Source organism: Streptomyces sp. NPDC053755, from assembly GCF_040677675.1.
Lineage (GTDB): Bacteria > Actinomycetota > Actinomycetes > Streptomycetales > Streptomycetaceae > Streptomyces.
Map to the genome: position 1 here is coordinate 1 of NZ_JBFASK010000003.1, position 56,090 is coordinate 56,090.

Genomic DNA, 56,090 nt, shown 5'->3' on the forward strand with positions numbered 1-56,090 from the left:
AGACGGCGGGCGACACGGACGCGATGCGCGGGACCGAGCTGCGGGCGGTGCTGTGGCAGGCCCTGGCCCGGCTGCCCGAGCTCCAGCGCACGATGCTGGTGCTGCGCTACTACGAGGGCCGTACGGATCCGGAGATCGCGGAGATCCTGGACATCAGTGTCGGCACGGTGAAGTCGAGCATCTGGCGCTCCCTGCGCCGGCTGCGCGAGGACGAGGTCCTCAGCTTCGGCCGTGACGAGGAAGAGTCCTTCGGCGAGCTGGTGGCCTGAAGGTACGGGGGGACCACGGGGGAAACACGGGGGGACACGGGGGTACGGGGGAAAGGCGCGGGTCGGACAAGCCGGGGGGGCTTGTGCGGCCCGCGTCGCGTTGTCCCGCGGGGCTGTCCGTTACCGGGCGGCCGGGGCGCGGTGCCGGCCGGCCGCCGCGGCGGCGAGTCGGCCCAGGGCCTCCTGCTTGGCGCAGGGGTGAGCGCCCAGGGCGGTCTGGCGGGCCACGATGGAGCGTTCGGCGCGCATCAGGCGCCAGCCGCGGCGCAGCAGGAACGGGACCGACTTGCGGCCCTCCCGCAGATCCCGCACCAGTCGGCGGCGGAACGTCGTCGAGGGGCGGCCCCGCAGGCACAGCGCGTCGGCGAGCACGCCCAGTTCCTCGCAGCGCGTCACGATCTCCGCGGCGAAGATGCCCTCGGCCACGAACAGCGGCGTCCGCTCGATGTCCAGCCGCTCCCGGTCCACGCGGGAGCTGGTCGCGAGGTCGTAGACGGGGACGTCCGTCCGGCCCGTACGGCACAGGTCCACGATCGCCGCGACGGCGGAGTCCGCGTCCCAGGACAGCGGTGAGTCCCAGTCGATGTCGGCGCTCCCCGCGACAAGCGGCAGCGTGGGGTCGTCGCCTTCCTTGTAGAAGTCGTCGAGGCGCAGGACGGGAAGGCCGGCGACGGCGGCGAGGGACGACTTGCCGGAGCCGGAGGGGCCCGCGAGCAGGACGACACGGGTCGGGATCGGTTGGGAACTCACGGGACACCAGTGTGAAGCATTCCCCCGTGAAGGGGACCCCCGAGGGAAGCCGTTGGTGCGAGGATCACACCTCGACTACTTTCGGTGGCCGCCCGGTCACCCCTCGGAAGGATCACGATGGCGCGTCACGCAGAACCCCGGACCCCCCGCCGCAGCGCCCTGCTCAAGGCCGGTCTCGCGGTCACGGCGGCGGGTGCGGCCCTGAGCGGCGCGGGCTCGGCGGCCCAGGCCGCCGCCCCGGTGCCGCTGCCCGTCGACTCGCTGTCCAGGACGGACACCGCCGCCGCCGGGGCGGCCGCGCTGGGCGGCGTCACCCACGGTCTGGGGCCGCTCACCCGCCTCCAGCTCGACCCGCTGGCCAACACCGGCGTCGACCCGCTCGACAACGGCCTCGGCACCCAGGTCGCCGACTTCAAGCCGGTCGGCACCCACCTCGTCACCGACCACCTGACGAAGGGCGGCGCGGTCGAGGACCTGCCGGTGGCGGGTCCGCTGACGCAGGAACTGCTCCCGTAACGCGAAGGGGCGGGCTCAGCCGCGGGAGCGGCGCAGCCAGCCCAGTGCCCTGCGGGGCTCGGGCAGCTTCGCCGGGGCGCCGGGGTTCCCGCCCCTGTGCGGCTGGACGTCCTTCAGGCGCGCGCTCCAGGGGCCCTCGCCCATGGCCACGTGGACGAGGAGCGGGCCCTCGGGCAGCGGTACGGTGTCCCGGCGTGCGCCGATCTCGTTGATGACGGAGCCTCCGGACTTCGGAAGCGTGGTGGGGTCCGCGTGCCCCGCCAGTCTGTAGAGGTAGACGACGAAATTGCTGTCGCCGCGGTAGTGGAAGGCGGCGTCGGCCGTCCCTCCCGTGTGGAGCAGGACGTCGGGGCCCCAGGACTCCACGCTGCCCTTCGTCAGACGCCGGGCCTGCGCCAGCGGCAGGATCCGCATCTCCCAGGAGCCGCTCGCCTTCAGGCGCAGGCGAAGGCACCCGTGCGCGGGGACGGAGGCGAGCACCCGGCCCCGGAAGCCCTTCTCCGTGGTGTTGACGAGGTAGGTCCCGGTGGCGTTGGACTCGTCGAGGGGCCACAGGGCCTGGTGTCCTTCGCCCTTCAGCGCCAGTTCCACCATGACGGGGCCGGGCGGCAGGTCCTTCTCGGTGATCACGTCGCTGTCCCGGCCGGTGACGGTGCGCGGCTTGAAGACCGGCCCGCACGTCCAGACCGGCGGGTCGGGCCGTGGCCCGGGCGGGGGAGGCGTCGTCGTCACGGGCGCCGGGGCGTCCGGGGCCTCCGGGGCCGACGCCCGGGCCTGTGCCCGCTCCGCGGCCAGCGCCCGGATCTGGTCCGGGGTCATGTCGAGGATCTGGTCCCGGGTCAGGCGCGAACCCTGCGCTGGTGCCTGGGACTGATCCTGGGGCGGCGCCTGGACCCCCTGAGCCGGTTCCTGAGCCGGTGACGGTGACGGTGACGGCGCCTGGGCCTGGGCTCGGGCCTGCTCCTGGGCCTGAGCGGCGGGCGGGGCCGGGTGGGAGGCCTCCTGTGGTTCCTCGCTCACGTCCACCCCGTGGTCCGCCGCCAGGCCGGTCAGCCCGTCGACGTACCCCTGGCCCACCGCGCGGAACTTCCAGCCGCCCGAGCGGCGGTACAGCTCCGCGAGGACCATCGCCGTCTCGTCGCCCGCGTCGGTCACCTCGTACGACACGACGGCCGTCCCGTCGGATCCGGACACCTCCACGGACAGCCCGCGCGCGTCCCGCAGCGCGCCCTCCTCCGTCGACACGACGAGGAGCACGCGGTCCACGGCCTCCTCGACGCCCGCCAGGTCGGCGTCGAGCGACACCGTGCCGTCCTGGCCCTCGGCGAGCCGTACCGCGCCCGACGCGTGGACGGGCGCGCCGGGGAAGACGATGTCGGCGTCCCCCCGGACCCTGCCCGTCTCCGTCACGAGCAGCGCCGCGACGTCCACCCCGCTCCGGACCGCGACGCGCAGCGCGGCCGTCGGGACGAAGGCGTTGTCTCCCTTGATCAATCCCCTCAGCATGAAGGGATCATGGGTTCGGTCGCGGGGCATGCGCAAGGCCCCCGGGCGCAGACACCCGGGGGCCTCGGCCGGCGGAGCAAGGGCGAGTGGGGAGAGTCCCGCCTGCCCCGCCCCGCCGCACGCCCTAGTAGGCGGAGCCGCTCGCGCCCAGCGAACCCGTGGGGTGCCAGACCGTCTTGGTCTCCAGGAAGGCGGTCATGCGGTCCGTGCCGGGGGACGCGGAGAAGTCCTCGGCACGGCGGCGCAGCACGCGCTTCAGGTTGTCCGCCGCGGCGATCTCCAGGTCCCGGGCCAGATCGGCGCCGGCGCCCGTCAGGTCGATCGCGTTGACGTCCTGGTGTGCCGCCAGGTGCGGGCCCATCTCCGCGGCCTTGCCGGAGAGGATGTTGACGACACCGCCCGGCAGGTCGGACGTGGCGAGCACCTCGCCCAGGGACAGGGCCGGCAGCGGAGCCTTCTCGCTCGCGATCACGACGGCCGTGTTGCCGGTCGCGATGACCGGGGCGACCACCGACACCAGGCCCAGGAACGACGACTCCTGGGGCGCCACGACGGTGACGACACCGGTGGGCTCCGGGGTGGAGAGGTTGAAGTACGGCCCCGCGACGGGGTTCGCCCCGCCCACGATCTGGCCGATCTTGTCGGTCCAGCCCGCGTACCAGACCCAGCGGTCCACGGCCGCCTCGACGACCTCCGCGGCCTTGGACTTCGACAGGCCCTCGGCGTGCGCCACCTCGTGCACGAACTGGCTCTTGCGGCCCTCCAGCATCTCGGCGACGCGGTAGAGGACCTGGCCGCGGTTGTACGCCGTCGCGCCCGACCAGCCGCCGAACGCCTTGCGCGCCGCGACGACCGCGTCACGGGCGTCTTTGCGGGAGGAGAGCGGCGCGTTGGCCAGCCACTTGCCCTTGTGGTCCTGCACTTCGTACACCCGGCCGCTCTCGCTGCGGGGGAACTTGCCCCCGACGTACAGCTTGTAGGTCTTGAAGACGCTCAGACGGTTCTGCTCAGACATCGAGGTACGCCTCCAGGCCGTGGCGGCCGCCCTCGCGGCCGAAGCCCGACTCCTTGTAGCCGCCGAAGGGCGAGGTCGGGTCGAACTTGTTGAACGTGTTGGCCCAGACGACACCCGCCCGGAGCTTGCCGGCCACGGCCAGGATCCGCGAGCCCTTCTCCGTCCAGATGCCGGCCGACAGGCCGTACTGGCTGTTGTTGGCCTTGGCGACCGCCTCGTCCGGCGTACGGAACGTCAGCACGGAGAGGACCGGGCCGAAGATCTCGTCGCGGGCGATGGTGTGCGCCTGCGTGACGTTCGTGAACAGCGTCGGGGCGAACCAGTAGCCGGACGTGGGAAGTTCGCAGGCCGGCGACCAGCGCTCGGCGCCCTCCGCCTCGCCCTTCTCCACCAGCGTGGTGATCCGGGACAGCTGCTCGGCGGAGTTGATCGCGCCGATGTCGGTGTTCTTGTCCAGCGGGTCGCCCAGCCGCAGCGTCGACAGGCGCCGCTTGAGCGCGTCGAGCAGTTCGTCCTGGATCGACTCCTGGACCAGCAGGCGCGAGCCCGCGCAGCAGACCTGGCCCTGGTTGAAGAAGATGCCGGTGACGATGCCCTCGACGGCCTGGTCGATCGGCGCGTCGTCGAAGACGATGTTCGCGCCCTTGCCGCCCAGCTCCAGCGTCAGCTTCTTGCGCGTGCCGGCGACCGAGCGGGCGATGGACTTGCCGACCGCGGTGGAGCCGGTGAAGGCCACCTTGTTCACGTCCGGGTGCTCGACGAGCGCGGCGCCGGTGTCCCCGTAGCCGGGGAGGATGTTGACGACACCCTTGGGCAGCCCGGCCTGACGGCAGATGTCCGCGAAGAACAGGGCGGACAGCGGGGTGGTCTCGGCGGGCTTCAGCACGACGGTGTTGCCGGTCGCCAGCCCCGGGGCGATCTTCCACGCCAGCATCAGCAGCGGGAAGTTCCACGGGATGACCTGGCCCGCCACGCCCAGCGGCCTCGGGTTCGCGCCGTATCCGGCGTGGTCGAGCTTGTCGGCCCAGCCGGCGTAGTAGAAGAAGTGCGCGGCGACGAGCGGGAGGTCCGCGTCGCGCGTCTCCTTGATGGGCTTGCCGTTGTCCAGGGTCTCCAGGACGGCCAGCTCGCGGCTGCGCTCCTGGATGATCCGGGCGATGCGGAAGAGGTACTTGGCGCGCTCGGAGCCGGGCAGCGCCGACCACTTCTCGAACGCCTTGCGTGCCGCCTTCACCGCGCGGTCGACGTCCTCGGCACCCGCCCGGGCGACCTCGGCGAGGACCTCCTCGGAGGAGGGCGAGACGGTCTTGAAGACCTTGCCGTCGGCCGCGTCGACGAACTCGCCGTCGATGAACAGGCCGTACGACGGGGCGATGTCGACGACCGAGCGCGACTCGGGCGCCGGTGCGTACTCGAATACAGATGCCATGATCGATCAGTCCACCGTGACGTAGTCGGGGCCGGAGTAGCGGCCGGTCGCCAGCTTCTGACGCTGCATGAGCAGGTCGTTGAGCAGGCTGGAGGCGCCGAAGCGGAACCAGTGGTTGTCCAGCCAGTCCTCGCCCACGGTCTCGTTGACGAGCACCAGGAACTTGATCGCTTCCTTGGTGTTGCGGATGCCGCCGGCCGGCTTCACGCCGATCTGCACGCCGGTCTGCGCGCGGAAGTCCCGCACCGCCTCCAGCATGAGCAGGGTGTTGGCCGGGGTGGCGTTGACCGCGACCTTGCCGGTCGAGGTCTTGATGAAGTCGGCGCCGGCCATCATCCCGAGCCAGGACGCACGGCGGATGTTGTCGTACGTGGACAGCTCGCCGGTCTCGAAGATCACCTTGAGGCGGGCGCGGTCGCCGCACGCGGCCTTGATGGCGGAGATCTGCTCGAAGACCTGCAGATAGCGGCCGGCGAGGAAGGCGCCACGGTCGATGACCATGTCGATCTCGTCGGCGCCGGCGGCGATCGCGTCGGCGGTGTCCGCGAGCTTCACGGGGAGCGCGGCGCGCCCGGCCGGGAAGGCCGTGGCCACGGAGGCGACCTTGACGTCGGAGCCCGCGACGGCGGCCTTGGCGGTGGCCACCATGTCGGGGTAGACGCAGACCGCGGCGGTCGTCGGGGTCGTACGGTCGGACGGGTCGGGATTGACGGCCTTGGCGGCGAGCGCCCGGACCTTGCCCGGGGTGTCCGCGCCTTCGAGCGTCGTCAGGTCGATCATCGAGATGGCCAGGTCGATGGCGTAGGCCTTGGCCGTGGTCTTGATCGAGCGGGTGCCGAGGGACGCGGCGCGCGCCTCCAGGCCGACGGCGTCGACGCCGGGCAGCCCGTGGAGGAAGCGGCGCAGCGCACTGTCGGACGCGGTCACGTCGGCGAAAGCGTGTGCTGCAGATGCAGTGGTGGGCATGGTCACCAGTCGAGCATATCTACGCGCGTAGCGACCTGTACAGGCCCGCCTTTGCTCCGGCCGCGAACGCCCAGGTCGCTACCGGGCGCCGTGACGGCTGTCACAAGGCGGTGCCGACCCGCGGCCTCGAGCCGACGGCCCGGCCGCCGCGGCCACCGGCGAGTCCGGTGCGACCGCCTGGGGCGAGTCCGGTACGGGTGGCGGGGGTGAGCTCGGTACGGCCGCCGGGGGGTGAGGCCGGTACGGCAGCCTCCGCAACGTCCGCCGAGTCCGCCGAGTCCGCGGCGAAGCAGGCGCGGGCGGCGCCGCCGCCGGACCCCAGCCCGTCGGCCGGCGCCGCGACGGGCGCGTGCACGGTCGGGAAGGCCGTCGGCATCGGCGCGGGCACCGCCGCCGCGCCGACGACGAGCCCCCCCCCGGGCGAAGGCAGGGTTCGGGGACGCGGAGCCGACGGCCACCGCCCCGACGGCATCGTGCTCGGGGCCGACCCGGTCGACCGAGCCGCCTGAGCCGAGCGAGGGGCGCTGAGGCAGAATCGGCGGTATGACGAGCCCCCAGCCGCCCGCCGAGCCGGCCTACGCCGACCGCGTCTTCCGTTCGCCCTTCGGGATCGCGGGCGGTGTCCTGCTGCTCGGACTCGCCGCCTGGTTCTGCGGCGACGCGATCGTCCGGGGCGAGGGCCGCACGCCGTGGGTGGCGCTGGCGGCGCTGGTCCTCCTCGTCCCGCTCGTCGTGGCCTTCACCCTGCGGCCCGCCGTCTACGCGAACGAGGACCGGCTCCGCATCCGCAACCCGTTCCGCTCCATCACGCTGCCCTGGGCCGCCGTCGCCGACGTCCGCGCCGGATACTCCAGCGAGGCCCTCACCCGGGACGGGACGAAGTACCAGCTCTGGGCCATCCCGGTCTCGCTGCGCCAGCGCAAGCGCGCCGCGCGCCGCCAGACCCGCGCCGCCCAGGACGACCCGCACGGCCGCACCTCCGTCCACGCCGACGTGAACGACGCCTCCCGGCTCGCCCCCGCCGACCAGACGGTCGCCGACCTGCGCGACCTCGCGGAGCGCTACGCCTCCCGCCCGGGCGCCCAGGGCGAGCCGCGGATCCGGTGGGCGTACGAGATCATCGCCCCGGCGGCGGCCGGTCTGCTGCTGCTCGTGATCCTGCTCGCCACGGGCTGAGGCGCCCGGCACAGCCGAGGGCCGGGTGCGCACCCGCAGGTGCGCAACCCGGCCCTCGGCGTTCGTGCCCGTCGGCTCAGGGGGCGTGGAAGCCCTGGACGTCGGCGATGAGGTCGACGCTGCCGTTGCGGTTGTAGAAGGTGACCTTGCCGTCCTTGACGGGGACGACGACGAGGTTGGGGACGGTCTGTCCCGCGGTGATGTTGAGGTTGGACGCGCTGGTGCGGGTGGTGCCGTAGGGGTAGGCGGAGACGAACGTTCCGGCCGTCGGGTTGGTGGCGGTGACGTTGAGGACGACCGCGGTGGCTCCGGTGGCGGGCACGCCGCCCTTGCCCGCGACGGTCAGGGTGACCGTTCCGCCCGGGCCGATCTTCGCCTTGGCGACGCCCGTGCCGTCCCGGGTGTCCATCACCCGCGCCGGCGTCACCGGCTCGAACCGGGAGCCGGAGCCCGTGAGGGAGTGGTACCCGGCGACGTCGGCGATGAGGTCGACGCTGCCGTTGCGGTTGTAGAAGGTGACCTTGCCGTCCTTGACGGGGACGACGACGAGGTTGGGGACGGTCTGTCCCGCGGTGATGTTGAGGTTGGACGCGCTGGTGCGGGTGGTGCCGTAGGGGTAGACGGAGACGAACGTTCCGGCCGTCGGGTTGGTGGCGGTGACGTTGAGGACGACCGCGGAGACGCCCCTCGCCGGGACACCGCCCTTGCCCGCGACGGTCAGGGTGACCGTTCCACCCGGGCCGATCTTCGCCTTGGCGACGCCCGTGCCGTCCCGGGTGTCCATCACCCGCGCCGGCGTCACCGGCTGGTACGCCCTGGAGGCCAGGGAGGCGGCGCGGGTCAGCGCGACGTCACCGGTCCGCGTGAGCGCCGGGCCCTCGCCGTCCGCCGGGACGGCCGTCAGCGTCCAGTCGTACAGTCCGTCCGGCAGCGCGGCCCCCGACGCGTCCTTGCCGTCCCACCGGGCCTGGACCACACCGCGGGCCTCGCCTCCCCCCAGGGTGTGGACGACGGTGCCGGCCGCGTCCCGGACGTCGATCCGCCAGGACGAGGCGGGCTTGGACAGCCACCAGCTGCCCGACCAGGCCGGGTCGGCGGCCTTGCGGTCCAGGACCTCGGCGGGAGGCCGGGAGTCGAGCAGCCGCAGCGGCGGCGCCGCCACCCCGACGGGTACGACGTGGACGTCCTCCGCGGCGTCCACGTAGCCGACGTGGCCGCCGAACCGGTCCACGGTCCAGCCGCGGCCCGGCACGGGGTCCGCCACGGTCCCGATGACGCGGGTCGCGCCGCCCCCGCGCAGGGGAGTCGCGGAGACCGTGTGGCCCTGGGCGTGGGCGAGGTAGCCGTCGCCGAGCAGGGCGGAGGTGTGGGCGGGCAGCGGCACGTTCGCCCCCGTGTCGACGTCCTTCACCCCGGAGGCCGTCGCGCACCTCCAGTACACGGCCGAGCCGACGGCCTGCAGCCTCGTCAGGTCGCAGCCCGCGACCTTCACCGAGCGCGTGGTCGCGCCGGTGCGGACGTCGACCGCGTCGACGACGCCGGCGGTCCTGCTCTCCACCCACAGCGTGCCGCCGTCGAGGGAGGCCAGCCGGTCCTCGATCGCACGGGAGAGGACGTTCTCGTCGGTGTCGATGTCATGGACCTTGTACGTCTTCTGCGTGCCGTCGTCCTGGGTGTACGCGACGTACCGGCCGGACGACTGGAAGTCGGACGGACGGGGGTCGGTGTCCGTCCACCGGGAGCGCTCCAGGTTCTCTCCCTCCTGGACGAACCGGATGTTGCCCGGATATCCGATCCAGAGGAGCCGGCCGTCACCGGAGGGCACGATCTTCTGGCACACCTGGCGGCAGTACCCCGGAACGTTGTTGTAGCCGTCCTGTCCGCGGTCGATCCTCGGACCCGCCGCGAGGTCACCGCCGACGGTGAGGTTCCGGGAGACGACCGCCGCCGCGTTGTACACGTCGTAGTCGTAGTTCTCCGTGCCGTGCAGGACGCCCTGCGCGACGACCAGCTGCTCCGTGCGGGTGATCCCCAGCGGGACCTCGTACAGCGGGGTGAGGACGGGGCCGGATCCGCTGTCGGGGATCCGGACCCGGTGGACCCGGTACGTTCCGTCCGCGGCCTCGACCGTCGCCAGGGCGCCGCCGTCCTGAGTGCCGAGGACCGCGTCGGCGCCGAACGCCGGGCGCGCCTCGCCGCCGTCCAGCGGGTACAGCGTGAACGGGTCGTCGCCGTCCTGGTACTTCTCGCGGACCACCGCGTGGTCGCCGAGCAGCGCCGAGGGCGACTCGGGCACGGAGATCTCCGCGACCGGCCGGGAGAGGTCGCCCTCGGTGTCCCACACCTTGAGGCGTTCGGTCCTGAAGTCGAAGTCCATGACGCGCGAGCCGACGAGCGGCGCGGAGCGGCCGGTGATGTCGTGGGCGATTCCCGTGGGGCGGACGACCAGTTCGTCGAGGTCGACCCAGCCGACCCGTCGGGCGCCGCCGACGGTGTACGAGACGAGGAACCCCTTGCCGTTGCCCTGGGTCACGTGGGCGGTGACGCTCTCGGCACCGGCCGGCGCGGTCACCGTGCGGTCCCTCAGCACGCCGTTCTCGTACGCGAGGACGTGGACGGTCTTCGCGGTCGGGTACTCGTTGGTGACGACCGTGCCGCCCTCCACATGGGCGAACGACTGGTTCGCGGGGACCGTCACGGTCCGCTCGGGAGCCGTCGGGCCGTCCTGGAAGACCACCCGCTTGGGCTCGCCCGGCGGGTCGTACACGCGGGCGATCCCGGTGCCGGTGCCGTACACCTCCGGGGCGCCCTTCGCGTCGTACCGGACGGAGGCACCGTCGCCGTACGCCACCCAGGCGTACCCCTGCCAGTCCTTGTGCAGGAAGCCGGTCGCCCCGGCGTGGACGAGCTGCCCCGGGACCCGGGACTTCTGGGCCGGGATGGTGAGCGGTGCCGTCGGCGTCGTCTCCTCCGCCGCGACCGCCGGCCCCCCGCTGAACGGTGCGAGCGTGGCGGCCGCCGCGGCGACGGCGACGGCGGTCGCCGCCAGCCTTCGGCGCGGCCGGCCCCCTGCTCCTCTCGCGCGATAGCGCACAGGGCCCCCCACTTTGGTTAAAGGATCAAAGATTCGAGGCTAGCAACGGAGGCCGACGGCCTCTCCGCTCCGCGCGTCACGAATCCGTCCCGACTGTCACAGGTCTGTGACGGTCACGGCGGCCCGTGCCAGACCAGGAGCATGTAGCCGCCCAGCCACGCCGAGGACACGGCCGCCCCCGCGAGGGCCAGGGCGGCGGTGTGGAGGCGGGCGCGGGTGAGGGCGTGGGCGAGGGGGAGCAGCAGGGGGAAGCCCGGCAGCAGGAAGCGGGCGCGCGGGAAGTACACCCCTCCGCTGCCGAGGACCACCAGCAGCAGGACCCCCGTGAAGACCAGCAGCGGCAGCGGCTGACGGTCGCCCAGGCAGAGCAGGAACAGCGCCGCCGAGCCGATCAGCACCACGGAGACCACCACCAGGAAGAGCTGGGGCTTCCGGTCGTACACCAGCAGCTCGCGCAGGGTCCGCGCGGTCACGGCTCCGCCGTCCCACTCGTTGGTCCACAGCCGCTGGACGGCGAAGTAGCCGTCCCAGCGCCCCAGGCGCAGTCCCACCCAGCCGACGTAGCCGAGCCAGCCGAGCGGCGCCGCGAGCGCCGCCGCCAGCGCCGGGCGGTTGCCGCGCCGGGCGGCGAGCAGGCCCGCCGCCGTCACCGCCGCCGCCACGGCGATGCCGGTCGGCCGGGTGAGCCCGGCGGCGACCGCGAGACCCGCGGCCCAGGCCCACCTGCCGGTGAGGACCGCGTACAGCGACCAGGCGGCCAGCGCGGTGAACAGCGACTCGGTGTACCCCATCCACTGGACGACGGCGACCGGCGCCGCTCCCCACAGCACGGCGAGGACGGTGCCCGTCCGGCGGCCGTGCAGCCGGTCGCCGACGGCGAAGACCCCCCAGGCGGCGACCAGCGAGCAGACCCCGGCGATCACCAGCGCCACGGAGGCGGGTGAGCCCGGCGCGACGGCGGCGAGCGTCCTGATCAGGGCGGGGTAGAGCGGGAAGAACGCGAGGTTGTTGCCGTACGTCCGGGTGCCGAGTTCCCGCGCGTAGCCGTCCTCGGCGATGGCGAGGTACCAGGACGAGTCCCAGGACGTGGCCAGCGTCGGCCAGACGCCGTGGCCGCGCAGGTGCGCCCAGCGGGCGAGGACGAGGAGGCCCAGGAGCCGTACGACCAGATAGCCCAGGAGCGCGGGGGCGGCGTGCCGCAGGGTGCCGCGCACCCGCTCCGGAAGGGCGTCGTGCGGCGGGTCCGGCGGCCGCCGTGAGGCGGGCACGGTGGGGCGGACGGACAGCACCGGGGGCACTGCGGCGGCTCCAGGGGTGGGCGTCGGGATACCGGGTCACCCTGGCGCGGACCACCTGATCGCGGGACGCGGGTTACGTCGGTTGCCGTACCGAATTCACCCGTACGGGAGGGAAAGGGGCGGGGTCGCACGGAGACGACGACGAGGGCCCGTACGGAGACGATTCCGTACGGGCCCTCGTGGGCGCCGCGGTGCGGAAGTCCGGAGCGGGCGCCCGGGAACCCGGGCCGCGAGTCCCCCGGTGCCGAGTCAGAGCCCGGCGGCGGCCGACAGGTCGAGCTTGATCGCGGTGAGGATCCCGGTGGCCTTCGCGCGGGCCGTGGGCAGGTCGCTCGCGGCGGTCACCGGGACCACGACCTCCAGGTAGCACTTGAGCTTGGGCTCGGTGCCGCTCGGGCGGACGATCACCCGGGCCTTGTGGTCGCCGTCCAGGTAGTAGCGCAGTCCGTCCGTCGGGGGCAGCGACTCCGTGCCCTTCGTCAGGTCCTCCGCCCGCGTCACCGTCAGACCGGCCAGCGAGACCGGCGGCCGCTCGCGCAGCGCGCTCATCGCGTTCGCGATGACGCTCAGGTCCTCCACGCGGACCGACAGCTGGTCCGTGGCGTGCAGTCCGTGCGCCACCGCCAGGTCGTCCAGGAGGTCCGTCAGCGTGCGGCCCTTCTCCTTCAGCTCCGAGGCCAGCTCGGCGACCATCAGCGCGGCGGTGATGCCGTCCTTGTCGCGGACGCCCTCGGGGTCGACGCAGTAGCCCAGCGCCTCCTCGTAGCCGTACCGCAGGCCGTCGACGCGGGCGATCCACTTGAATCCGGTCAGCGTCTCCTCGTGGCCGACCCCGGCGGCCTCGGCGATGCGGCCGAGCAGCGAGGACGACACGATCGACTCGGCGAAGACGCCCCGCGCGCCCTTGTCGGCGAGGTGCGCGGCGAGCAGCGAGCCCACCTCGTCGCCCCGCAGCATCCGCCAGCCGCCCTCGACGGCGGCGTCCGGCACCGCCACCGCGCAGCGGTCGGCGTCCGGGTCGTTGGCGATCACGATGTCGGGTCCCACGGCGCGGGCCGCCTCGAAGGCGAGGTCCATGGCCCCCGGCTCCTCCGGGTTGGGGAAGGCGACCGTCGGGAACGCCGGGTCCGGTTCGGCCTGCTCGGCGACGAGCGCCGGCGGCGGGAAGCCGGCCCGCGCGAAGGCGGCCGTCAGGACGTCCTTGCCGACGCCGTGCATGGCGGTGTAGACGGTCCGCACGGTCCGGGCCGTCCCAGGGGTCAGGACGGCCTCCGTACGGTCCAGGTAGGCCTCCAGGACCTCGTCGCCGAGGGTCTCCCAGCCGGACTCCGGGCGCGGTACGTCGGCGAGCGAGCGCACCGCGGCGATCCGGGCCGCGATCTCGGCGTCCGCGGGCGGCACGATCTGCGAGCCGTCACCGAGGTAGACCTTGTAGCCGTTGTCCCGCGGCGGGTTGTGGCTCGCGGTCACCTCGACACCCGCGACGGCGCCCAGGTGCCTTATGGCGAACGCGAGGACCGGCGTCGGCAGGGGGCGCGGGAGCAGGGCCGCGCGCAGGCCGGCGCCGGTCATGACGGCGGCGGTGTCGCGGGCGAAGTCGGCCGACTTGTAGCGGGCGTCGTAGCCGATGACGACGAGTCCGCCCGTGCGGCCCTCAGCCTTGAGGTAGGCCGCGAGTCCGGCGGCGGCCCGGATGACGACCGAGCGGTTCATCCGCATCGGGCCGGCGCCCAGTTCGCCGCGGAGCCCGGCGGTGCCGAACTGCAGCGTGCCGGCGAACCGGGCGGCGAGCTCGTCGGTCTCACCGGCCGCGACGAGCCGGGAAAGCTCCTCGCGGGTCTCGTTGTCGGGGTCCTCGGCGAGCCAGGCCTTGGCCCGGGCGAGGAGGTCGTCCTGCGTCACGGTGGGTGCCTTTCGGAGGGTGCGGGCGGGAGGGCGCGGGCGGGTTCTCTTCCCCGGCCCGGCCCCTCCCGGACGAGCCGCGCGACGGGCGGTGGGCTCCCCGGGGGCGTCCCGCCGATCCTGCCGGACGCGCGGCCGCTTGGGCCCGATCGGCGGAAGACCCCCCGGGCGGACCCCCGTACGGCCCGCGCCCGCGCGTCCCGCCGGGCCTCCGCGCCGGCGAGGGCGCGGGAGACGTCGGGCGGAGGGCGGGGCGGGTCCCGTCGCGGGGAGTGCGGGGTGCGGCCGTCAGATGCGGTCGAGCACCCGGGTGAGCAGCTCGCCCATGCGGGCGGCGGAGTCGCGGCCGGCCTGGAGGACCTCCTCGTGGTTCAGGGGCTCGCCCGAGAGGCCCGCCGCCAGGTTGGTGACCAGGGAGATGCCCAGGACCTCGGCGCCGGCCTCGCGGGCCGCGATGGCCTCCAGGACCGTGGACATGCCGACCAGGTCGCCGCCCATGACGCGGACCATGTTGATCTCGGCCGGGGTCTCGTAGTGCGGCCCGGGGAACTGGACGTAGACGCCCTCTTCCAGGGTCTCGTCGATCTCCTGGCAGAGCGCGCGCAGCCGCGGCGAGTACAGGTCGGTGAGGTCCACGAAGTTCGCGCCGACGATCGGGGAGGCGGCCGTCAGGTTGATGTGGTCGCTGATCAGGACCGGCTGGCCGGGGCGCATGCCCTCGCGCAGGCCGCCGCAGCCGTTGGTCAGGACGACGGTCCGGCAGCCGGCGGCGACGGCGGTGCGCACACCGTGGGCGACGGAGGCGACGCCCCGGCCCTCGTAGAAGTGGGTGCGGCCGAGGAAGACCAGCACGCGCTTCTCGCCGATCTTGTACGAGCGGACCGTGCCGCCGTGGCCCTCGACGGCCGGCGGCGGGAAGCCGGGCAGCTCGGTGACCGGGAACTCGGCCTGCGGTGCGCCGAGCGCGTCGACGGCGGGCGCCCAGCCGGAACCCATCACCAGGGCGACGTCGTGGTTCTCGGTGCCGGTCAGCTCGCGAAGGCGCGCGGCAGCGGCCTCGGCGGCCTCGTACGGGGTGGCAGTTGCGTTCACTGACTCTCTCGCCTCGGGGAGGGGGTGTCCGAGGAGCGCCCCGGACGGATTTCATACGCGCAGAAGCGTAGCCCGAGAATTCCTACGCGCGTAGATGACGATGCGGACGGACATGCGATCGTTGTCTTGTCGTTTCCGACGAACGCTGTGGCCTCCGGCACCCGGCGGTCTGCCGGAAGGGCTCGGGACCGCGCCTGTGACCAGGCCCTTCGTGGCGGCGGCGCGCCTCGGCGGCCGTCAGCAGGGCCGCTTGCGCAGCTCCATCACGTAGTCGTGCGGCGCGCCCGCCGACTCCGCCGCGTCGGCGATCTCGCCGAGGTACCGCGCGGACGGCAGACCGCCCTCGTACGCGTTGAGGACGTACACCCACGCGGCCTCCTCGCCGTCCAGGGTGTGCACCCGCACCCGCATGCGGCGGTAGATGTCGAGACCCACGCCCTCCCACCGGTCCATCGAGTCCTCGTCCATCGGCGCGATGTCGTACAGCGCGATGAAGACCTGGGAACGCGGTGCCTCCACGATCGTGGCCAGCGCGCCCTCCCAGCCCATCTGCTCGCCGCCGAAGGTGAGCCGCCAGCCGTTGAGCCAGCCGGTGCCGCGCAGCGGGGAGTGCGGGGCGCGGCGGGTCATGAGCCGCGCGTCGAGGTTGCCGGCGTACGCGGCGTAGAGCGACATGGGGTCGAGGGTACGGGAGGGGGAGGGGTGATCGCGGAAGCCCGTGGTGGGGGCCGTGACGGGGGCTGTTCGGAGGCCCCGGCGAGTGCACCCTTGAAGCGTGCGGGACAATGGGGTACGCACTGCACGCAGCCCCACGGGGTCACCCCCCGGCAGAACGAGAGCGCGAGGCGTAACCCACGTGACCCGGATCGTGATCATCGGTGGCGGACCCGGCGGATACGAGGCGGCCCTGGTGGGCGCCCAACTCGGCGCGGAGGTGACCGTCGTCGACTGCGACGGCCTCGGCGGCGCGTCCGTCCTGACCGACTGTGTCCCCTCGAAGACCCTCATCGCCACGGCCGAGGTGATGACCACCTTCGACTCCTCGTACGAGGAGCTGGGCATCATCGTGGCCGACGACACCCCGCACGTGGAGCAGGCCGCCCGCGTCGTCGGCGTCGACCTCGGGAAGGTCAACCGCCGGGTGAAGCGCCTGGCGCTCGCCCAGTCCCACGACATCACCGCCTCCGTCACCCGGGCCGGCGCCCGGGTGCTGCGCGGCCGTGGCCGGCTGTCGGGCCGGCAGGCCGTGGACGGTTCCCGCCAGGTGATCGTCACCGCCGCCGACGGCAAGGAGGAGGCGCTCACCGCCGACGCCGTGCTGATCGCGACCGGCGGTCACCCGCGCGAGCTGCCCGACGCGCAGCCCGACGGCGAGCGGATCCTGAACTGGACCCAGGTCTACGACCTCAAGGAGCTGCCCGAGGAGCTGATCGTGGTCGGCTCCGGTGTCACCGGCGCCGAGTTCGCCGGTGCCTACCAGGCCCTCGGCTCCCGGGTCACGCTCGTCTCCTCGCGCGACCGCGTGCTGCCCGGTGAGGACCCGGACGCCGCGGCCGTCCTGGAGGACGTCTTCCGCCGTCGCGGCATGAACGTCATGGCCCGCTCCCGCGCCGAGTCCGCCAAGCGGGTCGGCGACCGGGTGGAGGTCACGCTGGCCGACGGCCGGGTCATCTCCGGCACCCACTGCCTCATGGCGGTCGGCGCCATCCCGAACTCGGCCGGAATGGGACTGGAGGAGGCCGGGGTCCGGCTGAAGGACTCGGGCCACATCTGGACCGACAAGGTCTCCCGCACCTCCGCCCCGGGCGTCTACGCCGCGGGCGACGTGACCGGCGTCTTCGCGCTCGCCTCGGTGGCGGCCATGCAGGGACGGATCGCGATGTACCACTTCCTCGGCGACGCGGTGGCCCCGCTGAACCTGAAGACGGTCTCCTCGAACGTCTTCACCGACCCGGAGATCGCCACCGTCGGCTACACCCAGGCGGACGTGGACGCGGGCAAGATCGACGCCCGGGTCGTCAAGCTGCCGCTGCTGCGCAACCCCCGCGCGAAGATGCAGGGCATCCGGGACGGCTTCGTCAAGATCTTCTGCCGTCCGGGCACGGGGATCGTGGTCGGCGGCTGTGTCGTCGCCCCGAAGGCGAGCGAACTGATCCATCCGATCTCGATCGCGGTCGACAACAATCTGACCGTCGAGCAGATCGCGAACGCCTTCACCGTGTACCCGTCCCTGTCGGGCTCGATCGCCGAAGTGGCACGGCAGTTGCAGACCCGAAAGGCGACGGGCGAGGCCTAGCCGGCGCTCCCCGCCGGGGCGGCAACCCGCCCCGGCCGGGGAGAGGGGGACAATCCCCGGCAACCCCCGGCTAACCGGGGGCCACTCCTCGCGCTCCGTGATCAACGACGGGACTTCCCATATCACTTGGGGGTCCCGTCTGTGCGCATCTTCTGCAATTCGGCGCATAGTGCTGAAAAGTATCGGCCGCTCAGGTTACTGTCAGTTTCGTGTTCGCTGCAGAACGTCGTCAGTTGATCCTCGAAATGGTGCGCGCCAACGGGGCCGTGTCGCTCCGTGAGCTCGCCCGCGTCGTCCAGACCTCAGAAGTGACCGTACGGCGAGACGTGCGGGCACTGGAGGCAGAAGGACTCCTCGACCGCCGGCACGGCGGTGCGGTACTACCGGGCGGTTTCACGCGAGAGTCCGGCTTCCCGCAAAAGTCCCATCTCGCGACCGCGGAGAAAACGGCCATCGCCGACGTCGCCGCGAGCCTGGTCGAAGAGGGCGAGGCCATCGTCGTCGGCGCCGGGACGACCACGCAGGAGCTGGCCCGCCGGCTCGCCCGCGTGCCCGGTCTGACCGTGGTCACCAACTCGCTGCTCGTCGCCCAGGCCCTCGCCCACGCCAACCGGGTCGAGGTCGTCATGACCGGCGGCACGCTGCGCGGCTCGAACTACGCGCTGGTGGGCAGCGGGGCCGAGCAGTCGCTCCAGGGCCTCCGGGTCTCCCGGGCCTTCCTCTCCGGAAGCGGACTGACCGCCGAGCGCGGCCTGTCCACGTCCAACATGCTCTCCGCGAGCGTGGACCGGGCCCTCGTGCAGGCGGCGGCGGAGGTGGTGGTCCTCGCCGACCACACCAAGCTCGGCACCGACACGATGTTCCAGACGGTGCCGACCGACGTGATCACCCGGCTGGTGACCGACGAGCCGCCGGCGCATGACGACCGGGCCGCGACGGAACTCCAGGCGCTCGCCGACCAGGGTGTCCAGATCGCGGTGGCGGGCACGGGCGCGGCTCCGGGCGCGGGGAGCGACCCCGTCCCCCCGGGCAGCGGCCGCCCTCGTCGTGACGTGCCCCTTCCCGGGCAGCGCGGCCGCTACCCCGCCGGGCAGTTCCGTGGCGCGGCCGCGATGGCCGCCGAGCCGCTCGGCCCCGAGAGGACGGCCCGCGTCGCGGACATGCGGCGCCGCTGAGCACCCGGCCGGGCGGAGGGAGACCCGCCCGCACCCGGGTCACCGTTCGAGGCCCCGCAGGGTCAGCGTGAGCAGCCGGTCCGCCAGGTCCTCGTCGTCGGGGGACTGCTCGGCGGCCAGGGCGATCGCCTTGGTGAGCTGCATCAGATCGCCGATCGACACGTCGTCGCGGACCGAACCCGCGTGCCGAGCCCGGTCGAGCAGGCGCTCTCCCGCCGTCCGCAAGGGGGCGCTGCACTGCGCGAGCGCCGAACTCTCGTCGTACGAAGCCGACATGAGCGCCCGCGCGAGGCCGCGGTACTCACCCGCATGGGTGATGAGGGCGCGCAGCCACTCCACGAGCGCCCGGCACGGGTCCTCCGCCTGGGCGAGGTCGCGCGAGCGCTGGACGAGCGTGGCCAGCGCCTCCTGGAAGACCGCGTTCACCAGGGCGTCACGGTTCGGGAAGTGCCGGTAGAGGGTGCCGATGCCGACTCCGGCGCGGCGGGCCACCTCCTCCAGGGAGGCGTCCGTGCCGTGCTCGGCGAAGGCGGCGCGGGCCTCGCCCAGCAGCCGCTCGTGATTGCGGCGCGCGTCGGCCCGCATGTGTCCTCCCCCGGTTCCGTCCAGCCGCGCCCCGTCGGGCCGTATCCCGTCGAGGCGTACCCCGGGACCGTATCCTCCGGGCGGATCGCTTCGGGCCGTGCACGGACGTCCCGTTCACGGCGGTCCGCGTACGACCGTACGTGCGCGGCCGCCGGTCGACGACCCTACGCGCGCGTCCGCCCGCACACGTCGGCGAAGGGCCCGCGGGCGGCGTGCGCCCGCGGGCCCTTCGTTACGTCACCTGTGCGCCCGGTCAGTCCTTGATCTCGCAGATGGGGGCGCCGGAGGTGACGGAGGCGCCGACCTCGGCGGAGAGTCCCTTGACGGTGCCCGAGCGGTGGGCGTTGAGGGGCTGCTCCATCTTCATGGCCTCCAGGACGACGATGAGGTCGCCCTCCTTGACCTCCTGGCCCTCCTCGACGGCCACCTTGACGATGGTGCCCTGCATCGGGGAGGCGAGGGTGTCACCGGAAGCGGTCGGGCCGGACTTCTTCGCGGCGCGGCGCTTCGGCTTGGCGCCCGCGGCCAGACCCGTGCGGGCCAGCGTCATGCCCAGGGAGGACGGCAGGGAGACCTCGAGGCGCTTGCCGCCGACCTCGACGACGATCGTCTCGCGGCCGGACTCGTCCTCTTCCGCGTCGGCGCCGGCGGGAGCGAACGGCTTGATCTCGTTGACGAACTCCGTCTCGATCCACCGGGTGTGGACGCGGAACGGGTCGCTGGTGAACGCGGGGTCGACCACCACGGCCTGGTGGAACGGGATGGCGGTGGCCATGCCCTCGACCGTGAACTCGGCCAGCGCGCGGGCCGCGCGCTGCAGGGCCTGCTCACGGGTGGCGCCCGTGACGATCAGCTTGGCGAGCAGCGAGTCCCACGCCGGGCCGATCACCGAGCCCGACTCGACACCGGCGTCCAGACGGACACCGGGGCCGGTGGGCGGGTTGAAGACGGTGACGGTGCCGGGGGCGGGCAGGAAGTTGCGGCCCGGGTCCTCGCCGTTGATCCGGAACTCGAACGAGTGACCGCGCATCGGCGGGTCGTCGTAGCCCAGGGCCTCGCCGTCGGCGATGCGGAACATCTCCCGCACGAGGTCGATCCCGGTGACCTCCTCGGTGACGGGGTGCTCGACCTGGAGACGGGTGTTGACCTCCAGGAAGGAGATCGTGCCGTCGGTGCCGACGAGGAACTCCACCGTTCCGGCGCCGACGTAGCCGGCCTCCTTGAGGATCGCCTTCGACGCCGCGTACAGCTCGGCGTTCTGCTCCTCGGTCAGGAACGGGGCGGGGGCCTCCTCCACGAGCTTCTGGTGGCGTCGCTGGAGGGAGCAGTCGCGGGTCGAGACGACGACGACGTTGCCGTGGGAGTCGGCCAGGCACTGGGTCTCGACGTGCCGGGGCTTGTCGAGGTAGCGCTCGACGAAGCACTCGCCGCGGCCGAAGGCGGCCACCGCCTCACGGACGGCGGAGTCGTACAGCTCGGGGACTTCCTCGAGGGTGCGGGCGACCTTCAGGCCGCGGCCGCCACCGCCGAAGGCGGCCTTGATGGCGATCGGCAGACCGTGCTCGCGGGCGAAGGCGACGACCTCGTCCGCGTCGGCGACCGGGTCGGGGGTGCCCGCCACCAGCGGGGCGCCGGCACGCTGCGCGATGTGCCGGGCGGCGACCTTGTCGCCGAGGTCGCGGATGGCCTGCGGCGGCGGGCCGATCCAGGTCAGGCCCGCGTCGAGCACGGCCTGGGCGAATTCGGCGTTCTCGGAGAGGAAGCCGTAACCGGGGTGGATCGCGTCCGCCCCGGAGTCCTTGGCCGCCTGCAGCACCTTGGCCATGTCGAGATAACTGGCGGCCGGGGTGTCACCGCCCAGAGCGAACGCCTCGTCGGCCGCGCGGACGTGCAGAGCGTCCCGGTCCGGATCGGCGTAGACGGCTACGCTCGCGATCCCGGCGTCCCGGCACGCCCTGGCGACGCGGACAGCGATTTCGCCACGGTTGGCGATGAGCACCTTGCGCACGATGGCTCCCTCCTTGAAACAAGCTGAGTTTAGGGACTGCCGACACGGCCTTTCGACCCGTCCCCAGTGGTGAGCTTGCCCACACGGAGCGTGATACGAGGCCCGCTCGGGTCGTGAAATCCCTTGTCGCACCACGGTACGCAGGGTTCCTTTACGGCACAGTAGCTCCGAGGTGTGGCGCAGGTCTCTGTTCCGGCGGCCAGTCGCCGGGCGGGTTTCTTTGTGGAGTCCCTACGAACGGCTCGGTGATTCTTTGCGATCGGGTCCGGCTGCGCGGACCCTTGTCCGAAGGTTTACCAGTCAGTAGCCTTCGCGCTGTCGTCCGTACTCCAGGTAACAGCCGTACTCAGGGGGTGGCCCGCGTGGCCCGCAGACCGATAGCGCTCGTGACGGCGGCGGTGCTCCTCCTGGAGGCACCGGGCATCGTCGCCCTCAACGCCGTGATGGCGAGGTTCGTGGAGATCCAGTCGATGTCGCTCGACGGCCTCGACCCGGGTGCGATGGTCACGGGCACCTGGGTGCTCGGCATCGTGTCCGGCATCCTCCTGGGGCTGTGCGCCCTGGTGGCCGCGCTGGCGGGCATCCGCGACCGCCGTCCCGGGCGGGCGGGCCGCGCCCTCCTCATCGGCTGCGCGGTGGTGCACGGCCTCCTCGCGGCGGTGACGGTGGGTCTGATCGGGTGGGGCGCCTTCGCGTTCATGTCCGTGGTGCTCGGACTCGTCGTCCTCACACTGGTGGCGTACGGCAAGACCGCCGATGAGACCCCCGAAGGGGCTCCGGCGGTCGCGTGACGCCGTTCGGGTGACGGCCGTCCGTAAGGACCGGGGGACCGGGACCATGACGGAACCAGGACCGGGACCCGCGACCGAGCCGGCCGGAACCAGGACCGGGACCAAGGCCGAGGCGGAGGCCGGGGCTACTGCCGCGGGCCTCAGGTCCACAGGTCGGTGATCGAGACCCCCAGCTTGCCGAGCAGCGTGCGCAGCAGCGGCAGGGAAAGGCCGATGACGTTCCCGGGGTCGCCGTCGATGCCGTCGATGAACGGAGCCGAACGGCCGTCGAGGGTGAACGCGCCCGCCACGTGGAGGGGCTCGCCGCTCGCCACGTACGCGGCGATCTCGTCGTCCGTCGGCTCGCCGAAGCGGACCACGGTGGAGGCGGTCGCCGACTCGTAGCGCTTGGCCGCCGTGTCGTAGACGCAGTGGCCCGTCTGGAGGATGCCCACCCGGCCCCGCATGGCCCTCCAGCGCTCCGTGGCCTCCTCGGCGTCGGCCGGCTTGCCCAGCGCCTGCTTGTCGAGTTCCAGGACGGAGTCGCAGCCGATGACAAGGGCGCCGCTCGCCTCGGGACGGGCGGCCACGTGCGCGGCCTTCGCCTCGGCGAGGGCGAGCGCGAGTTCGGCCGGGGTCGGGGCGTGCATCTTGTCCTCGTCGACGCCGCTCACGATGACCTCGGGGGCGAGTCCGGCCTGCCGGAGCAGTCCGAGCCGGGCGGGGGAGGCGGAGGCGAGCACGACACGGCGGCGATCAGCAGTCATGGGCCAACCCTAAGGGCTGTCCCGTCAACCCCGGTGGACCGGACAGCCCTTGGCCAGTCCGCCGGCTCGCCCGGGCGCGCGCGGCCCGTCGGGCGCCTTCCGGCGCCCGGGCCCCGGCCTCCGTCGCGGCCTCCCCGGGGGGCGTGCGTCAGTGCAGGCCTGCCGCGAGCATCGCCACCAGCATCGCCAGAGCCAGCAGGATGGACGCGCGACGCAGCATCGCCTGCATGTCGCGCATCTCCTTGGGGGGCTCGTCCTTCGGGTCCGACCAGAGCATGCCCTCGATCCTGCGGCCGGGACGGCCGGGGCGCCTGAGTACCCGTACTCAGGAACCCCGGTGCCGACGGACTACTCACCGCCGGGTGAACACCCCGGCGCCGGCCGCGGCCAGGGCCGCCGCCACCGCGCGCTCGGCGTCCTCCGCCGCCAGCGGCTCGCGCGTGACCATGAAGCGGTAGTAGAGCGGGGCCGAGACCGCCCGGAGCAGTTCGAGGCCGTCCGTGGCCGCCGGGACCTCGCCGCGGGCCGCGGCCCGCTCCACGACCGGGGCCCATTCCTCCAGCCGGGCCTCGTAGAAGCCGTGCAGGGCGGCGGCGCACTCCTCGTCGCAGGCCGCGGCGGCGATGACGGCGCGGAAGACGGCGCCCATCCGCGGATCGGTGAGGGTGTGGCGTACGAGGGCCGCGTTGGCCCGCAGGTCGCCGGCGAGGCTGCCGGTGTCGGAGGCGGGCAGGGACCGGTCGGCCATGTCCCGCAGGAGGTCGGCCACCAGACCGACGGGGGAGCCCCAGCGGCGGTAGACGGTCGTCTTGCCCACCCCCGCGCTCACGGCGATGTGGTCCATGTTCAGCGCGTGGAAGCCGGCGTCGGCCAGTGCGTCCTCGGTCGCGGCCAGGACGGCCGCGCGCACCTTGGCCGTACGGCCGCCGGGGCGGACCGTGCCCGGCGTGCCGTCTCCCGCACCGCCATCGCCCAAATGGGTCTGGTGTTCCATTAGTGCCTCCGAGTCTGCTACGGTCCTCCCATCTTAACGGAACCGAGTTCCCGTTAGCGTCTGGGAAGGGTCGTGTCATGAAGAAACTCCTCACCCCCGTGTTCGCCGCCGCCCTCGGCCTCACCCTCCTCTCCGGCCCCCCGGCCGACGCCCGCCCCGCCCACCCCGTGTGGCGGGCCGCCTGGGGCGCCGCTCCGCAGGCACCCGCCACCGGCTTCACCCCGAACTGGTCGCAGGAGGGCTTCTCGCGCCAGACCGTCCGACAGGTCGTCCGCGTCACCGAGGACGGTGACCACGCTCGCATCCGGCTCTCCAACGCGTACGGCACCTCGCCGCTCGTCGTCACCGGCGCCACCCTCGCCCGTACGGACACGGGCGCGTCGGTCGAGCCCGGCTCGGTCCGCCACCTCACCTTCGGCGGCAGGCGGTCGGCGACCGTCCCCGCCCGCGGCGAACTGCGCAGCGACGCGGCCGCCCTCGGTCTGCGCCGGCTGGAGTCCGTCACCGTCACGCTCCACCTCGCGGGGACGACCGGGCCCGCCACCTTCCACTCCCAGGCGTGGACCGACACCTACCGAGCCGAGGGCGACCACCGCGCCGACGTGAGCGGCCGGGCGTTCACCGCCCGCACCGCGTCCTGGTACTACCTCAGCGGGGTCGAGGTGAGCGGCGGAAACCCGCCGCGGAAGGGCGCGGTGGTCCTCTTCGGCGACTCGATCACGGACGGCTTCGGATCCACCCCGAACGCCGACCGCCGCTACTCCGACGCCCTCGCCGACCGCCTCGACCGCCCCGTGGTGAACTCCGGCATCGGCGGCAACCTCGTCCTCAACGACTCGGCCTGGTACGGCGAACGCGCCACCGCCCGCTTCCGCCGCGACGCGCTCGACCAGCCGGGCGTCGGGACCGTCGTCCTCCTCCAGGGGCTCAACGACATCGGCTACAGCGAGGCCGCGCGGAAGGTCGGCGCCCACCCCACCTACAAGCCCTCACCCGTCGTCACCTCCGCCGAACTCATCGCCGCCTACCGGGCGTTGATCGACGCGGCCCACGACCGGGGCGTGCGGATCGTCGGCTCGACGCTGCTCCCTTTCAAGGGCACCACCCACTGGGGCCCGACCGCCGAGCGGACCGCCGCCGAGGTCGACCACTGGATCCGCACCTCGGGCGAGTTCGACGCGGTCGCCGACTTCGCCCGGCTCCTCGCCGCCCCGGCGGACGCGCGGGCGCTGAACCCCGCCTACGCCCATCCGGACCGCCTGCACCCGAACGACGCCGGTTACCGCCTGATGGCCCAGGCCGTCGCCCCCCTCGTCTGACCGTCGCTGCCCTCCGTCCCGTGCCGCCCGCCGCCGGGCACGCCGAAGGCCGGACCTCCCGCACAAGAGGTCCGGCCTTCGTGCGCGTACGCGTCAGACGGGCCAGTAGGAGCGCGCCCACGAGCGCGGCCCCGGCCGGTGCCGTACCCCGCGGGCGATCCGCGACGGATCGGCCCAGCCCTCGGGGACCCCCGGGCCGCCCTCGGCGGCGGACGCCGCCGCCGACGCCGCGGCCCGGGCCTGGACCACCGCCAGTGCGGCGGCCAGCTCCTCCGGGGTCGGATTGCCTCGAACGACCTTGATCACAGCGGCTCCTTACAGGGGGATGTTGCCGTGCTTCTTCGGAGGCAGGGATTCCCGCTTCGTCCGCAGCTGACGCAGGCCCTTCACGATCTGGGGACGGGTGTCCGACGGCAGGATCACGCCGTCGATGTACCCGCGCTCGGCCGCGGTGTAGGGGTTGAGGAGCGTGTCCTCGTACTCCTGGATCAGCCGCGCCCGCTCCGCCTCCTGGTCCTCGGCCGCCGCGATCGTCCGGCGGTGCAGGATGTTCACCGCGCCCTGCGCGCCCATCACCGCGATCTGCGCGGTGGGCCAGGCGAGGTTGAGGTCGGCGCCCAGGTGCTTGGAGCCCATGACGTCGTACGCGCCGCCGAACGCCTTGCGGGTGATCACGGTGATCAGCGGGACCGTCGCCTCGGCGTACGCGTAGATCAGCTTGGCGCCCCGGCGGATGATGCCGCCGTACTCCTGGTCCACGCCCGGCAGGAAGCCCGGCACGTCCACGAAGGTGATCACGGGGATGTTGAAGGCGTCACAGGTGCGGACGAACCGCGCGGCCTTCTCGGACGCGTTGATGTCCAGGCAGCCGGCGAACTGCATCGGCTGGTTGGCGACGATGCCGACCGGGAACCCCTCCACGCGGCCGAAGCCGGTGAGGATGTTCGGCGCGAACAGCGCCTGCGTCTCCAGGAACTCGCCGTCGTCCACCACGTGCTCGATGACCTGGTGCATGTCGTACGGCTGGTTCGCGGAGTCCGGGATCAGGACGTCCAGCTCGCGGTCCTCGTCGTTCACCTCGGTTTCGGCGGCCTCGGGGAAGGCCGGCGGCTCCGAGAGGTTGTTCGACGGGAGGTAGGACAGGAGCGACTTGACGTACTCGATCGCGTCCTTCTCGTCACCCGCCATGTGGTGCGCGACACCCGAGGTGGTGTTGTGGGTCCGGGCGCCGCCCAGCTCCTCGAAGCCGACGTCCTCGCCCGTCACCGTCTTGATGACGTCGGGGCCGGTGATGAACATGTGCGAGGTCTGGTCCACCATCACCGTGAAGTCGGTGATCGCGGGGGAGTAGACCGCGCCGCCCGCGCACGGGCCGACGACCAGCGAGATCTGCGGGATGACCCCGGACGCGTGCGTGTTGCGGCGGAAGATCTCGCCGTACATGCCGAGCGCGTTGACACCCTCCTGGATGCGGGCGCCGCCGGAGTCGTTGATGCCGATGACCGGGCAGCCGGTCTTCAGGGCGAAGTCCATCACCTTGATGATCTTCTGCCCGAAGGTCTCGCCCAGCGCGCCGCCGAAGACCGTGAAGTCCTGCGAGAAGACCGCGACCGGGCGGCCGTCCACCGTGCCGTACCCGGTGACGACACCGTCACCGTAGGGGCGGTTCTTCTCCAGGCCGAAGTTGGTCGACCGGTGCCGGGCGAACTCGTCCAGCTCCACGAACGAGTCCTCGTCGAGCAGCAGCTCGATCCGCTCGCGCGCGGTCAGCTTCCCCTTCGCGTGCTGCTTCTCGACGGCACGTTCGGAGCCGGCATGCGTCGCCTCGTCAATACGGCGCTTCAGATCCGCGATCTTGCCCGCGGTCGTGTGAATGTCGATCTCTTGTGGCTCTACCGACTCGGACATCGGGATGCGGCTCCCTGCCTGGTCACGGGGGTTCGTTGACTACCAATGGGCTATTACTGGCCTACTGATCCGTAGGGTATCGACGCCGATACGGTTCGGCACTGCGGTGTTTGCCACACCTAGGCTGCCTTGCATGACGTCCTCTCATGGCTCAGGAGGGCCCTGGTCCGACCTGGACCGGCCCCCGCTCAACGCCGCCGCGCTGCGCCGCGCGCTCCTGCTCCCCGACGGACTGTGGACCTCGCTCGACGTGGTCCCCACGACCGGATCCACCAACTCGGACCTCGCCTCCCGCGCCGGTGACCTGCCCGAGGGGGCGGTGCTGGTCGCCGAGGAGCAGACCGCCGGACGCGGCCGTCTCGACCGCAGCTGGGTCGCACCGGCGCGGTCCGGACTCTTCGTGTCCGTGCTGCTCAAGCCTGACGTGCCGGTGCACCGCTGGGGCTGGCTGCCGCTGCTGACGGGTGTCGCCGCGGCGACCGGCCTCGCGAAGGCCGCCGGCGTGGACCTGTCCCTCAAGTGGCCCAACGACCTCCTGGTCTCGATCGGCGGCGAGGAACGCAAGACCGGCGGCATCCTCGCCGAGCGGGCCGGCGAGGACGGGGTCGTCCTCGGGCTCGGCGTCAACGTCACCCTGCGCGAGGACGAGCTGCCGGTCCCGGCGGCCGGTTCGCTGCTCCTGGCCCACGCCGTCTCGACCGATCGCGACACGCTGCTGCGGGCCGTACTGCGCTCGATGGACCAGTGGTACGGGGCGTGGGTGCGGGCGGACGGCGACCCCGAGCGCTCCGGCCTCCAGGAGGCGTACGCGGCCGGCTGCGCGACGCTCGGCCGGCGGGTGCGGGCCGAGCTGCCGGGCGAGCGGATGCTGGAGGGCGAGGCGGTGGCCCTCGACGGTGACGGCCGGCTGGTGGTCGCGACGGAGGGCGGCGGCACGGAGGCGGTCTCGGCGGGCGACATCGTCCACGTGCGCGCCGAGGACTAGGGCGTGCCAGGCGTCGCGGGGCAGGCGGGACTTCGAAACACGCCCTAGTCGTATCCGGAAAGTCCCGCCCGGGCGCGGGGCCCCGCCGCACGGAGCGCTCGGCAGGGGCCGGCGTCCGCCCGCGCGGCCCCGCAGGGACTTTCCGGGCACGAACCGGGGCGGCGGTGGTCCGGAACCGCCGGGGCACCCGCCCCGTCCGGGCGGGCGTCCGGCGGCGACCGTGACGCGAAGACGCGGGTCGCGGGCACGGTTACGGCGTGAGCTGGCACACACCTGTCGTATCGTGGAGCGCGATCCAGGCGACAGATCGGCAGGGCAGTGGGCAGGGAACGGGCAGGAGGCGGCCGGTGACCGTCGACGACGAGAACGCGGGCGGGGACGAGCCGGCCACGTACCCCACCCCCCACCATGTCGTCGACCACACGGCCGAGCCGACCGACAACCCCCTGGCCATCCGCCTCGAACAGCTCATCCTCGGGGCCGAGCGCCGCTACACCCCCTTCCAGGCCGCCCGCACCGCCGGTGTCTCCATGGAGCTCGCCTCCCGCTTCTGGCGTGCCATGGGCTTCGCCGACATCGGGCAGGCCAAGGCGCTCACGGAGGCCGACGTCCTCGCCCTGCGACGCCTGGCCGGTCTGGTCGAGGCCGGGCTGCTGAGCGAACCGATGGCCGTGCAGGTCGCGCGCTCCACCGGGCAGACCACCGCCCGGCTGGCCGAATGGCAGATCGATTCCTTCCTGGAGGGCCTCACCGAGCCGCCCGAGCCGGGAATGACCCGCACCGAGGTCACGTACCCCCTGGTCGAGCTGCTCCTGCCCGAGCTGGAGGAGTTCCTGATCTACGTCTGGCGCCGCCAGCTCGCCGCCGCCACCGGCCGGGTCGTCCAGGCCGGTGACGACGAGGAGATGGTCGACCGGCGCCTGGCCGTGGGCTTCGCGGACCTCGTCGGCTTCACCCGGCTCACCCGCCGCCTGGAGGAGGAGGAGCTGGGCGAGCTGGTCGAGGCCTTCGAGACGACCTGCGCCGACCTGGTCGCCGCGCACGGCGGCCGGCTGATCAAGACGCTCGGCGACGAGGTCCTGTACGCCGCGGACGACGCGGGGACCGCCGCCGAGATCGCGCTCCGGCTGATCGAGACGCTCGGCCAGGACGAGACGATGCCCGCCCTGCGCGTGGGCATCGCCTTCGGCACGGTGACGACCCGGATGGGCGACGTCTTCGGTACGACCGTGAACCTGGCCAGCCGGCTCACCTCGATAGCCCCCAAGGACACCGTCCTGGTGGACGGCGCGCTCGCCGAGGAGCTGACCCGGACCGGGGAGGCGCCCGTCTCGGAGACGCAGGCGGCGGAGGAGGCCGCCCGCGCGGAGAAGGAGGGCGAGGAGGTCCCGACGTACCGCTTCGCGCTCCAGCCGATGTGGCAGCGCCCCGTGCGCGGCCTCGGCGTCGTGGAGCCCTGGCACCTGTCCCGCCGCCCCTCCTGAGGGCCCGTGTCGTCCGGATCCCGCCGGATGGCAGGGCCCGCCCCGCGGGCGCCCCGGACCGATCTCGCGGGCGGCCGGACCGATCGGGCGGGCACCCCCTAGGATCCCGGTGAACAGTCGTTAACCGGGAGGGTGTGCCGTCATGTCGGTCCAGTCCGAGCAGCGTTTTGGTGAGTTCGTCGTGGTCCGGAGGGACGGGCACGTCGCCGAGCTCGTCCTCGACCGGCCCAAGGCGATGAACGCCGTCTCCTCCGAGATGGCCCGCTCCCTCGGCGCCGCCTGCGACGCGCTCGCCGCCGACGCGTCGGTGCGGGTGACGGTGCTGACCTCGTCCAACGACCGGGCGTTCTGCGTCGGTGCCGACCTCAAGGAGCGCAACTCCTTCACCGACGCCGAGCTGGTGCGCCAGCGGCCGACCGCGCGCGCCGCCTACACGGGCGTCCTCGAACTGCCGATGCCGACCGTCGCCGCCGTGCACGGCTTCGCGCTCGGCGGCGGGTTCGAGCTGGCGCTCGCCTGCGACCTGATCGTGGCCGACGCGACGGCCGTGGTCGGGCTGCCCGAGGTCTCCGTGGGAGTGATCCCCGGCGGCGGCGGTACGCAGCTGCTGCCGCGCCGGGTGGGCTCCGCCCGCGCCGCGGAGCTGGTCTTCACCGCGCGCCGGGTGGAGGCGGCCGAGGCCCGCGAGCTGGGCCTCGTCGACCTGCTGGAGGACGACGCGCGGACGGCCGCGCTGGAGCTGGCGGGGCGGATCGCGGCGAACTCCCCGGTCGGCCTGCGCGCGGCCAAGCGCGCCATGCGGCTCGGGCAGGGCCTCGACCTGCGGGCGGGCCTGGAGGTCGAGGACGCGGCCTGGCGGTCCGTGGCGTTCTCCGGTGACCGGGCGGAGGGCGTGGCGGCGTTCAACGAGAAGCGGAAGCCGCAGTGGCCGGGCGAGTGAGAACCGCATGAGAAAAGTTCACTTTCGTCCTGTATGTAACTTTCCGTGATGCTCCACAGGTAAAAAAGGTCCAAACCTCCCTAAGCTGTAGAAATGGGAGAGGACGTGCGGCTGCGGGCCGTGGTGGCGCTGGCGCAGGCGATGGCGGCGGCGCACACACCGCGGGAGTTCTGGCGGGCGGCGGCGCTCGGCGCCCGCGACGCCCTCGGTGGCAGCTTCGCCGCGCTGTCCGTCTGGGAACGCGACCACGGCCGGCTGAAGGTGCTGGTGAACGCGGGAGACCGGGCGCTGGGGGAGGAGGAGTTCCCCGACGCCGAGACCTATCCCGTCCACCAGTTCCCGGAGATCACCGAGTTCCTGCACGAGCAGTGGGCGGGTGGCGCCGAGCCGGACGCCTGGGTGGAGACGGCGGAGGACCACGTCGTGACGGGCCGGGTCGCCGGTCTGCGCCGGCGCGGGCGCGGCTGCTGCGTGGTCGCGCCCGTGGTGCTGCACGGCCGGGCCTGGGGCGAGCTGTACGTGGCGCGGCGGGCCGGGGAGCCGGCCTTCGACCGTGACGACGCCGACTACGCCGCGGTCGTCGCCGCCGTGGTGGCGGCGGGCATCGCCCAGGCGGAGCGCCTGGAGGAGGTGCGGAAGCTGGCCTTCACCGACCCGCTGACCGGACTGGCCAACCGGCGGGCGGTCGACACGCGGCTGGACGAGGCGGTCGAGCGGTACCGCGCGGACGGCTCCGTGGTGAGCCTCGTGGTGTGCGATCTGAACGGCCTCAAGCGGGTGAACGACACCCATGGCCACGCGGTCGGCGACCGCCTGCTGGAACGGTTCGGCTCGGTGCTCTCGCGCTGCGGGGCGATGCTGCCGGGCGCGCTCTCGGCCCGCCTGGGCGGGGACGAGTTCTGCCTCCTGTCGGTGGGTCCGACGGCCGACGAGGTGGTGGGTGTCGCGGACGAACTGTGCGTCCGGGCCGGGGAGCTGGAGCTCGGCGAGGGGGTGGCCTGCGGGGTCGCCTCCACCGGCGACCCGATCGGCCCGCTGAAGTCGGCGCGCCGTCTCTTCCGGCTCGCGGACGCGGCGCAGTACCAGGCGAAGGCGGCCCGCTCGGCCAAGCCGGTGGTCGCCGGGCGCGACGGCACGGTCATCCCGCTCGCGGACGCCCCTCCCGGGGCGCGCGACCGCCGCCGCTTCCGCGACGCCCCGCCGGTGTGACCGCTCCGTACAGGAGGCCGCGTCGGGGCCCGTGTAAGGGTCCGTAAGGCAACTGAGTCGTGACACGGCCGACTAGTGACACGTCGGGATTCAATCCGTAGGCTGCTGAATATGGATATGCACACTGTCGTCCTTGGTCCGTCCGGCACCACCGCGCAGGACGTGATCGACGTCGCCCGCCACGACGCCCGCGTCGAGCTGTCGGCCGAAGCCGTGGAGGCGCTCGCCGCGGCCCGGACCATCGTCGACGCGCTCGCCGCCAAGCCCGAGCCGGTGTACGGCGTCTCCACCGGCTTCGGCGCGCTGGCCACCCGGCACATCAGCCAGGAGCTCCGCGCCCAGCTCCAGCGCAACATCGTCCGGTCGCACGCCGCCGGCATGGGCCCGCGCGTCGAGCGCGAGGTCGTGCGCGCACTGATGTTCCTGCGGCTGAAGACCGTCGCCTCCGGGCACACCGGGGTCCGCCCCGAGGTGGCGCAGACCATGGCGGACGTCCTCAACGCCGGCATCACCCCGGTCGTGCACGAGTACGGCTCCCTCGGCTGCTCCGGCGACCTCGCCCCGCTCTCGCACTGCGCGCTCACGCTGATGGGCGAGGGCGACGCGGAGGGCCCCGACGGGGCGGTGCGGCCCGCGGGCGAGCTGCTCGCCGAGGCCGGCATCCAGCCCGTCGAGCTCCGCGAGAAGGAGGGCCTCGCCCTCCTCAACGGCACCGACGGCATGCTCGGCATGCTGATCATGGCCCTCGCCGACCTCGACACCCTCTACACCTCCGCCGACATCACCGCGGCCCTCTCCCTCGAAGCCCTCCTCGGCACCGAGAAGGTCCTCGCGCCCGAGCTGCACGCCATCCGGCCGCACCCCGGCCAGGGCGCCTCCGCGGCCAACATGCTGGCCGTGCTCGCGGGCTCCGGCCTCACCGGCCACTTCCAGGCCGACGAGGCCCCGCGCGTGCAGGACGCGTACTCCGTGCGCTGCGCCCCGCAGGTCGCCGGGGCGGGCCGCGACACGCTGGCCCACGCGCGGCTGGTCGCCGAACGCGAGCTGGCCGCCGCCGTCGACAACCCGGTCGTGCTCCCCGACGGCCGGGTGGCCTCCAACGGCAACTTCCACGGCGCTCCCGTCGCGTACGTCCTCGACTTCCTCGCCATCGCCGCGGCGGACCTCGGCTCCATCGCCGAGCGCCGCACCGACCGGCTCCTGGACAAGAACCGGTCCCACGGGCTGCCGCCGTTCCTCGCTCACGACGCGGGCGTCGACTCCGGCCTCATGATCGCCCAGTACACCCAGGCCGCCCTGGTCAGCGAGATGAAGCGGCTGGCCGTACCGGCCTCCGCCGACTCCATCCCGTCCTCGGCGATGCAGGAGGACCACGTCTCCATGGGCTGGTCCGCCGCCCGCAAGCTGCGCACCGCGATCGGCAACCTCAACCGGATCATCGCCGTCGAGCTCTACGCCGCCACCCGCGGCATCGAACTCCGCCACGGCCTGACCCCGGCCCCCGCCTCCCGGGCCGCCATCGACGCCCTGCGCGCCGCCGGGGTCCAGGGTCCCGGCCCCGACCGCTTCCTCGCCCCCGACCTGGAGGCCGCCGACGCCTTCGTCCGCGAGGGCGGGCTCGTCGCGGCCGTCGAGAAGGTCACCGGTCCGCTCGCCTGACCGGCCGCGCACGACGGAAGGGCCGCCCCGCGACGGGGCGGCCCTTCCGCGTCCTCGCCCCGAGCGGGCCTCGCGCGCCCGCGGGGCTCAGGAGGCCCGGCCGCCGCGTCTCATCGCCAGCGCCACGAAACCGGCGCCGACCGCGAGGAAGCCCGTGCCGCCGATCACGTACGGCGTCGTGTCCAGCGTGCCGGTTTCGGCCAGGCGCGCCCCGTCGGGTTCACCGGCCCCACCGTCGTCCTGGGTCACCGAGGTGCGCGAGCCGTCCGCCGGACGCTCCTCGTCCGTGGCGTTCGCGGAGGGAACGAACCACAGGGCGCACAGCAGTGTCCCGGCGGCGGTGGCGGTCAGCAGCGGGCGGCGTGCGACGGACACAGATTTCGATCCCCCTTGCGGCAACCGCGAATTGGTGTGTGGGGCCGATGCTAATGAACACAGCGGGTCGTGGGAAAGCCGAGGGCCGGTGGAGCCTACGCTCGGTCGTATGAGTGCTTCCGAGACATCACGTTACGTACGGCTTCGGGTGGAGGTCGTCCTGGAGATCGACGGCCCAGAGGAGCTGACCGAGGCGGCCGTCGGCCGGATCGACACCGACGAGTTCATGCCCGAGGACGAGCGCGCGCACGCCCGCTCCTCCGTCCAGGAGGACAGCGCCGAGGCGCTCGCCTATCTCGTCGAGCCGTTCGACCTGGTCAGCACGGTCCCCGGGGTCGAGCTGGTCCAGGCCTCCTGGAGCAGTGAGGAGGTCGACTACGACCCCGACGCACAGGAGTGGGACCTCGACGAGGAAGATGGGCCCGACGCGGACGAGGAAGACGAAGCGGACGACGCCGACGAGGCGGACGACGAGGAACGGGTGTAGCGGGACACGCGGCGCTGCCGCCCCCGCGGGAAGCCCCGGCCCGGCGCCCTCCGGTGCGGCGCCCGCCGGGGCTTTCGCGTGTACGGGAACCGGTCGGCCCGCGGGAGCGTGTCGATCAGTGTTGTTCCCCACAAACGCTCCGGTTCCGGAACCGGACGGGGTGTCATGGATGTTCGAAGCAGTGTTGGCAGGGAAATAGGCGACGATGGAGAAGCGTGTGATGACGGACGGCAAGCACCGCCGCAAGGGCCTGGCGGCCGCGGCCGCGGTGCTCGGCGGCGTATTGGTGCTCTCGGCGTGCAGCGACGGGGACAAGGGCAGCGCCGGCTCGCCGACGCCGAACTCGCAGGCCCAGGTCGACGAGGCCGCGGCACAGAAGACGTCCAAGGCCCAGATATCCATCTCGCCCAAGAACGGTGCCGACAACGCCTCGATCAACAAGGACGCGAAGGTCACCGTCACCGACGGCACGCTGACCGAGGTCACCATGACCACGGCCGACGGCGCGAGCGTCAAGGGCGAGATCGCCGCCGACGGCAAGAGCTGGGCCCCGACCGAGCAGCTGAAGCGGGCCACCGTCTACAAGATCGCCGCCTCGGCCAAGGACGCGGACGGACTGGAGGCGCACGAGAACTCCTCCTTCACCACCGTCTCCCAGGCCAACAGCTTCATCGGCAGCTTCACCCCCGAGGACGGCTCCACCGTCGGCGTGGGCATGCCCGTCTCGATCAACTTCAACAAGGCGATCACCGACAGGAAGGCCGTCCAGGGCGGCATCACGGTGACCTCCAGCAGTGGCCAGGAGGTCGTCGGCCACTGGTTCAACTCCCAGCGCCTGGACTTCCGCCCCGAGGACTACTGGGCCGAGGGCTCGACCGTCACCCTGAAGCTGGAGCTCGACGGCGTCGAGGGTGCCCAGGGCGTCTTCGGCGTCCAGCAGAAGACCGTCACCTTCAAGATCGGCCGCAACCAGGTCTCCACCGTCGACGTCGCCACCAAGACGATGAAGGTCACGCAGGACGGTCGGACGATCAAGACCATCCCGATCTCCGCCGGCTCCCCGGAGAACCCCACCTACAACGGTGAGATGGTGATCTCCGAGAAGTTCAAGGAGACGCGGATGAACGGCGCCACCGTCGGCTTCACGGACGACGACGGCAAGGGCGAGTACGACATCAAGGACGTCCCGCACGCCATGCGGCTCTCCACGTCCGGCACGTTCATCCACGGCAACTACTGGGGCCCGGACTCGATCTTCGGCAACTCCAACACCAGCCACGGCTGCGTGGGCCTGAACGACGTCAAGGGCGCCGGCGACCCGAACCAGACGGCCGCCTGGCTCTACGACCACTCGATCGTCGGCGACGTCGTCATCGTCAAGAACTCCAAGGACAAGACGATCGCCCCCGACAACGGCCTCAACGGCTGGAACATGAGCTGGTCGGCGTGGAAGGCCGGCTCGGCGGTCTGACGCCCCGGTACGCGTACGACGACGGCGGCCCCCTCCCGGTGGAGGGGGCCGCCGTCGTGTCGCGTCCCGCGGAGCCGCCCGGGCCGTCGCGGCACGAGGAGCGGGCCCGCCCGCGTCAGCGGACGACCTCCTCCACGCCCCACTGCGCGAGCAGCCCCAGCGCGTCCGCCGACGCCGACCCCGGCTCCGCGTGGTACGTCACGAGGACCAGGTCCGGATCCCCGCCCGCCACCTTCAGGCTCTCGTAGGCCAGCGTCATCTCGCCGACCAGCGGATGCCGCAGCCGCTTCGTCCCGTGCCCCTTGTCCGCGACGGTGTGTGCCGCCCACAGCGACCGGAACTCCTCGCTCCGTACCGACAGCTCGCCGACCAGCGCCAGCAGCGCCGGATCGTCCGGATAGCAGCCCGCGTACAGCCGCAGCACGCTCACCACCTCGGTCGCCTTGCACTCCCAGTCCAGGTAGAGATCGCGCGAGTTGGGCCCGAGGAAGACCAGCCGGGCCATGTTGCGCTCTTCCGGCTCCATCGCCGAGAAGTCGCCGAGCAGCGCCCGGGCCATCCGGTTCCAGGCGAGGATGTCGAGGCGCCGGCCGACGACGAAGGCCGGGACGCCGTCCATCGAGTCCAGCAGATGCCGCAGACCCGGCCGCACCTGCTGCGGCCGGGCGATCGCCGCCCGGTGCTGCCTCTTCTTCGCCGTCGGCTTCGCCAGGTGCGTGAGATGCGCCCGCTCGGTGTCGCTCAGCCGCAGCGCCCGCGCGATCGAGTCCAGCACCTCCATGGAGACGTTGCGGCCGTTGCCCTGTTCCAGGCGGGTGTAGTAGGCGACCGACACTCCGGCCAGCTGCGCCAGCTCCTCCCGGCGCAGGCCCGGCACCCGGCGATGGCGCCCGAACTCCGGCAGGCCCACGTCCTCCGGCTTCAGCCGGGCCCGGCGCGAGCGCAGGAATTCGCTGAGTTCGGCACTGAGATCCATGCGTCCCGATTATCCCAGGTCGCGACCCCCGGACGGACGGGTGTTCCTGTCCCTGCCAGTGGTAGGCACGGTGGACGTAGGCAGAACAGGGGCCTGGGTACTCTCCGCGGGTTCGGGCAGGCTCGTCACCATGACCACGAACGTTTCCGCTTATGCCGCGCCCGCCGCCAACGCCCCGCTGGAGCGCACCACCGTGCCGCGCCGACCGGTCGGCGAGCACGACGTCCTCATCGAGATCAAGTACGCCGGAATCTGCCACTCCGACATCCACCAGGCCCGCGACGGCTGGGGTGAGGGCATCTTCCCGATGGTGCCCGGCCACGAGATCGCCGGAATCGTCACCGAGGTCGGCTCCGCGGTCACCCGGCACAAGGCCGGCGACCGCGTCGGCGTCGGCTGCTTCGTCGACTCCTGCCGGGAGTGCGAGTACTGCCTCCAGGGCCTGGAGCAGTACTGCACGGGCGGCGGGATGGTCGGCACGTACAACGCCCTCGACAAGAGCGGGGAGCCGACCTACGGCGGCTACTCCACCCACATCGTCGTCGACGAGAACTACACCCTGCGCATCCCCGAGGGCATCGCCCTCGACGAGGCAGCCCCGCTGCTCTGCGCCGGCATCACCCTCTACTCTCCGCTCGCCCACTGGAAGGCCGGCCCCGGGAAGAAGGTCGCCGTCGTCGGCCTCGGCGGCCTGGGCCACATGGGCGTCAAGATCGCCCATGCCCTCGGCGCCGAGGTGACCGTGCTCAGCCAGTCGCTCAAGAAGCGCGAGGACGGCCTCAAGCTGGGCGCCGACCACTACTACGCCACCAGCGACCCGGAGACCTTCACCCGGCTCGCCGGCTCCTTCGACCTGATCGTCTCCACCGTCTCGGCCCCGATCGACTTCGGCGCCTATCTGAGCCTGCTCAAGACGGACGGCGCCCTGGTCAACGTCGGCGCCCCCGAGGAGCCGATCGCGCTCAACCTGTTCTCGCTCATCGGCGGCCGCAAGACGCTGGCCGGCTCGATGATCGGCGGCATCGCCGAGACGCAGGAGATGCTCGACTTCTGCGCCGAGCACGGCCTGGGCGCGGAGATCGAGCTCATCCGGGCCGAAGAGATCAACGAGGCGTACGAGCGGGTGCTCGCCAGCGACGTGCGCTACCGCTTCGTGATCGACGCGTCGACGATCTGACCGCGGACGGCCGCCGGGTCCGGGTGTCCGGGCCCCGGCGGGCGGCGCACGGGGGACACGAGCCCGCGCCGGGGCATGACGTCCGGGGTCATCGACCCGGTACGGCATGCCCCGGCATGCTGACGCCATGACCGCATACGCGATGGCGAACCTCCGGCCGCAGTCCGCCCCCGACGAGGAGGTACTGCACTACATCGAGCGCGTCCAGGCCACCCTCGACCCCTTCGGCGGCAGCTTCCTCGTCCACGGGGACACCGAGCGCGAGATCAAGGAGGGCGAGTGGCCCGGCGACCTCGTCCTCGTGGCCTTCCCGTCGATGGAGCACGCCCGCCGCTGGTACGACTCCGCCGCCTACCAGGAGCTGATCCCGCTGCGCGCCCGGCACATCCCCGGCGACATCCTGCTCATCGACGGAGTGCCCCCCGGCTACGACCCGGCGCAGGCCGCCGCGCGCCTGCGCGCCGCGTCGGACCCCGGCACGGCCTGAGCGCAGGCCGCGACGCGCGCCGCCGAACCCGGCGCGGAAGCGGTGGCCGCGCGGGACCGCGACCACGGCGCCTTCGACGCCGCGCGGGCCGTTGCCGGGTCCTCCTTCAGCGGCGACCCGCCGGCCCGCTCTGGGCGGCCGCCATGGGCACCCCGGCGCCGTCCCGGCCCGGGCTCCTGGGTGTCGGCCCTCGCTCCGGGCGCCCTCGCGCGGGCGCCCGGAACGGTGGGCCGAGGTCACTCCGCCTTCGCCACGCCGATCGGGCAGGAGACGCCCGTGCCGCCGATGCCGCAGTAGCCGCCCGGGTTCTTGTCGAGGTACTGCTGGTGGTACCCCTCCGCCGGGAAGAAGGTACGGCCCTCGGCGGGGAGGATCTCGGTGGTGATCGTGCCGTGACCGGAGCGGGTCAGGACCTGCTGGTACGAGGCACGGGAGGCCTCCGCGGCCTCGGCCTGCTCGGGGGAGTGGGTGTAGAGCGCCGAGCGGTACTGGGTGCCGACGTCGTTGCCCTGGCGGAAGCCCTGGGTCGGGTCGTGCGACTCCCAGAAGAGCTTGAGCAGACGCTCGTACGAGACGACCGAGGGGTCGAAGACGACCCGGACGGCCTCCGTGTGGCCGGTGAGGCCCGAGCAGACCTCTTCGTACGCCGGGTTCGGGGTGTGGCCGCCCTGGTAGCCGACGAGCGTCGTCCAGACGCCCTCGGTCTGCCAGAACTTGCGCTCGGCTCCCCAGAAGCAGCCGAGACCGAAGTCCGCGACCTCGAGCCCCTCGGGGTACGGCCCGAGCAGCGGGTTGCCGAGGACCGTGTGGCGCTCCGGCACGGCGAACTCGGGCTCCGGGCGGCCCTTGAGCGCCTGCTCGGGGGTGGGGAGGACGGGGGTGCGTGACAGGAACATGCGGCATCTCCTCGACGGTGGGCGTTAGCACAACGCCCGGCGGCCGGAAGGGATTCCCGGCCGCCCGGCCGCCACCGCCGTCGCGTGCTCCGGGCGGTCGCGACCAGGCGGGACTTCCGCGACACGCTTCAGTGGGGCAGCGTCGCCGGGCTGCCGCCGTTCGCCTCGTACCCCGCCACCGCCAGGTTCCGGTAGACCGTGTACTCCGCCGCCGGGTCGCCGTTCAGCGTCCACGGCAGCGCGCCGACGTGACCGTCCACGTGCACCAGCTGGTGCATCGCCTCGGCCCAGCGCTCCGCGCGGACGAGGAAGAGGACGAGCAGATGGCGGACGTGGGCGAGCATCGGGTCGTCGGGACGGGCCGAGTGGACCGCGTACAGCGCGCCCTCCATCGCCTTGCTCACGACCGCCGAGCCGTAGAAGTCCTGCACCATGACCACCTCGGGCAGGTGCTCGTACACGGCGAACAGCGGCAGGGCGGCGAGCAGCGAGCCCCGCGGGGCGCGGGCCGCGGCCGCCGTCGCGAAGCGGTCGGCGTCCTCGCGCGAGCCGTGCCACTTCTCGCACCAGTAGTGCAGGGCGGCCAGGTGGGCGCCCATGTGCTGCGGCGCACGGTCGATGATCCTCGCCCAGACCTGGTCGAACTCCTCGTGGCCGTAGCCGAGGCCGCGCGCGACGGCGAGCTGCGTGATGTACGGGACCGGGTCGCCGGGAGCCAGCAGCGCCGCCTCCTCGGTCACCTTGCGGGCCTCTTCGAGGATGATCCGGAAGTCGTCGGTGCCGGCCGCCGACGACCGCCACGCCTGCTGCACCAGGAACTCGGCGTGCACGGCCGCCCCGCCCGGGTCCTTCGGCGCGTCCGCACGCCAGGCGCGCAGCCACGCGCCGCCCACCCCGGGCCGCTGCTGGAGTTCCAGGGAGGCCGCGCCGGCGAACGCCTGGACGCGCTGCCAGCGGACCTCGCCCTCCTTCTCCGTGCCGGCCAGCAGCTGCGCGGCCGCCCGCCAGTCCTGGGTCGCCTGCACGACGTCGAGGACGTCGAGCAGGTCGCGGTCGGGGCCGGGCATCCGCACGTCCTGCTCCTCCTGGCGCAGGAAGCCGTACGCCTCCGGATCGGCGGCGTCGGGCGACCCGGGTGCCACCTGGTGGATGCCGACGTCGCCGCGGCGGCGCCGTACCAGCGGAGCGACGACCGCGAAGAGCAGCCCCATCGCGAGCAGGAACCAGAGAATCTCCATGTGCCCATTGTCCCGTACGGCCCGTGGGCGCCCGCCGGGCGCCCGGGGACACCGCCGGGGACAGTGGGCGGCGCGCGGCCGGTCTCGGGACTACGCTCCTGACCATGAGCGACCAGCACTCTCATCAGAGCTTCGAGACCCGCGCGATCCACGCGGGCAACACCGCCGACCCGCTGACCGGCGCGGTCGTCCCGCCCATCTACCAGGTGTCCACCTACAAGCAGGACGGCGTGGGTGGGCTCCGCGGCGGTTACGAGTACAGCCGCAGCGCCAACCCCACGCGTACCGCGCTCGAGGAGAACCTCGCGGCGCTGGAGGGCGGCCGCCGCGGGCTCGCGTTCGCCTCCGGCCTCGCCGCCGAGGACTGCCTGCTGCGCACGCTGCTCGCCCCCGGTGACCACGTGGTCATCCCGAACGACGCCTACGGCGGCACGTTCCGGCTCTTCGCCAAGGTGGTCCAGCGCTGGGGCGTCGACTTCTCCGTCGCCGACACCTCCGACCTCGCCTCCGTGCGGGACGCGGTCAACGACCGTACGAAGGTGATCTGGGTCGAGACGCCGTCCAACCCGCTGCTCGGCATCACCGACATCGCGGCGGTCGCGGACGTGGCCCGCACGGCCGGCGCGAAGCTGGTCGTCGACAACACCTTCGCCTCCCCCTACCTCCAGCAGCCGCTGGCCCTGGGCGCGGACGTCGTCGTGCACTCGCTGACCAAGTACATGGGCGGGCACTCCGACGTCGTCGGCGGTGCGCTGGTGACGGCCGACGAGGCGCTCGGCGAGGAGCTGGCGTACCACCAGAACGCGATGGGCGCGGTGGCCGGCCCGTTCGACTCGTGGATCGTGCTGCGCGGCATCAAGACGCTCGCGGTCCGGATGGACCGGCACAGCGAGAACGCCGAGAAGATCGCGGAGATGCTGACCCAGCACCCGAAGGTCACGACGGTGCTCTACCCGGGCCTCCCGGACCACCCGGGCCACGACATCGCCGCGAAGCAGATGAAGGCGTTCGGCGGGATGATCTCGTTCCGGGTGACGGGCGGCGAGGAGGCGGCCGTGGCCGTCTGCGACCGCGCCCGGCTGTTCACCCTGGGCGAGTCCCTGGGCGGGGTCGAGTCGCTGATCGAGCACCCGGGCCGGATGACGCACGCGAGCGTCGCCGGGTCGGCCCTGGAGGTTCCGGGGGACCTGGTGCGGCTGTCGGTGGGCATCGAGAACGTCGACGACCTGCTGGCGGACCTGCGCCAGGCGCTGGGCTAGGGAGTGTCCGGAAGGTACCGGCGTCCGCCCGAAGGGCCGCGGCCCAGGCGGGACTCTCGCCACGCGCCCTAGGACATCTCCCGAGACCCGGGCGCATCCTCGAGGATGCGGGCCGGGCGGCCGTCCGCCGCCGGGCGCCTCACGAGGGCGCCCGGTCCGCGGTCAGGCGGGGACCTTCTCGTCCTCCAGCGAATCGCGGACCATCGCGCGCAGTTCCGGGCTGTCCTCGTGGCTGTGCACGGAGACGGCGTGCTCGGTGGCGGCCCGGACGACTTCCTCCTCCTCACCGATGATGGTGAGCGTGCAGTTCATGACGCTGGGAGTCTTGCGGCAGTCGGCGACTTTCCTGGCCATGACGACCTCCTGGGCTCGGACTGCGTACCGCTGTTTCCAGGCTATGCCCGTTCTCACCAGCCTTCGAGGGGCGGCGTCGTCACGGGCGGTGCCCGCCACGGCTCGGCCACCGAGGCCCAGACGGCGAAGGCGATCACGGCGACGCCCAGCAGCACCCACAGGGCGCGGCGCACCGCCCGGTCCCGGTGGAGCAGGCGGGTGCCGCGCTCGACGGCCCGCGCGGCCAGGTCGCGGGGGACCTGGGGGTGCGGGAATTCGAGCATCCGCCGTACCTCGTCCTCCCGGTGCTCGTGCCGGGTCATGAGGCGGCCCTCGTCCCCGTCGGGCCCGGTCCTCGCGCCGGGCCGGCGCGCAGCGCGACGACGGAGCGGGCGCAGACGGCCCGGACCCGTTCCTCGGGCAGCCCGAGCAGGGCCGCGGCCTGTTCCTCGGCGACGCCCTCGTACAGCCGCAGCACCACGACGAGGCGTTCCTGCGGAGTGAGGGCGGCGAGGACACCGCCGCCGCCGCGGTGGTGCCGCCAGGCGGCGCGGGCGAAGCGGGCCACGAGGTCGGCGCGGGTGAGGTCGTACGGGTCCTCGCCCCGCAGCCGCCCCCAGTGCGCGTAGGTGTGCGCGAGGGAGGCGGTCAACAGGGCCTGGGCGCGCGGGTTGCGGGCCGGGCTCTCGGCGGTGAGGAGCGTGGCGGCGTGCAGCAGCCGCCCCGCCGCCCCGGCCACGAACGCCTCGAACTGCCGGGTGCGGTGGCGCTCTTCGCCGTTTCGGCCGGCCGCCGGGAAGCCGTCCCGTCGCTCTCGCACGTCCTCATATGAGGACAGGGCGCGGCCCAGGTCAAGAGGTCGGCGAGGACTCCGCTTCCGGGTTCGCGGGAAGGCCCGACTGACGGGCGGACAGCGCGGAGTTGAAACGGGTGAGCAGGGTGCAGAACGACTCGCGCTCGGCGGGTGTCCAGCCGTCCGTGACCTCGGCCATCAGCTGCCGGCGCGAGGAGCGGACCTCTTCCAGGCGGGTCAGGCCGCGCGGGGAGAGCTGGAGCACGACCGCGCGGCCGTCCTCGGGGTGTGAGGTGCGCTTGACGAGGCCGGTGTCGACGAGCGGGGCGACCTGGCGGGTGACGGTGGACGAGTCGATGCCCATGCCGGCGGCGAGCGCCTTCACGCCCATGGGGCCCTCCTGGTCCAGGCGGTTGAGGAGCAGATAGGCGGCGCGGTCCATGGAGTTGCGGAGCTGGCCGGTGCCGCCGAGGCGGGTCTGTTCGGCCCGGCGGGCGAAGACGGCCACCTGGTGCTGGAGGGCATCGAGGAGACCGGGGTCAAGCTCAGTCGTCATGTCCTGAGATGTGGGCATGGCTGTGGGGGCTCTCTCGTGCGGTGGTCGGTTGGTGGGGGACAGAGTACGCGGAGCTGTGGGAGTCCGTACCGGCGCTGCGCAAACCCGATGGGACGCCCGCTTCCCGGGCGGCCACGGGGCCCGTGAGCTGCGAGACTTGCTGTCATGAGCTTCCGTAGGCCTGACCCCTTGCATCCCCTGATCCTCGACGATGTGCGCGGGGCGCAGAAGATGCTCTCCGGGGTGGCCAGGGTGACCGCGATGGAGGGAAGCCGTCATCTGTCCTCGCTGGTGGGGGCGCCGGTGCACCTCAAGTGCGAGAACCTCCAGCGCACGGGTTCGTTCAAGCTGCGCGGTGCGTACGTGCGGATCTCGGGGCTGCGGCCCGAGCAGCGGGCGGCCGGGGTCGTCGCCGCCTCGGCGGGGAACCACGCGCAGGGTGTGGCGCTCGCCTCGACGCTGCTCGGGGTCCGTTCCACGGTCTTCATGCCGCTCGGCGCCCCGCTGCCGAAGGTCGCCGCGACCCGGGAGTACGGCGCCGAGGTGCGGCTGCACGGTCATGTCGTGGACGAGACGCTGGAGGCCGCGGAGGAGTACGCGGCCCGGACCGGCGCGGTCTTCATCCATCCCTTCGACCACCCCGACATCATCGCCGGTCAGGGCACGGTGGGTCTGGAGATCCTGGAGCAGTGCCCGGAGGTCCGCACCATCGTGGTCGGCGTCGGGGGCGGCGGTCTCGCGGCCGGCATCGGGCTCGCGGTGAAGTCGGTGCGTCCGGACGTGCGGATCGTCGGCGTGCAGGCGGAGGGGGCGGCCGCCTATCCGCCCTCGCTGGCGGCGGGGCATCCGGTGGCGGTCGAGTCCCCGGCGACGATGGCGGACGGGATCAGGGTGGGGCGTCCGGGAGACGTGCCGTTCGCGCTGGTCAGGGAGTTCGTCGACGAGGTCCGTACGGTCTCGGAGGACGCGCTCTCCACCGCGCTCCTGCTCTGCCTGGAGCGGGCGAAGCTGGTGGTCGAGCCGGCGGGGGCGAGCCCGGTGGCGGCGCTCCTGAGCGACCCGGAGGCGTTCCGGGGCCCCGTGGTGGCGGTGCTCTCGGGCGGGAACGTGGACCCGCTTCTGATGCAGCGGGTGCTGCGGCACGGCATGGCGGCCGGCGGCCGCTATCTGAGCCTGCGGCTGCGGGTGACGGACCGGCCGGGGGCGCTGGCGACGCTGCTCGCGGTGCTGACGGTGGTCGACGCGAACGTCCTCGACGTGAGCCATGTGCGCACGGATCCGCGGCTGGGCCTGACGGAGGCGGAGGTCGAGCTGCATCTGGAGACGAAGGGGCCGGACCACTGCGAGGAGGTCCGTGCGGCCCTGCGGGACGCGGGATACGCCGTGACCGGCTGACGACGCCGTACGCGAGAGGGCGCGGGGACCGGACGGGTTCCCGCGCCCTCTCGCGTACGGGCGGGGCGGGGGGCGGCTCCTCGCGCTGCCTCGCTGCCTCCCCGTACGAGGGATCCCGCACGCACGGTTGTGTGTCGCGATGTATCGCGTTAGCGTGTGTCCTCCGTCACGAAATTGCCGGGCGGCGCCCGCCCGGCCTCCCTAAGCTGGGCCGGAAACGCCCGAATCCCTGGGAGAAACCACATGCCAGGCGCGATCTACGCCGAAGGTCTGGTGAAGACCTTCGGTGACGTACGAGCTCTGGACGGCGTGGACCTTGACGTCCCCGAGGGCACGGTCCTGGGCCTGCTCGGCCCGAACGGCGCGGGGAAGACGACCACCGTGCGCGTCCTGACGACGCTGCTCCAGCCGGACAGCGGGAGGGCCGTCGTCGCCGGGATCGACGTCCTCAAGCACCCCAACGAGGTCCGCCGCTCGATCGGTCTCTCCGGCCAGTTCGCCGCCGTCGACGAGTACCTGACGGGCCGCGAGAACCTCCACATGGTCGGCCGGCTCTACCAGATGAGCGGCAAGCGGGCCAAGGCGCGGGCGGGGGAGCTCCTCGAGCGCTTCCACCTCGCGGACGCGGCCGACCGCCCCGCCAAGACGTACTCCGGCGGTATGCGCCGGCGTCTGGACCTCGCCGCCGCCCTCGTCGTCTCGCCCCCGGTGATGTTCATGGACGAGCCGACCACGGGCCTCGACCCCCGCAACCGGCAGGCGCTCTGGGGGATCATCCAGGAGCTGGTCGCGGGCGGCACGACGCTGCTCCTGACGACCCAGTACCTGGAGGAGGCCGACCACCTGGCCCACGACATCTGCGTCGTCGACCACGGCAAGGTCATCGCCCGCGGCACGTCGGACCAGCTCAAGGCCCAGACGGGCGGCGAGCGCGTCGAAGTCGTCGTCCACGAGCGGGACATGATCGATCCGGCCCGCGACGTCCTCGCCCGCTACGGCCTGGCCGGGACCGGCCGCGGCGAGGTCGCGGTCGAGGACCACACCCGCAAGCTGACCGTCCCCGTCGCCGGCGGCGCCAAGCTGCTCGCCGAGGTCATCCGCGACCTCGACGCCCGGGGTGTCCGGATCGACGACATCGGCCTGCGGCGGCCCACCCTCGACGACGTCTTCATCTCGCTGACCGGCCACGCGGCCGAGCGGGCCGAGGAGGAGGGCGCCGAGGCGGCCCGGGGCGTCGAGGACCACAAGAAGAGCCGGAAGGAGGCGGCCAAGTGACCGCAGCGACGGACACCGCCCCGCAGCGCCACGCCCCCGTGCCGCGCGGCGGCATCACCCAGTCGATCAGCGACTCCCTGGTCGTCGCCAAGCGCAACCTGATCCGCATGACCCGGATCCCGGAGATGATCATCTTCGGGCTGATCCAGCCGATCATGTTCGTGGTGCTGTTCAGCTATGTCTTCGGCGGCTCGATCAGCGTCGACGGCAGCACCTCGCCGGCCGCCTACCGCGAGTTCCTCATGGCGGGCATCTTCGCCCAGACGGTCACCTTCGCCACGGCCGGCGCGGGGGCGGGCATCGCCGACGACATGCACAAGGGCCTCATCGACCGCTTCCGCTCCCTGCCCATGGCCCGCGGCGCGGTCCTGACCGGCCGCACCCTCGCCGACCTGGTGCAGACCACCCTCACGCTCGTGGTCCTCGCGATCGTGGCACTGCTGGTCGGCTGGCGGACGCACGAGAACTTCGGCAAGGTGCTCGGCGGCTTCGCCCTCCTGCTCCTCCTCGGCTACGCCTTCTCCTGGATCGGCGCCCTGATCGGCCTGTCGGTGCGGACCCCGGAAGCGGCCACCTCCGGCGGCCTGATCTGGCTCTTCCCGCTGACCTTCATCTCCAACGCCTTCGTGCCGTCGGAGAACATGCCGACCTTCCTGCGGCACATCGCGGAGTGGAACCCGTTCAGCGCCACGGTGCAGGCGGCACGCGAGCTCTTCGGCAACCTGCCGCCTGGCTACCAGGCGCCCGACGCCTGGCCGATGCAGCATCCGGTCTGGGCGTCGATCATCTGGTCGGTCCTGATCGTCCTGGTCTTCCGGACGCTTTCGGTCCGCAAGTACCGCTCGGCGACGGCCTGACCGGTCGGCCCGGCGGCCCGGCGGCCCGGCGGCAGGACCGCCCGGAGGTCCGAGGCCGCGGCGTTCCGACCCGTGAGCGGCCGGACGGGCCGCCCGGCACCACCGCTCACACACGGCGAAGGGCCGGACCCCTCGGGGTCCGGCCCTTCGCCGTGCAGAGGGGGCGTCAGCCGGCGTACGGCTTGGCGCTCAGGATCTTCACCGTGGCCTTCTTGCCGTTCGGCAGCTCGTACTCCGCGTCCTCGCCGGCCTTCTTGCCGTTGACGCCGACGCCGAGCGGGGACTGGGGGGAGTAGGTCTCGATGTCGCCGCTCGCGTACTCGCGCGAGGCGAGCAGGAAGGTCATCGTGTCGTCCTCGTCGCCGTCGAACGCGATCGTGACGACCATGCCGGGCGCGACGACGCCCTCCTCGGCCGGAGCCTCGCCGACCTTGGCGTGCTCCAGGAGCTGGGTCAGCTGGCGCACGCGGAGCTCCTGCTTGCCCTGCTCCTCCTTGGCCGCGTGGTACCCGCCGTTCTCGCGCAGGTCGCCTTCCTCGCGCGCCGCGGCGATCTTGGCGGCGATCTCGGTTCGCGCGGGACCAGACAGGTACTCCAGCTCGGCCTTGAGCTGGGCGTACGCCTCCTGGGTGAGCCAGGTGACGTTGTCGCTGGTCTGGGTCACAGGTGCTCCTCGTAGGTACCGGGAATACAAAGCATCGCCCTACCCGGAAGGATGTTCCCTCCTGAGTGGGCGAAACCACGAGCCTAACAATTAGTGGCGAAAAGGGGGAGGACAAAAACCACAGGGATGACATCGCCCCTGGTCAGGCGCAAAACGGAGCCCGACACGCCGTACGGTCCCTACCCGCTGCTAACGGGTCGTACACCCGACCAGCTCGGCGCTGGTCGCGCGGGCGGTGGTGCGGACGGACCACACGCGGTCGATCCGGTCGGCGGCCTCCTCGACGCGGACGTCCTTGCGGCCGACCTCGGCCCCGTCCTCGGAGCGCGAGCGCAGGGTGCAGACGCCCTTGGCGCCGGTGTCCTTGCGGATCTCCAGGTGCACCTGCACCTCGGTGTCGCTCACCACGTCGAACTTGATCATCTCGGCGCTGATCTTGTTGTCGGCGACGTAGTACCAGGCGAACCAGCTCAGCAGGCCGAGGAAGAGGACCCCGAGCACGGCGCCGGTGATCCTGAGCGTGCGGTCGGCGCGCTCGTCCGCCGAGCGGCCGTAGCGCCCTTCGGGCAGCTGCTCTCGAACCGCGCTCATGATCCTTACCTCTCGCCGCCGGGGCACCCGGAATTTTCCGCCCCCCGGTTCCGTCACTATAGAGACCTCCCTCCGCGACCAATCACCGAGGACCGAGTCTTGACTGAGCAGCTGCGACTGATGGCCGTTCACGCCCACCCCGACGACGAGTCGAGCAAGGGCGCGGCCACGATGGCCAAGTATGTGTCGGAGGGGGTGGACGTCCTTGTGGTCACGTGCACGGGTGGCGAGCGCGGCTCCATCCTCAACCCCAAGCTCCAGGGCGACGCCTACATCGAGGCGAACATCCACGAGGTGCGCCGCAAGGAGATGGACGAGGCCCGCGAGATCCTCGGCGTGCGCCAGGAGTGGCTGGGCTTCGTCGACTCCGGCCTGCCGGAGGGCGACCCGCTGCCGCCGCTGCCCGAGGGCTGCTTCGCCCTGGAGGACGTCGACAAGGCGGCCGGTGAGCTGGTGCGCAAGATCCGTTCCTTCCGGCCGCAGGTCATCACGACCTACGACGAGAACGGCGGCTATCCCCACCCCGACCACATCATGACCCACAAGATCACGATGGTGGCGTTCGACGGCGCTGCGGACACCGGGAAGTACCCGGAGGCGGAGTTCGGCCCGGCGTTCCAGCCGCAGAAGCTGTACTACAACCAGGGCTTCAACCGGCCCCGCACGCTCGCCCTGCACGAGGCCCTGCTCGCCCGCGGGCTGGAGTCGCCGTACGGCGAGTGGCTGGAGCGCTGGAAGGAGTTCCAGCGCGCCGAGCGCACGCTGACCACCCACGTCCCCTGCGCGGACTTCTTCGAGATCCGCGACAAGGCCCTGATCGCGCACCGCACGCAGATCGACCCGGACGGCGGCTGGTTCCGCGTCCCGATGGAGATCCAGAAGGAGGTCTGGCCGACGGAGGAGTACGAGCTCAGCAAGTCGCTGGTCGATACCTCCCTCCCCGAGAGCGACCTCTTCGCGGGCATCCGCGACAATGCCTGACATGAGCGCACACCTGGCACTGACCCAGCTTGTCCCCTTCGCCGCCGAAGAGCTGGACAAGAACAAGGTGACCCCCGGCGTGCTCGGTTTCGTCGTCTTCGCCGTGATGGCCGTGGCCGTCTGGATGCTGATGAAGTCGATGAACCGGCACATGGGCAAGGTCTCCTTCGAGGAGGCCGCCGACCCGGCCGCCGCCCCCCAGGCGGAGAAGGCGGCCACACGGGAGTAGCGGGCCCCCGCCCACGCCACCGAGGGCCCCCGCCGAGGACCCCGGCACCCGGGGCCCTCGCGCCGCGTCCTCAGGCGGGCCCCGGCAGTACCACCGGCACGCCCATCACCTCGCGGGCGTGCCGGCTCGGCACCATGCCCAGCGCCCAGGCCTGCCACCCCGGCGCCTGGACCCCGCCCCGCTCCAGGACGAGCCGGTACGCCTCGGCGCAGTCCTCCACCTTCCCGTCGCGGGTCGCGTGACCGTCCGCGAGGAGCGCGGCCAGCTCCACCCGCGCCTCCGCCGTACCCGCCTCGACGCCGCCCGGGGCGGCGTGCGGAAGCAGCGTGCAGCGCAGGAAGCGGGCCCAGTCCGCACCGCGCCGGTCGTCGTACGAGAGGAAGAGCGCGACCGCCTCGTCGCACAGCGCCAGGGCCTGCGCCGGCCTGTCGTTCCCGGCGTCGACGATCGCCAGCTCCAGACAGGTCCACGCCTCCCCGTGCGCCACCCCGATGCGGTGGAAGTCCGCCCGGGCGTCGGCGAGGAGCTGCCGGGCGAACCCGGAGTTGCGGAGGTTGCCGGTACGCGCCGCCCGCTGATCACGGGTCACCCGGCCCGAGTGGTGCCGGGCGCAGGCGAGCCCGTACACGTCCCGCATCCGCGAGAACATCGTGCGCGCCCGCTCCAGCTCCCGCACCGCCTGGTCCGGCTCGCCGCGCTCCTCCAGGGCGTGTCCGAGGTAGTACAGCGTCCACGCCTCGCCGCGGGCGTCCTCCTGGTCACGGTGGCGGGCGAGGGCCTGGCGCAGCCCGTCGACCGCGGCCGGGGCGTCCGACTCGACGAGCCGGGCCCGGGCCAGCTGCGTCAGCGCCCACGCCTGCCCCCGGCCGTCGTGCGTGCGTCCGTACAGGTCGAGGGCGCGCCGCAGCTCCGTTCCGGCGCGCTCCGTGTCGCCCGTCCGCAGACAGACCTGGCCCAGCTGGAAGTGCGCCCACGCCTCGCCGTGCAGGGACTCGCTCTCCCGGTGCAGGTCCAGCGCCCGGCCGAGCAGGTCCAGCGCCTCCGCCAGCCGGCCCCGGTCCCGTTCCACCGCCCCGAGGGCGTGGAGCGTCCAGCCCCGGTCGGCGGCCAGGGACGCCGGTTCCTGCAGCGCGAGGGCCTCACGCAGCCTCGCGGACGCCTCCGCCAGATTGCCCTGGTGGTGCAGGGTGATCCCGAGCGAGCACAGCGCGAGGGCCGCCCCCGCGTCCTGGTGCGCCTCCTGGTAGAGGGAGACCACCGACGTCAGCGTGGTGCGCGCCTTGTCCAGCTCGCCGAGCTGGCGGGCCGCGATCCCGGTCCGCCACTGCACCGAGCGGGACAGCAGGCCGAGCCCGACCGCGTCGGTCAGCTCGTTGATCTCACCCAGCCGGTACAGGTCGCCGCGCAGCAGGCAGTAGTCGCAGAGCGCGCCCAGCAGATCGAGGACCGTCTGCTGGTCGACGCCCTCGGCGTGCCGCAGCGCCGCGGTGATGAAGCTCGACTCCTCGTCCAGCCAGCGCAGGGCCGCGTCCAGCGAGCCGAAGCCGTGCCCGCCGAACCGGTCGGCCCGCGTCGACATCTTCCCGTCGACCATCCGGATCACCGCGTCCGCGAGCTCGGCGTAGTTCCGGACAAGCCGCTCCTGCGCGGCCGCCGTCTCCGCCGCGTCCTCCTCCTCGAGGAGCCGGGCGGCGGCGAAACCGCGCACGCGGTCGTGCAGCCGGTACCGCTCCCCGCCCCCGCCCTGCGGCGTCGCCGGCCCCCCGCGCACATGGTCGAGGAGCCCGGCCCGGGCCAGCTCCCGCAGCAGCCGGGCGCCGTCCTGCCCGGTCGCGCCGAGCAGCGCGGCGGCGGCGGCCGCACCCAGCGAGGCCCGCCCGGCGAGCGCGAGCCGGCGCAGCAGCCGCCGTCCGTCCTCGTCGAGGCCGGTGGCGTAGCGGACGCCCAGCGCCCGCCCGACGGGATCCGCGCCGGAGCCGGGGTGTTCGAGGAGCCCCGCCAGTTCCCCCATCGAACGGGACCCGAGCAGGGAGCCGGCGGCCCTCAGAGCGAGCGGCAGTCCGCCGCACAGCTCCCGCACCCGGTCGAAGGCCGCGGAGTCGTACGGCCCCGCGTCCGGCCCCTCGGCCGCCCCGCGCAGCAGCTCCTCGGCGCCCGCCGCGTCCAGGCCGGTCACCGCGATCCGGTGCACGGACGCCGGCACGTCCGGCCCGAGGTCCAGCGGCTCCCGGCAGGTCACCAGGACCAGACTGTCCGAGCGTTCCGGCAGCAGCGTGCGGACCTGTGCGGCGTCCACCGCGTCGTCGAGGACCACCGTCACCGGCAGCCCGGTCAGATGCTGGTGGTACAACTCCGCCAGTCTCCGCACCTGTTGCTCGGCCGACGACCGCTCGCGGAACAGCAGCTGCTCCCGCGGCGCCCCCAGCCGGTTCAGCAGGTGCAGCAGCGCCTCGCGCGTCGACAGCGGCTTCTCACCGCGCGTCCCGCCGCCCCGCAGGTCCACCACGCACGCCCCCCGGAACTGGTCCTTGAGCGCGTGCGCCGCCCGTACGGCGAGTGTCGTGCGCCCCGACCCGGGCTCCCCGTGCAGCATCACGACCGTCGGCCGGGTCGTCGTCGACGCCCGTCCCGCCTGCACCCACCGGGTGATCCGCGCCAGTTCGTCCCGACGCCCGGCGAACGCGGCCCCGGTGGAGGGGAGATGACCGAAGGACTGCTCGAGTACCGTACGGCGGCGGGCCGCCGCGCTGCGGTCCGCCCCGCGCAGCTGGGCCACCACCTTCCTCGGCGGCTCCTCGGCGGCCGCGGACGGCACCCGCTGCCGGTCGAGGAACGGCCGCACCTCCCGTACCTCCAGAGCCGTCAGCCAGCGCACCCGCAGCTGTTCGGCACCGCCCTGCGGACCGGCCGCGCCGGGCCGCCGGCGCGGGGCGGCCCACGAGGAGGCGGTCACCTTCAGGACCGTCGCCGCCGCACCGGCCGCCGCGACCACGGCCCCGGCGCCGAGCGCGGTCCCGGCCGCCGTCCCCAGGGCCAGATCGGCGCCGAAGGCGGCGACCGAGGCGACGGCCGTCACCGCCGCGCCCACCCCGGCCGCCGGGCCGCCTGACCGGCCGGCCGGCGGCGAAGGGGCGGCTTCCGCCTCCTCGAGCGCCCGTACGTAGGCCGCGTACTCCTCCGCCGCGCCCGCCGCCATGGTGTCCAGCGCCGCCCGGCCGCGTGCCAGCAGCGCCGCGGAGTCGGCGCGACCGCCGGAGCGCCGCACCTCCTCCGCCACGAGGCGCGCCAACAGCCGCTCGGCTTCGGCCCGGTGGCCGTCCCGCATGTGCGTCCCCCTCCGAGAGCTCCCGCTTTCCGGGAACAAGTGTCCTGCGCCACGCGCGCCGAAGCGAGGGAGCGGAGCCGGCTGCCGGTGTCCCGCCGGTGCCGAGGGCCGGATCGCCCCGGACCGAACGGCTGCCCCTCGACATCACGTCCGATGGCGTTCATCTGCCGAATAGCGCGTCCGGGTGAGGCTCCGGAACCAATCCACATTCCGGCAGTTGATCAGCGTGCTTCGGTAACGGAGCATTCCAGGGCCCTCCAGCTCAAGAAGGAAATCTCGTGATCAAGAAGGTTCTTGCCACGGCGGCAGTTGCGGCCTCCGTTGTCGGCGTCTCGGCGACGACGGCGATGGCGGCGGGCGACGAAGGCAACAGCGCCAACACCATCGGCAACACGTCGAAGCAGGCGATCGGCAGCAACTCCACCGGTGGCTACATGAGCCCGAACTTCGGCCTCGTCAACGGTGGCGTTCTCCACTGCTTCGACATCCAGAAGGTCCAGGCCCAGGTTCCGGTCGGCGTCATCGCCATCCCGGTCGCGGTCCAGGACGTCATCGGCAACGACATGTCGAACCAGACCTGCACCCAGAACTCCGTGCAGCAGACCGGTGACGACCCGCTGTCGAACCTCCTGCGCAACGTCCTGGCGGACAACGGAAACGTCGGCGGCTGACGCCAGCACCTCCGCTGAAGCGGCCCCGCTCCTCGCATATCCATTGCGGGGGAGCGGGGCCGCTCCCGTTTCCGCGCCCGCCGTCCCCGGCCCGCGGCGCCCCGGCCTCGCACCGCCCCCGTGGCGTAGAGGCGGGGCTCCGCCGTGTGCGCGAGGATTGGGGTATGCCGAACAGACTGGCCCATGAGACGTCCCCGTATCTCCTCCAGCACGCCGACAACCCCGTCGACTGGTGGCCGTGGTCGACCGAGGCGTTCGACGAGGCACGCCGCCGGAACGTCCCCGTCCTGCTCAGCGTCGGCTACAGCAGCTGCCACTGGTGCCACGTGATGGCCCACGAGTCCTTCGAGGACGACACCACCGCCGCGTACGTCAACGAGCACTTCGTCGCCGTCAAGGTCGACCGCGAGGAGCGCCCCGACGTCGACGCCGTCTACATGGAGGCGGTGCAGGCGGCCACCGGCCAGGGCGGCTGGCCGATGACGGTCTTCCTCACCCCGGACGCCGAACCGTTCTACTTCGGCACCTACTTCCCGCCCGAGCCCCGCCACGGCATGCCGTCCTTCGGGGACGTCCTCGACGGCGTCTCCCGCGCCTGGACCGAGCGCCGCGAGGAGGTCGACGAGGTCGCCGGGAAGATCGTCAAGGATCTCGCCGGCCGCTCCCTGGCTTACGGCGGGGACGGCGTCCCCGGCGAGGAGGAGCTGGCGCAGGCGCTCCTCGGCCTGACCCGGGAGTACGACGCGACGCGCGGCGGCTTCGGCGGCGCGCCCAAGTTCCCGCCGTCGATGGCGCTGGAGTTCCTGCTGCGCCACCACGCCCGCACCGGGGCCGAGGGGGCCCTGCAGATGGCCGCCGACACCTGCGAGGCGATGGCCCGCGGCGGCATCTACGACCAGCTCGGCGGCGGCTTCGCCCGCTACTCCGTCGACCGCGACTGGGTCGTCCCGCACTTCGAGAAGATGCTGTACGACAACGCCCTGCTGTGCCGGGTGTACGCCCATCTGTGGAGGGTCACCGGCAGCGATCTGGCCCGCCGGGTCGCGCTGGAGACGGCCGACTTCATGGTCCGCGAACTGCGCACCACCGAGGGCGGGTTCGCCTCCGCGCTGGACGCCGACTCCGACGACGGGACGGGCCGGCACGTCGAGGGCGCCTACTACGTCTGGACCCCCGAGCAGCTGGCCGAGGCGCTGGGCGAGGAGGACGCCCGCTACGCGGCCCGGTACTTCGGCGTCACCGAGGACGGCACCTTCGAGGAGGGCGCCTCCGTCCTCCAGCTCCCGCTGTGGGACGACGACACGGCCGTGGCCGACGCCGACCGGATCGCCTCGGTGAAGGAGCGGCTGCTCGCGGCCCGCGACCGGCGCGCCCGCCCCGGCCGGGACGACAAGGTCGTCGCGGCCTGGAACGGGCTCGCGATCGCCGCGCTCGCCGAGACCGGCGCCTTCTTCGACCGCCCCGACCTGGTCGAGCGGGCGACCGAGGCCGCCGACCTGCTCGTACGCCTCCACCTCGGCGAGGGCGCGCGGCTCTCGCGTACCTCCAAGGACGGCCGGGCCGGGGTCAACGCCGGGGTCCTGGAGGACTACGCCGACGTCGCCGAGGGTTTCCTGGCGCTCGCCGGAGTCACCGGCGAGGGGGCCTGGCTGGAGTTCGCCGGGTTCCTGCTCGACATCGTCCTCGACCAGTTCGTCGCCGAGGGCGGCGCGCTGTACGACACGGCCCACGACGCCGAGACCCTGATCCGCCGGCCTCAGGACCCCACCGACAACGCGGCCCCGTCCGGCTGGACGGCCGCCGCCGGCGCGCTGCTCTCGTACGCCGCGCACACCGGCTCGGAGGCCCACCGGGCCGCGGCCGAGGGAGCGCTCGGGGTGGTCAAGGCGCTGGGGCCGCGTGCGCCCCGGTTCATCGGCTGGGGCCTGGCGACGGCGGAGGCCCTGCTCGACGGGCCCCGCGAGATCGCGGTCGTCGGCCCTCCGGCCGGTGCCCCGGGCGACGGGAACGGCGACGGCGCCGCCCGGGCGCTGCACCGGACCGCTCTCCTCGCCGACGCGCCGGGCGCGGTCGTCGCCTTCGGAGCCCCGGACAGCGACGAGTTCCCGCTGCTCAAGGACCGCCCGCTGGTGAACGGGGCGGCCGCCGCGTACGTCTGCCGTCACTTCACCTGCGACGCGCCGACGACCGACCCGGCGGAGCTGGCCCGCACGCTGGCCCGCTGAACACCGGATACGGCGCGCCGCCCCGGCTCCCTCTCCAGAGGGTGCCGGGGCGGCGGCGTGCCGTGACTCACGGGGCGCAGAGGAGCGAGGCGCCGCCGGTCGGCCGGTACTCCCCGAGGCCCTGCGGGATGGTGCTCGTCGGTGTGGTGGCGGCCTTCGGCAACGGCTGGTCCGTGCGCAGCCGCTCGAAGATCTCGGCGGCCTGCTCCTCGTTCCAGACGACGGTGGACCCCGCGCCGGCGACGTCCTTGAATCCGGCGACGGGGACCGTCGCGAACTCCGTACGCGACGGGGTGAGGTCCCGCAGCCGAACGGCGAGCGTCAGCATGTCGGTGACGGACAGACCGCGCTCCACTTCCGCCGTACCGCGCAGGGTCGACGCGAACGTCCGCAGGGCGTCGGGGTCCCGCAGCAGGTCCGTGCGTACCTTCCGCAGGGTGTTGACGAAGAACTGCTGCTGCTTCTGCATGCGGCCGAAGTCCATCTTCCCGTCGGCACGCCGGGAGCGGACGAACTGGAGGGCCTCGCCGCCCGCCACCCTCGTCGTGCCGGGCGGGAGGTCGAGCCCGGTGACGGGGTCCTTGAGCGGCACCTTGGTGCAGACCGGCACACCGTTCTCCAGGCGGTTCACCCCGTCCATGAACCGCCGGAAGTCGATCTCGAGATAGCGGTGGACCGGGGTGCCCGTCATCCGTTCGACGGTCTCGACGGTGAAGG

The 56,090-nt window shown here is 72.9% G+C and carries 53 protein-coding genes (1 of these 53 running past the window's edge); 24 read left to right on the forward strand and 29 right to left on the reverse strand.

Going from position 1 to position 56,090, the window contains the following annotated elements:
• Positions 1–269 (forward strand): sigma-70 family RNA polymerase sigma factor (locus AB0K65_RS04620; RefSeq protein ID WP_365714247.1); only part of this gene is annotated, 269 nt, incomplete at its 5' end.
• Between the two features lie 120 nt (positions 270–389).
• Here AB0K65_RS04620 and AB0K65_RS04625 read toward each other — a convergent pair.
• Positions 390–1,019: an ATP-binding protein gene (locus AB0K65_RS04625; protein WP_365714248.1), complete on the reverse strand. Its 630-nt coding sequence runs from the start codon at positions 1,017–1,019 to the stop codon at positions 390–392.
• Between the two features lie 117 nt (positions 1,020–1,136).
• On the opposite strand from AB0K65_RS04625, the gene AB0K65_RS04630 reads away from it, so the two are divergent.
• On the forward strand, positions 1,137–1,535 hold the full coding sequence (locus AB0K65_RS04630) for a hypothetical protein (RefSeq protein WP_365714249.1): 399 nt from the start codon (positions 1,137–1,139) through the stop codon (positions 1,533–1,535).
• Positions 1,536–1,550: 15 nt separating this feature from the next.
• On the opposite strand, the gene AB0K65_RS04635 is transcribed toward AB0K65_RS04630, so the two are convergent.
• The 4 genes from AB0K65_RS04635 to deoC form a co-directional block, all read right to left on the reverse strand.
• Complete coding sequence (locus AB0K65_RS04635) at positions 1,551–3,041, reverse strand: TerD family protein (protein WP_365714250.1); 1,491 nt, start codon at positions 3,039–3,041, stop codon at positions 1,551–1,553.
• A 124-nt stretch (positions 3,042–3,165) separates the two neighbouring features.
• Positions 3,166–4,056, reverse strand: a complete 891-nt coding sequence (locus AB0K65_RS04640) for an aldehyde dehydrogenase family protein (protein ID WP_365714251.1) — start codon at positions 4,054–4,056, stop codon at positions 3,166–3,168.
• Positions 4,049–5,485: an aldehyde dehydrogenase family protein gene (locus AB0K65_RS04645; protein ID WP_365714252.1), complete on the reverse strand. Its 1,437-nt coding sequence runs from the start codon at positions 5,483–5,485 to the stop codon at positions 4,049–4,051. The genes AB0K65_RS04640 and AB0K65_RS04645 overlap by 8 nt, the downstream gene beginning before the upstream one ends.
• A 6-nt stretch (positions 5,486–5,491) precedes the next feature.
• Positions 5,492–6,457: a deoxyribose-phosphate aldolase gene (gene deoC, locus AB0K65_RS04650; RefSeq protein WP_365714253.1), complete on the reverse strand. Its 966-nt coding sequence runs from the start codon at positions 6,455–6,457 to the stop codon at positions 5,492–5,494.
• 537 nt (positions 6,458–6,994) lie between these two features.
• Between deoC and AB0K65_RS04655 the strand changes: the two genes are divergently transcribed.
• The gene (locus AB0K65_RS04655; RefSeq protein ID WP_365714254.1) at positions 6,995–7,627 is read left to right on the forward strand and encodes a PH domain-containing protein; all 633 of its coding nucleotides are present in this window, start codon (positions 6,995–6,997) and stop codon (positions 7,625–7,627) included.
• Between the two features lie 76 nt (positions 7,628–7,703).
• On the opposite strand, the gene AB0K65_RS04660 is transcribed toward AB0K65_RS04655, so the two are convergent.
• From AB0K65_RS04660 to AB0K65_RS04680, 5 genes are all read right to left on the reverse strand, one after another.
• A complete protein-coding gene (locus AB0K65_RS04660; RefSeq protein WP_365714255.1) occupies positions 7,704–10,721 on the reverse strand; it encodes a FlgD immunoglobulin-like domain containing protein in 3,018 nt (1,005 codons plus the stop codon).
• 113 nt (positions 10,722–10,834) lie between these two features.
• Positions 10,835–12,019 carry a hypothetical protein gene (locus AB0K65_RS04665; RefSeq protein ID WP_365714256.1) on the reverse strand — a complete coding sequence of 395 codons (1,185 nt, stop codon included), beginning with the start codon at positions 12,017–12,019 and terminating at the stop codon, positions 10,835–10,837.
• 249 nt (positions 12,020–12,268) lie between these two features.
• Positions 12,269–13,921 (reverse strand): phospho-sugar mutase, encoded by a 1,653-nt coding sequence (locus tag AB0K65_RS04670; protein WP_365714257.1) that lies wholly within the window; start codon positions 13,919–13,921, stop codon positions 12,269–12,271.
• Positions 13,922–14,209: 288 nt separating this feature from the next.
• On the reverse strand, positions 14,210–15,013 hold the full coding sequence (locus AB0K65_RS04675; protein ID WP_365714258.1) for a purine-nucleoside phosphorylase: 804 nt from the start codon (positions 15,011–15,013) through the stop codon (positions 14,210–14,212).
• 237 nt (positions 15,014–15,250) lie between these two features.
• Positions 15,251–15,688, reverse strand: a complete 438-nt coding sequence (locus tag AB0K65_RS04680; protein WP_365714259.1) for a gamma-glutamylcyclotransferase — start codon at positions 15,686–15,688, stop codon at positions 15,251–15,253.
• 181 nt (positions 15,689–15,869) lie between these two features.
• On the opposite strand from AB0K65_RS04680, the gene AB0K65_RS04685 reads away from it, so the two are divergent.
• Positions 15,870–17,309 (forward strand): NAD(P)H-quinone dehydrogenase, encoded by a 1,440-nt coding sequence (locus AB0K65_RS04685; protein WP_365714260.1) that lies wholly within the window; start codon positions 15,870–15,872, stop codon positions 17,307–17,309.
• 209 nt (positions 17,310–17,518) lie between these two features.
• A complete protein-coding gene (locus AB0K65_RS04690) occupies positions 17,519–18,484 on the forward strand; it encodes a DeoR/GlpR family DNA-binding transcription regulator (RefSeq protein WP_365714261.1) in 966 nt (321 codons plus the stop codon).
• A 39-nt stretch (positions 18,485–18,523) separates the two neighbouring features.
• Here AB0K65_RS04690 and AB0K65_RS04695 read toward each other — a convergent pair whose 3' ends face one another.
• Positions 18,524–19,069 (reverse strand): helix-turn-helix domain-containing protein, encoded by a 546-nt coding sequence (locus AB0K65_RS04695; RefSeq protein ID WP_365714262.1) that lies wholly within the window; start codon positions 19,067–19,069, stop codon positions 18,524–18,526.
• 253 nt (positions 19,070–19,322) lie between these two features.
• Complete coding sequence (locus AB0K65_RS04700; protein ID WP_365714263.1) at positions 19,323–21,077, reverse strand: biotin carboxylase N-terminal domain-containing protein; 1,755 nt, start codon at positions 21,075–21,077, stop codon at positions 19,323–19,325.
• A gap of 362 nt (positions 21,078–21,439) precedes the next feature.
• Here AB0K65_RS04700 and AB0K65_RS04705 point away from each other — a divergent pair, with 362 nt between their 5' ends.
• Positions 21,440–21,868 carry a hypothetical protein gene (locus AB0K65_RS04705; protein WP_365714264.1) on the forward strand — a complete coding sequence of 143 codons (429 nt, stop codon included), beginning with the start codon at positions 21,440–21,442 and terminating at the stop codon, positions 21,866–21,868.
• A 140-nt stretch (positions 21,869–22,008) separates the two neighbouring features.
• Here AB0K65_RS04705 and AB0K65_RS04710 read toward each other — a convergent pair whose 3' ends face one another.
• From AB0K65_RS04710 to AB0K65_RS04720, 3 genes are all read right to left on the reverse strand, one after another.
• A complete protein-coding gene (locus AB0K65_RS04710) occupies positions 22,009–22,614 on the reverse strand; it encodes a nucleoside triphosphate pyrophosphatase (RefSeq protein WP_365714265.1) in 606 nt (201 codons plus the stop codon).
• A gap of 148 nt (positions 22,615–22,762) precedes the next feature.
• Positions 22,763–22,891, reverse strand: coding sequence for a hypothetical protein (locus tag AB0K65_RS04715; protein WP_365714266.1), 129 nt, complete (start codon positions 22,889–22,891; stop codon positions 22,763–22,765).
• Positions 22,892–22,966: 75 nt separating this feature from the next.
• Positions 22,967–23,608: a TetR/AcrR family transcriptional regulator gene (locus AB0K65_RS04720; protein ID WP_365714267.1), complete on the reverse strand. Its 642-nt coding sequence runs from the start codon at positions 23,606–23,608 to the stop codon at positions 22,967–22,969.
• A 77-nt stretch (positions 23,609–23,685) separates the two neighbouring features.
• Between AB0K65_RS04720 and AB0K65_RS04725 the strand changes: the two genes are divergently transcribed.
• Positions 23,686–24,927, forward strand: a complete 1,242-nt coding sequence (locus AB0K65_RS04725) for an SGNH/GDSL hydrolase family protein (protein WP_365714268.1) — start codon at positions 23,686–23,688, stop codon at positions 24,925–24,927.
• Positions 24,928–25,020: 93 nt separating this feature from the next.
• Here the strand turns inward: AB0K65_RS04725 and AB0K65_RS04730 are convergent, their stop codons facing one another.
• Positions 25,021–25,233, reverse strand: a complete 213-nt coding sequence (locus AB0K65_RS04730; RefSeq protein ID WP_365714269.1) for an acyl-CoA carboxylase epsilon subunit — start codon at positions 25,231–25,233, stop codon at positions 25,021–25,023.
• Positions 25,234–25,242: 9 nt separating this feature from the next.
• Positions 25,243–26,835 carry an acyl-CoA carboxylase subunit beta gene (locus AB0K65_RS04735; RefSeq protein ID WP_365714270.1) on the reverse strand — a complete coding sequence of 531 codons (1,593 nt, stop codon included), beginning with the start codon at positions 26,833–26,835 and terminating at the stop codon, positions 25,243–25,245.
• A gap of 133 nt (positions 26,836–26,968) precedes the next feature.
• Here AB0K65_RS04735 and AB0K65_RS04740 point away from each other — a divergent pair, with 133 nt between their 5' ends.
• The 5 genes from AB0K65_RS04740 to hutH all read left to right on the forward strand — a co-directional run bounded on the left by AB0K65_RS04740 (position 26,969) and on the right by hutH (position 33,112).
• On the forward strand, positions 26,969–27,820 hold the full coding sequence (locus AB0K65_RS04740) for a biotin--[acetyl-CoA-carboxylase] ligase (RefSeq protein ID WP_365714271.1): 852 nt from the start codon (positions 26,969–26,971) through the stop codon (positions 27,818–27,820).
• Positions 27,821–28,167: 347 nt separating this feature from the next.
• A complete protein-coding gene (locus tag AB0K65_RS04745; protein WP_365714272.1) occupies positions 28,168–29,304 on the forward strand; it encodes an adenylate/guanylate cyclase domain-containing protein in 1,137 nt (378 codons plus the stop codon).
• Between the two features lie 142 nt (positions 29,305–29,446).
• Entirely contained in the window at positions 29,447–30,244 is a 798-nt protein-coding gene (locus AB0K65_RS04750) for an enoyl-CoA hydratase-related protein (protein ID WP_365714273.1), read from the forward strand.
• Between the two features lie 93 nt (positions 30,245–30,337).
• The gene (locus AB0K65_RS04755; RefSeq protein WP_365714274.1) at positions 30,338–31,453 is read left to right on the forward strand and encodes a GGDEF domain-containing protein; all 1,116 of its coding nucleotides are present in this window, start codon (positions 30,338–30,340) and stop codon (positions 31,451–31,453) included.
• Positions 31,454–31,570: 117 nt separating this feature from the next.
• Positions 31,571–33,112, forward strand: coding sequence for a histidine ammonia-lyase (gene hutH / locus AB0K65_RS04760; RefSeq protein ID WP_365714519.1), 1,542 nt, complete (start codon positions 31,571–31,573; stop codon positions 33,110–33,112).
• Between the two features lie 87 nt (positions 33,113–33,199).
• Here hutH and AB0K65_RS04765 read toward each other — a convergent pair whose 3' ends face one another.
• Positions 33,200–33,487, reverse strand: a complete 288-nt coding sequence (locus tag AB0K65_RS04765; protein ID WP_365714275.1) for a hypothetical protein — start codon at positions 33,485–33,487, stop codon at positions 33,200–33,202.
• 109 nt (positions 33,488–33,596) lie between these two features.
• On the opposite strand from AB0K65_RS04765, the gene AB0K65_RS04770 reads away from it, so the two are divergent.
• Both AB0K65_RS04770 and AB0K65_RS04775 read left to right on the forward strand, forming a co-directional pair.
• A complete protein-coding gene (locus AB0K65_RS04770; protein WP_365714276.1) occupies positions 33,597–33,974 on the forward strand; it encodes a hypothetical protein in 378 nt (125 codons plus the stop codon).
• A 205-nt stretch (positions 33,975–34,179) separates the two neighbouring features.
• Positions 34,180–35,445, forward strand: coding sequence for an Ig-like domain-containing protein (locus tag AB0K65_RS04775; RefSeq protein ID WP_365714277.1), 1,266 nt, complete (start codon positions 34,180–34,182; stop codon positions 35,443–35,445).
• A 115-nt stretch (positions 35,446–35,560) separates the two neighbouring features.
• On the opposite strand, the gene AB0K65_RS04780 is transcribed toward AB0K65_RS04775, so the two are convergent.
• Positions 35,561–36,421, reverse strand: a complete 861-nt coding sequence (locus tag AB0K65_RS04780) for a helix-turn-helix transcriptional regulator (protein WP_365714278.1) — start codon at positions 36,419–36,421, stop codon at positions 35,561–35,563.
• A 130-nt stretch (positions 36,422–36,551) separates the two neighbouring features.
• Between AB0K65_RS04780 and AB0K65_RS04785 the strand changes: the two genes are divergently transcribed.
• Together AB0K65_RS04785 and AB0K65_RS04790 are read left to right on the forward strand one after the other, a co-directional pair.
• Positions 36,552–37,598, forward strand: coding sequence for an NAD(P)-dependent alcohol dehydrogenase (locus AB0K65_RS04785; RefSeq protein WP_365714279.1), 1,047 nt, complete (start codon positions 36,552–36,554; stop codon positions 37,596–37,598).
• Between the two features lie 127 nt (positions 37,599–37,725).
• Entirely contained in the window at positions 37,726–38,085 is a 360-nt protein-coding gene (locus AB0K65_RS04790; RefSeq protein WP_365714280.1) for a DUF1330 domain-containing protein, read from the forward strand.
• A gap of 236 nt (positions 38,086–38,321) precedes the next feature.
• Here the strand turns inward: AB0K65_RS04790 and msrA are convergent, their stop codons facing one another.
• Both msrA and AB0K65_RS04800 read right to left on the reverse strand, forming a co-directional pair.
• Positions 38,322–38,981, reverse strand: a complete 660-nt coding sequence (gene msrA, locus AB0K65_RS04795; protein WP_365714281.1) for a peptide-methionine (S)-S-oxide reductase MsrA — start codon at positions 38,979–38,981, stop codon at positions 38,322–38,324.
• A gap of 128 nt (positions 38,982–39,109) precedes the next feature.
• On the reverse strand, positions 39,110–40,219 hold the full coding sequence (locus tag AB0K65_RS04800; RefSeq protein ID WP_365714282.1) for a hypothetical protein: 1,110 nt from the start codon (positions 40,217–40,219) through the stop codon (positions 39,110–39,112).
• A 104-nt stretch (positions 40,220–40,323) separates the two neighbouring features.
• Between AB0K65_RS04800 and AB0K65_RS04805 the strand changes: the two genes are divergently transcribed.
• On the forward strand, positions 40,324–41,478 hold the full coding sequence (locus AB0K65_RS04805; protein ID WP_365714283.1) for a cystathionine gamma-synthase: 1,155 nt from the start codon (positions 40,324–40,326) through the stop codon (positions 41,476–41,478).
• 162 nt (positions 41,479–41,640) lie between these two features.
• On the opposite strand, the gene AB0K65_RS04810 is transcribed toward AB0K65_RS04805, so the two are convergent.
• From AB0K65_RS04810 to AB0K65_RS04825, 4 genes are read right to left on the reverse strand one after another with little or no spacing between them, the layout of a single operon-like run.
• Positions 41,641–41,832 (reverse strand): DUF1059 domain-containing protein, encoded by a 192-nt coding sequence (locus AB0K65_RS04810; RefSeq protein WP_365714284.1) that lies wholly within the window; start codon positions 41,830–41,832, stop codon positions 41,641–41,643.
• A gap of 53 nt (positions 41,833–41,885) precedes the next feature.
• The gene (locus AB0K65_RS04815; RefSeq protein WP_365714285.1) at positions 41,886–42,134 is read right to left on the reverse strand and encodes a hypothetical protein; all 249 of its coding nucleotides are present in this window, start codon (positions 42,132–42,134) and stop codon (positions 41,886–41,888) included.
• Complete coding sequence (locus AB0K65_RS04820) at positions 42,131–42,631, reverse strand: sigma factor-like helix-turn-helix DNA-binding protein (RefSeq protein ID WP_365714286.1); 501 nt, start codon at positions 42,629–42,631, stop codon at positions 42,131–42,133. Before AB0K65_RS04820 ends, AB0K65_RS04815 begins: the two co-directional genes overlap by 4 nt.
• A gap of 31 nt (positions 42,632–42,662) precedes the next feature.
• Entirely contained in the window at positions 42,663–43,178 is a 516-nt protein-coding gene (locus tag AB0K65_RS04825; RefSeq protein ID WP_365714287.1) for a MarR family transcriptional regulator, read from the reverse strand.
• Positions 43,179–43,325: 147 nt separating this feature from the next.
• Between AB0K65_RS04825 and ilvA the strand changes: the two genes are divergently transcribed.
• The 3 genes from ilvA to AB0K65_RS04840 all read left to right on the forward strand — a co-directional run bounded on the left by ilvA (position 43,326) and on the right by AB0K65_RS04840 (position 46,687).
• Positions 43,326–44,555: a threonine ammonia-lyase gene (ilvA, locus tag AB0K65_RS04830; protein WP_365714288.1), complete on the forward strand. Its 1,230-nt coding sequence runs from the start codon at positions 43,326–43,328 to the stop codon at positions 44,553–44,555.
• 243 nt (positions 44,556–44,798) lie between these two features.
• Complete coding sequence (locus tag AB0K65_RS04835) at positions 44,799–45,830, forward strand: ATP-binding cassette domain-containing protein (RefSeq protein ID WP_365714289.1); 1,032 nt, start codon at positions 44,799–44,801, stop codon at positions 45,828–45,830.
• On the forward strand, positions 45,827–46,687 hold the full coding sequence (locus AB0K65_RS04840) for an ABC transporter permease (RefSeq protein ID WP_365714290.1): 861 nt from the start codon (positions 45,827–45,829) through the stop codon (positions 46,685–46,687). Before AB0K65_RS04835 ends, AB0K65_RS04840 begins: the two co-directional genes overlap by 4 nt.
• A gap of 166 nt (positions 46,688–46,853) precedes the next feature.
• On the opposite strand, the gene greA is transcribed toward AB0K65_RS04840, so the two are convergent.
• Both greA and AB0K65_RS04850 read right to left on the reverse strand, forming a co-directional pair.
• Positions 46,854–47,351 (reverse strand): transcription elongation factor GreA, encoded by a 498-nt coding sequence (gene greA, locus AB0K65_RS04845; RefSeq protein WP_365714291.1) that lies wholly within the window; start codon positions 47,349–47,351, stop codon positions 46,854–46,856.
• Positions 47,352–47,540: 189 nt separating this feature from the next.
• Complete coding sequence (locus AB0K65_RS04850; protein ID WP_365714292.1) at positions 47,541–47,942, reverse strand: DUF4307 domain-containing protein; 402 nt, start codon at positions 47,940–47,942, stop codon at positions 47,541–47,543.
• Positions 47,943–48,041: 99 nt separating this feature from the next.
• Between AB0K65_RS04850 and mca the strand changes: the two genes are divergently transcribed.
• Positions 48,042–48,923, forward strand: a complete 882-nt coding sequence (gene mca / locus AB0K65_RS04855; protein ID WP_365714293.1) for a mycothiol conjugate amidase Mca — start codon at positions 48,042–48,044, stop codon at positions 48,921–48,923.
• Positions 48,916–49,152 (forward strand): hypothetical protein, encoded by a 237-nt coding sequence (locus AB0K65_RS04860; RefSeq protein WP_365714294.1) that lies wholly within the window; start codon positions 48,916–48,918, stop codon positions 49,150–49,152. Before mca ends, AB0K65_RS04860 begins: the two co-directional genes overlap by 8 nt.
• A 70-nt stretch (positions 49,153–49,222) precedes the next feature.
• Here the strand turns inward: AB0K65_RS04860 and AB0K65_RS04865 are convergent, their stop codons facing one another.
• Complete coding sequence (locus AB0K65_RS04865; RefSeq protein ID WP_365714295.1) at positions 49,223–52,477, reverse strand: tetratricopeptide repeat protein; 3,255 nt, start codon at positions 52,475–52,477, stop codon at positions 49,223–49,225.
• A 278-nt stretch (positions 52,478–52,755) separates the two neighbouring features.
• Here AB0K65_RS04865 and AB0K65_RS04870 point away from each other — a divergent pair, with 278 nt between their 5' ends.
• Positions 52,756–53,148 (forward strand): rodlin, encoded by a 393-nt coding sequence (locus tag AB0K65_RS04870; protein WP_365714296.1) that lies wholly within the window; start codon positions 52,756–52,758, stop codon positions 53,146–53,148.
• Positions 53,149–53,312: 164 nt separating this feature from the next.
• Positions 53,313–55,373, forward strand: a complete 2,061-nt coding sequence (locus AB0K65_RS04875) for a thioredoxin domain-containing protein (RefSeq protein WP_365714297.1) — start codon at positions 53,313–53,315, stop codon at positions 55,371–55,373.
• A gap of 67 nt (positions 55,374–55,440) precedes the next feature.
• On the opposite strand, the gene AB0K65_RS04880 is transcribed toward AB0K65_RS04875, so the two are convergent.
• Positions 55,441–56,090 carry the 3' portion of an LCP family protein gene (locus tag AB0K65_RS04880; RefSeq protein WP_365714298.1) on the reverse strand. The gene runs 391 nt beyond the window's last position, so 650 of the gene's 1,041 nt are visible here — the last part of the coding sequence; its start codon lies beyond the right edge, outside the window — the gene reads right to left on this strand; it ends in the stop codon at positions 55,441–55,443.

Excerpts from the sequence above, each read along its gene's own strand:
- AB0K65_RS04630 (WP_365714249.1), top strand. The coding sequence starts at position 1,137 with ATGGCGCGTCACGCAGAACCCCGGACCCCCCGCCGCAGCGCCCTGCTC.
- AB0K65_RS04635 (WP_365714250.1), bottom strand. The coding sequence starts at position 3,041 with ATGCTGAGGGGATTGATCAAGGGAGACAACGCCTTCGTCCCGACGGCC.
- AB0K65_RS04640 (WP_365714251.1), bottom strand. The coding sequence starts at position 4,056 with ATGTCTGAGCAGAACCGTCTGAGCGTCTTCAAGACCTACAAGCTGTAC.
- AB0K65_RS04645 (WP_365714252.1), bottom strand. The coding sequence starts at position 5,485 with ATGGCATCTGTATTCGAGTACGCACCGGCGCCCGAGTCGCGCTCGGTC.
- AB0K65_RS04655 (WP_365714254.1), top strand. The coding sequence starts at position 6,995 with ATGACGAGCCCCCAGCCGCCCGCCGAGCCGGCCTACGCCGACCGCGTC.
- AB0K65_RS04680 (WP_365714259.1), bottom strand. The coding sequence starts at position 15,688 with ATGTCGCTCTACGCCGCGTACGCCGGCAACCTCGACGCGCGGCTCATG.
- AB0K65_RS04695 (WP_365714262.1), bottom strand. The coding sequence starts at position 19,069 with ATGCGGGCCGACGCGCGCCGCAATCACGAGCGGCTGCTGGGCGAGGCC.
- AB0K65_RS04710 (WP_365714265.1), bottom strand. The coding sequence starts at position 22,614 with ATGACTGCTGATCGCCGCCGTGTCGTGCTCGCCTCCGCCTCCCCCGCC.
- AB0K65_RS04715 (WP_365714266.1), bottom strand. The coding sequence starts at position 22,891 with ATGCTCTGGTCGGACCCGAAGGACGAGCCCCCCAAGGAGATGCGCGAC.
- AB0K65_RS04720 (WP_365714267.1), bottom strand. The coding sequence starts at position 23,608 with ATGGAACACCAGACCCATTTGGGCGATGGCGGTGCGGGAGACGGCACG.
- AB0K65_RS04725 (WP_365714268.1), top strand. The coding sequence starts at position 23,686 with ATGAAGAAACTCCTCACCCCCGTGTTCGCCGCCGCCCTCGGCCTCACC.
- AB0K65_RS04735 (WP_365714270.1), bottom strand. The coding sequence starts at position 26,835 with ATGTCCGAGTCGGTAGAGCCACAAGAGATCGACATTCACACGACCGCG.
- AB0K65_RS04740 (WP_365714271.1), top strand. The coding sequence starts at position 26,969 with ATGACGTCCTCTCATGGCTCAGGAGGGCCCTGGTCCGACCTGGACCGG.
- AB0K65_RS04750 (WP_365714273.1), top strand. The coding sequence starts at position 29,447 with ATGTCGGTCCAGTCCGAGCAGCGTTTTGGTGAGTTCGTCGTGGTCCGG.
- AB0K65_RS04755 (WP_365714274.1), top strand. The coding sequence starts at position 30,338 with ATGGGAGAGGACGTGCGGCTGCGGGCCGTGGTGGCGCTGGCGCAGGCG.
- hutH (WP_365714519.1), top strand. The coding sequence starts at position 31,571 with ATGCACACTGTCGTCCTTGGTCCGTCCGGCACCACCGCGCAGGACGTG.
- AB0K65_RS04770 (WP_365714276.1), top strand. The coding sequence starts at position 33,597 with ATGAGTGCTTCCGAGACATCACGTTACGTACGGCTTCGGGTGGAGGTC.
- AB0K65_RS04775 (WP_365714277.1), top strand. The coding sequence starts at position 34,180 with ATGGAGAAGCGTGTGATGACGGACGGCAAGCACCGCCGCAAGGGCCTG.
- AB0K65_RS04780 (WP_365714278.1), bottom strand. The coding sequence starts at position 36,421 with ATGGATCTCAGTGCCGAACTCAGCGAATTCCTGCGCTCGCGCCGGGCC.
- AB0K65_RS04785 (WP_365714279.1), top strand. The coding sequence starts at position 36,552 with ATGACCACGAACGTTTCCGCTTATGCCGCGCCCGCCGCCAACGCCCCG.
- AB0K65_RS04790 (WP_365714280.1), top strand. The coding sequence starts at position 37,726 with ATGACCGCATACGCGATGGCGAACCTCCGGCCGCAGTCCGCCCCCGAC.
- msrA (WP_365714281.1), bottom strand. The coding sequence starts at position 38,981 with ATGTTCCTGTCACGCACCCCCGTCCTCCCCACCCCCGAGCAGGCGCTC.
- AB0K65_RS04800 (WP_365714282.1), bottom strand. The coding sequence starts at position 40,219 with ATGGAGATTCTCTGGTTCCTGCTCGCGATGGGGCTGCTCTTCGCGGTC.
- AB0K65_RS04805 (WP_365714283.1), top strand. The coding sequence starts at position 40,324 with ATGAGCGACCAGCACTCTCATCAGAGCTTCGAGACCCGCGCGATCCAC.
- AB0K65_RS04810 (WP_365714284.1), bottom strand. The coding sequence starts at position 41,832 with ATGGCCAGGAAAGTCGCCGACTGCCGCAAGACTCCCAGCGTCATGAAC.
- AB0K65_RS04815 (WP_365714285.1), bottom strand. The coding sequence starts at position 42,134 with ATGACCCGGCACGAGCACCGGGAGGACGAGGTACGGCGGATGCTCGAA.
- AB0K65_RS04825 (WP_365714287.1), bottom strand. The coding sequence starts at position 43,178 with ATGCCCACATCTCAGGACATGACGACTGAGCTTGACCCCGGTCTCCTC.
- ilvA (WP_365714288.1), top strand. The coding sequence starts at position 43,326 with ATGAGCTTCCGTAGGCCTGACCCCTTGCATCCCCTGATCCTCGACGAT.
- AB0K65_RS04835 (WP_365714289.1), top strand. The coding sequence starts at position 44,799 with ATGCCAGGCGCGATCTACGCCGAAGGTCTGGTGAAGACCTTCGGTGAC.
- AB0K65_RS04850 (WP_365714292.1), bottom strand. The coding sequence starts at position 47,942 with ATGAGCGCGGTTCGAGAGCAGCTGCCCGAAGGGCGCTACGGCCGCTCG.
- AB0K65_RS04860 (WP_365714294.1), top strand. The coding sequence starts at position 48,916 with ATGCCTGACATGAGCGCACACCTGGCACTGACCCAGCTTGTCCCCTTC.
- AB0K65_RS04865 (WP_365714295.1), bottom strand. The coding sequence starts at position 52,477 with ATGCGGGACGGCCACCGGGCCGAAGCCGAGCGGCTGTTGGCGCGCCTC.
- AB0K65_RS04875 (WP_365714297.1), top strand. The coding sequence starts at position 53,313 with ATGCCGAACAGACTGGCCCATGAGACGTCCCCGTATCTCCTCCAGCAC.